Here is a 57,671-nt window from a genome sequence, read left to right as displayed (position 1 = left end):
TCATCAACAAAAGCAAGTACAAGTTGTGGTGGTTGTAAACCAATGGTTACAGATTTGGTAAACGAAACATTGAAATCACTTGGTAAAACGGTTAAAAATGTAATTTGTGAACATTTTGAATATAGCAGACAAGAATTATACGGAATTATAAAAGCTAAAAAACTGACTTCTTTTAATGAAGCGCTAGATACTTGTGGAACCGGACATGGTTGTGAAACGTGTAAACCATTAGTTTCTTCAATTTTTGCAAGTTTATATAATGACACGCCAAATAAAGAAGATGTTACCCAAGATACCAACGATAAATTTTTAGCAAACATACAACGTAACGGAACCTATTCTGTAGTGCCAAGAATTGCGGGTGGAGAAATTACACCAGAAGGTTTAATTGTTTTAGGTACAATTGGTGCTAAATATAATTTATATACCAAAATTACCGGTGGAGCGCGTATCGATTTCTTTGGTGCAGAATTAAACGATTTACCTGCTATTTGGAAAGAGTTAATTGCTGCTGGTTTTGAAAGTGGACATGCATACGGAAAATCTTTAAGAACTGTAAAAAGTTGTGTGGGTTCTACATGGTGTCGTTATGGTTTAGATGAAAGTATCACGTTTGCCATCGAATTAGAAAACAGATATAAAGGGTTGCGTTCTCCGCATAAAATTAAAGGTGGCGTTTCTGGTTGTATTAGAGAATGTGCAGAAGCAAGAGGTAAAGATTTTGGAATTATAGCTGTAGAAGGTGGTTGGAATTTGTATGTTGGTGGAAATGGTGGAGCAACACCAAGACATGCACAGTTATTAGCAGAAAAAATAGACAACGAAACGGTTGTAAAATATTTAGATAGATACTTAATTTATTACATACAAACTGCTGCTCCGTTGATGAGAACTGCTGCTTGGTTAGATAAATTAGAAGGAGGAATAGAGCAATTGAAAAAAGTGGTTGTCGAAGACAGTTTAAATATTGTTGAAGATTTAGAAAAAGAAATGCAATTCTTAGTAGATGCTTACGAATGTGAGTGGAAACAAGCAATTGAAAACGAAGAAACAGAAAAGCGTTTTCAGCATTTTGTAAATTCAGACGATAGAGATGATAACTTGGTATTTGTTCCTTTACGTGATCAAAAAATGCCAGAACTTTGGAAAAATTAATTTTACCAGTACAAAAATAACGTACAATTCTGTTATTTCGATGTAAGGAGAAATCATATAAAGTTGCCCAACATTATGTGTTCACTGTAATGCGACTTCTCTTAAAATCGAAGTGACAGAGCGTTTTAAAAGAACATTTTAAATCTCAATTATTTTCAATATTACTATTTAGTTGAACAGAAATAACAAATATAATTATGGACACATTACTTTTAAAATACAAAACAGTAAAAGAGGCAGATGTAAAAATTTGGTTTAAAGCTGCTCCGGTAAATGCATTTCCAAAAGATGGTGGCGCATGTGTAAAATATAAAGATTTACAAATTGCTGTTTTCAATTTTTCTAGATTAGATAAATGGTATGCTTGTCAGAATTTATCACCAGAAAAACAAGAAATGGTCTTATCAAGAGGTATGTTAGGCGATCATAAAGGGATTCCTAAAATTGCGTGTCCGCTACACAAGAAAACATTTTCATTAGAAACGGGTGAAAATTTAAATGCAGATTTAGCACCTATTGCTGTCTATCCTATTAAGATTGAGGCAGAAAATGTGTATATTGGCTTCTCAGAATAAAGAAAAAAGATGAAGCCAACAAGATTTGAAACTGCAATTGCTATTATTGATAAAAAAAATGCAGAAGATCCGAATATCTACGAAGTTTCTGGATTAGAGTATCCTAAAGAGTTATTATACTCGCAAAGGATGACGAGAAAGTTGCTTCAGTTTGATCCAAATGCCTCAAAAGCAGTTCAAATTTCGGCAAGAGCACAGCACATTTGCCGTTGGAAAATTGGTAGGAAAGAATACCCGATGAATAGAGTTGGATATTTAAAATGGCGTGAAGAGTTAAAAAAAATGCACGCAAATACTACCGGAGAAATTTTAGAGCAAGTTGGTTTTGATGAACAGTTTGTAGATAGAGTTCAGAAGATTATCCTAAAAAAACTAATTAAGAAAAACGAAGAAGCTCAAACTTTAGAAGACGTTATTTGTTTGGTTTTTTTAGATTATTATTTTGATGAATTTGCAGCAAAACATACCGACGAAAAAATTATTGATATCCTTAAAAAAACGTGGGTAAAAATGTCTGATAATGGACATGCAGCAGCGTTAAAAATTCCTTTTTCTGATAAAAGTTTAGCTTTAGTAAAACAAGCCATCTCATAATAAATGTAATTAATAATGACTAAAAAGGGCAATTCATTAGACCAAAGAACGTTTAATAAATTAAGCCGTTTATATATTGTGGCATTAAGTACTATTGCACTTTCTGTAATTATTAGTCAGATTTTAGTTCGCAATCATTTAGAAACTCAAAAAAGTGATTCTACGGTAATTAACATTGCTGGTAGACAAAGAATGTTAAGTCAGAAATTAACCAAAGAAATCGTTTCTCTTTTGGTTTCTTCGGATGAAAAAAATAGAATTCTCCTTAAAAATAAAATAACAGCCACACTTTATTTGTGGGAATTATCTCATACGTCACTTCAAAAAGGAAATGACAGTTTAGGGCTTCCTAAACAGAATAGTGATAAAATAAAAACTAAATTTATAGCAATCAACCCTGTTTTTGATACTATTCAAAAAGCATCAAAAGGAATTGTAGAAAAGTTAGGGAATGCTACTGTTTCTGTAGAAGAATTAACTGGAGATATTAAAAAAGTAACTAACAATGAAGGTTCTTTTTTGTTGATAATGGATGAAATTGTAAATCAATACGATTTAGAGGCTGATGAAAAAGTAGTTTGGTTACGAAAATTAGAACTTTCTTTAATGGGTTTAACATTATTGATTCTTTTAGGAGAATTAGTATTTATTTTTTGGCCGGCAGCAAAATCGGTAAAAGCAACATTATCAGATTTATTATTTGCAGAAAAGAAGGCTAAAAAAATGGCTTTTGATGCAGATGAGTTAAGTCTTTCTAAAGAAAAATCAATAAAAGAACTACGTGCTTTAAGTCATGCTATGGATGAAACTTTGTTGTTTGCAAGAGTTTCTCCAAGTGGAAATTTAATTCATATCGGAAATAAGTTTTCTCGTTTATTTAAGTTATCAAAATTTAAGAAAGAGGTATTGTTTTGGACTGTTCTATCGAGCAATGAAAACGAGCAATTACTAATTGAAGACTTAATTAATAGTCATAAAAAAACAGGTTGGCAAGGTGAAGTAAAAGCAACCATAAAAGGCGATATAGCAATTTGGTTAGAAATGTCGATTGTACCTTATAGACCAACAGAAGATAGATCTGAATTGTTAATTATTGCATCAGAAATTACAGATAGAAAAGTAGCTCAAATAGAAATAGAAAGACTTACAGAAGAAAGTTTTGAAGAGAAAATTAGTCAGCAAAAAATAATCTCTAGTAAGATTATTGAAAATCAAGAAAAAGAACAAAACAGAATCGCCAAAGACGTGCATGACGGAATTGGACAAATGCTAACCGGATTAAAATACAATCTAGAAAGCATCAATATGAATGATATTGAGAAAACAACTTTAAAAATAGAACACTTAAAAGAATTAACCACCAATATTATAAAAGGAGTTAGAACTGCTACGTTTAATTTAACTCCACCAGAATTATCAGATCACGGAATTGTGCCTGCAATTACCAAGTTAACGCATGAATTAGGAAGATTAACAGGAAAAGAAATTTTGTTTTATAATAAAACAGGTTTTAACGAGCGTTTAGATTCTTTAGTAGAAATAAATATTTACAGAATTGTACAAGAAGCTATTAATAACGCCATTAAATATGCAGACTCTTCACATATTTTAGTGTCACTTTCTCACAGTAAAAATATTTTAAGTATTGTTATTGATGATGATGGACAAGGTTTTGAACCATCCAAAGTAAAGAAAGTTAAAAATGGAGATGGTGGCATGGGCATGACTTTTATGAAAGAGCGTATTAAATATATAGAAGGGCGTTTATTTTTAAATTCTGAGTTAGGAAAAGGAACTAGGGTTACATTGAATATTCCTATTTAAAAGAAAAGGATCATACATTACCTTAATACTTGTCACTTCGAAGCATAGAGAAGTCGCATAACATTGATAACCAATCAATTTGTCACTTCGAAGTATTGAGAAGTCCCATAACAGTGATAACATAAACCCAATCAGCCTTATGAGATTTTTCCCAAAAGGTCGAAAAGACAAACTATACGTAAAAAAAACCACTCAACTTGTCACTTCGAAGTATTGAGAAGCCGCATAACAGTGATACCACAACAACACAAAGCAAGCCTTAGGTGATTTCTCCTATTGTCGAAAAGACAAACTATACGTAAAAAAAATCACTCAACTTGTCACTTCGAAGTATTGAGAAGTCGCATAACAGTGATACCACAACAACACAAACCAAGCCTTATGTGATTTCTTCTATCGTCGAAATGACAAACTGTACGTAAAAAAAATCACTCAATTTGTCACTTCGAAGTATTGAGAAGTCCCATAACAGTGATACCACAACAACACAAAGCAAGCCTTATGTGATTTCTCCTATCGTCGAAATGACAAACTATACGTAAAAAAAACCACTCAATTCGTCACTTCGAAGTATTGAGAAGTCTCATAACAGTGATACCACATCAACATAAAAAGCCTTATGAGATTTCTCCTATCGTCGAAATGACAAACTATACGTAAAAAAATCACTCAATTTTTCACTTCGAAGCATTGATAAGTCCCATAACAGTGATACCACAACAACACAAAGCAAGCCTTATGTGATTTCTCCTATCGTCGAAATGACAAACTATACGTAAAAAAAATCACTCAACTTATCACTTCGAAGTATTGAAAAGTCCCATAACAGTGATAACCAATCAATTTGTCATTTCGATATGAGCTTTTTTAAGCGATTGAGAAATCTCACAAGAAAATAAGAAGCTGTTTAGCAACTTTATGAGATTTCTCCTATCGTCGAAAAGACAAGCTAAGTGCATTATAAAACTCCTCACTAGATAAATACGTAGTTTTACTTAAAAACCTTATTTTTGTACGTATAAAATAGTTGCAATTATGATAAATGTAGTTTTAGCAGACGACCATGTTTTGGTAAGAGACGGAATAAAAGCACTTTTAGAAGATCAATCAGGAATTACTGTAATTGATGAAGCTTCTAACGGAAAAGAGGCTTTAGAAGTTATTGCTAAAAATAAACCTCATGTACTTATTGTAGATATTCGTATGCCAGAAATGAACGGAATTGAAGTAGTTGCAGAAATTACTAAAAATAAGATTGATGTTAAAACCTTAGTGCTTTCTATGCACGATTCTGAAGAATACGTAGTAAAATCGATACAAGCAGGTGCAGATGGTTATTTGTTAAAAGGAGCGAGTAAAGAAGAGTTTCTAAAGGCAGTAAATAATGTAGCTGCCGGCGATAAGTATTTTACAGGAGATGTTTCTACAATTATCATGAACAACTTTGTTAACGGAAATACTTCTAGAAAAGAAGAACAGAAAACAGTTGTAAAAGAGCTTCCGTTTAAATTAACTAAAAGAGAAAGACAAATACTTGCTTTAGTCTTAGAGTTAAAGAACAATAAAGATATTGCTGATGAATTAGCAATTAGCAAGCGTACGGCAGAAGTACATCGTTTTAACTTAATGAAGAAACTAGAAGCTAAAAACCTTCAAGAATTAACAAATAAGGCAAAAGAGTATCAATTGATATAGTTTTGTAAACAGAAATACCTCTGATAATCTTTACGTAATAATTAATACTTACTTTTTCGTTTGACTTTTCTTTAACTTATCAATTACAAATACACTGTATATCATAATTAATAATCCAAGAATCATAGCGGTATACTGTAAAGTTTTATAATCAGCTAACAATGTCATTCCAAGTGTTGAAAATACCATTCCTATTACAAATAGGTTTATTCCTTTATTTTTTTTCATTTTTATTTACGTTTATATTTAGTTGATTAGTAGTGTAATTTAACTATTTGTTACAGTTTATCTCTTACTTTTTAACTGAACAGAGTAAATTTAGACAATATAGTTTTCTCATAACAACTATTTTTCAACTACAATTTTATCATATTCTTAAAAACGCTATTACGTAATTATTAATCTATTAATAATTATAAAATACGTACTTTTTGATATTAAAATTAAGTATTTATACTTAGTTTTGTCTAACTAAAAATATGTATTATGATAAATTTAGCACAAAAAAAATCAACAAAATTAAGTCTATTCGATTTTAAGAATGTAGCAACTCGTACGTTTTGGATCACCTCAATATCATTCTTTCTATGTTTTTTTGCATGGTTTGGTATTGTACCTTTTATGCCAGATGTTGTAAAAGATTTAGGTTTAACACCAGACCAAAAATGGAACTCAATTATTTTAGCCGTTTCAGGAACTATTTTTGCACGTTTACTAATTGGTAAATTATGTGACAAATACGGACCAAGATTATGTTATACATGGTTGTTAATGTTAGGCGCAATTCCTGTAATTTTATGTGGTTTGGTACAAACACCAACTCAATTTTTAGTTTGTAGATTGTTTATTGGTTTTATTGGAGCATCCTTTGTAATAACACAAGTACATACTTCTTTAATGTTTGCACCTAATATTGTAGGAACTGCAAATGCAACTTCTGCAGGTTGGGGAAACTTAGGTGGTGGCGCAAATAGATTAGGAATGCCTTTAATAGCAGCAGCAGTTGTAGCTTTTGGTGTTGCAGATGGTGAGGCTTGGAGATATTCTATGGTAATTGCTGGTATTGTTTGTTTTTTAATGGGAATTGTATATTACTTTTTTACAACAGATACGCCAAAAGGAAATTTTAGCGAATTAAAGGCTTCTGGTGAAATGGTTGTTGCTAAGAAAGATCAAATAGGTTTTTTAGAAGTATTAAAAGATTATAGAGTTTGGATTCTTTTTGTAGTATATGCTGCAAGTTTCGGAATCGAATTAACAGTTTACGGAACCATGGATGATTACCTTCAAAATACCTTTCAATTAGAAAGAGTTACAGCAGGTAATATTGTATTGTCTTTTGCCTTGATGAATATTTTTGCAAGAACTTTAGGGGGTTTCTTTGGTGATAAATTTGGGAAATTAAAAGGACTTAGAGGACGTGTTTTATTCTTGTCATTTATCTTAACATTACAAGGAATTATGTTAATCTCTTTTTCTGGAGCAACAAGTTTAGTTTTAGGAGTTGTCTTATTAATTTTATTTAGTTTAAGTGTTCAAATGGCAGAAGGAGCTACATTTTCTGTAGTGCCGTTTATCAATAAAAAAGCAATTGGTTCTGTTTCTGGTATTGTTGGAGCAGGAGGAAATGTGGGTGCCTTTTTAGCAGCAATGTTATTAAAATCTAAATCTGCATTAGCAGAAAAAACAGCCATTTTAGATAATGAAGGTTTAGGTGAAGAGGTAATTAAAACAGCACAATCTATAGCTTCTTCAAGTGCAGTTTCTAGTGGTTATTTACTAATTGGTTTTGTGGTTGTAGTTACAGGTATTATTTCTTTAGCGATTAAGTTTTCTACAGAAGAGGAAGAAGAACAAGCACCAAAAGGTATAGAAGAACTAATTCCTGTAAGAATAAAAAGTTAAAAACATGAATCTCCTAATTTATATATTAGAGTAAAACGAATAACAAAATTGATTATTTATGTTGACTTTTTTTATTGATTCAAAAATTCAACTCCTCTTTTTTAGATGTATTCAGAATAATAAAATCAAACTTTGGTTAGTAAAATTTTAATGCCGTATTTAGTATAAAATCTTCGTCTAAATGATTAAAAATGAAATTAAAACAACGTGTTCTTACTGTGGAGTAGGTTGTGGAATTATCGTAAAAAAAGACATTAACAACAAGATTTTTGTTGAAGGTGATAAAGACCATCCTGTTAATAAAGGAATGTTATGTTCTAAGGGGATGAATCTTCATTACGTTGCCAATGATACTTCAGACAGAATTTTGTACCCAGAAATGCGATGGTCTCGTTCGCATCCGCGTGAGCGTGTATCTTGGGATACAGCTTTAGATAGAGCCGCTAATGTTTTTAAGTCAATTATAAAAAAACATGGTCCAGATTCAGTAGCTTTTTACGTTTCTGGTCAAAGTTTAACCGAAGAATATTACATAGCCAATAAGCTAACAAAAGGGTTTTTAGGAACCAATAATATAGATACCAACTCACGTTTATGCATGAGTTCTGCAGTGGTTGGTTATAAGAAAACATTCGGAGAAGATAGTGTGCCCATTTCGTACGATGATATAGAATTAGCAGATTGTTTTTTAATAACAGGTGCAAATCCTGCTTGGTGTCATCCAATTTTATTTAGACGAATAGAAAAACACAAAGAAGAAAATCCGAAGGTAAAAGTTATAGTAATTGATCCACGTAAAACAGATTCAGCAAAATTTGCAGATTTACATTTGCAATTAACACCAGGAACCGATGTTGTTTTGCACAATGCCATTGGTAGGTGTTTGTATAAAAGTGGTTTAATTGACGAAGATTTTATCAAAAAACATACGCAAGGTTTTGATGGTTATAAAGAAGTAATCTTTGGAACATCTTTAAAACAAGCATCTAAAATTTGTGGAGTTCCGGCAAAAGAAATTCAAAAAGCCGCAGAAATGATTGGTCTTGCAAAAGGATTTATCAGCATGTGGGCAATGGGTTTAAACCAAAGTGTAATTGGTACAGACAAAAACACCTCACTTATAAACTTATCTTTAATAACGGGGCAAGTTGGTAAACCAGGTGCTGGTCCATTTTCATTAACCGGTCAGCCAAATGCAATGGGCGGACGAGAAGTTGGTGGAATGGCAAACTTGTTAGCGGTTCATAAAGATTTAGGAAACGAAGAACACAGAAGAGAAGTTGCTCAGTTTTGGGGAGTAGATAAAATATCTGCAAAACCAGGCTTAACAGCAACAGAATTATTTGATGCTTTAGAAAGCGGAAAAGTAAAAGCTGTTTGGATTGCGAGTACAAATCCGTTGGTGAGTATGCCAAATTCTCATCAGATAGAAAAAGCCATGGCAAAATCTAAATTTGTGGTGGTGCAAGAAATTTCTCACAAAGCAGATACTTTAGCTTTTGCAGATTTGGTTTTACCAGCTGCTGCTTGGTTAGAGAAAGAGGGAACTATGACAAATTCTGAACGTAGAATTTCTTATTTACCAAAAGAAATAGAAGCACCAGGAGAAGCAAGACCAGATGTAGAAATTTTCTGTGATTTTGCACAAAGAATGGGCTTTAGAGGTTTCGATTTTAACGGAGCAGAAGAAATTTACGACGAATATGCGTCTATGACCAAAGGAACAAATATTGATGTATCTTTCTTAAATTATGATCGATTAAAAAACGAAGGTACTTTTCAGTGGCCCGTAAATGAATATAGAAGTAAAGGAACACCGCGACTTTTTGAAGATAGAAAGTTTTATACACCATCTCAAAAAGCAATTTTTAATACACCATCTACCATAGAAAATACATCAGTAAAAACAAATGATGAATTTCCTTTAATTTTAACCACGGGTCGTATTAGAGATCAATGGCACACGATGACGAAGACGGGGAAAGTGGCTAGATTAAAAACACATTATCCAAAACCAGTTTTAGAAATTAATCCGGTAGATGCTTTTTTAAACAAAATTAAAGAGGGTGATATTACCGAAATAAAAAGTGCTAACGGAGTTGTTAGAGTTCGAGCAAAAATTACAGACGATATTAAAGAAGGTGTTGTTTTCTTGCCAATGCATTGGGGTAAAGTGCTAAAAAGCAATTTAAATAGAGCCAATAATTTAACAAACACACATGTAGATCCGGTTTCTAAAGAACCCGATTTTAAGTTTACATCTGTTTCTGTATCAAAATATAAAAAACCGAAAGACAAAATTATAATTGCAGGTGCAGGAGCCGCAGCTTTTCGATTTTTACAAAATTATAGAGATTATAATGAGGTTGATGAAATTCATGTTTTTTCTATGGAAAAGAACCTGTTTTATAACCGTGTTTTATTACCAGAATATATTACAGAAGAACTTTCTTGGGAGCAATTACTGAAAATAAAAAATGCTGAATTAAAGAATTTAAATATTAAAATTCACCCAGAAACAATTATCAATAAAATTGATAAAGAAGCAAAAGTTGTTACAGATTCTAACGGAGAAACGCATTCTTTTGACAAGCTAATTTTAGCAACTGGTAGTAGACCTTTCATCCCGAAGGATGTACAAATAGATTTACCAGGTCGTTTTACCATGCGTAATAAAAGTGATGCAGATAGATTTAAGAACTATTTAGACAATACAGGTTTGCCGCCAGAAGAACAACATGTTGTAATTGTTGGTGGAGGTTTGTTAGGTTTAGAGTTGGCTGCTGCGATGAAGCATAAGAATGTAAAGATTACTATTATTCAGCGTGCATCTCGATTAATGGAACGTCAATTAGATAAAATTTCTAGTAAATTATTATCATTAAATGTACAAGAAAGAGGCATTCAAATTTATTTTGATAATGAGGTAAGTACTGTTTTTGATGATGAAGATACAGGTGAGTTAACCATCAACCTAAAATCTGGAAAATATATTACGGCAAACGCAATTGTGTATGCCATTGGTACCAGACCAAATATAGAAATTGCTAAAAATAACGGTGTTCTTTGCGGACGAGGTGTAAAGGTAAATCAGCATTTACAATCTTCTCATCCAGATATTTTTGCCATCGGAGAAATAGCTGAATTCAATAATAAATTATTCGGAATTACTTCTGCAGCAGAAGAGCAAGCAGGTATTTTAGCCAACTTTATTGCTGGAGATATAAGTGAAGCTTACAAAGGTTCTGTGTTGATGAATATTTTAAAATTCAGCGATTTAAACTTGTGTAGTATTGGTGAAATTAAAGTGCCAGAAAACGATCCGAGTTACGAGGAAATTATTTTTACAGATATTTCTAAAGGATATTATAAGAAGTGTATTGTAAAAGACGATTTATTAATTGGAGCTGTTTTAGTAGGTGATAAAAACGAATTTGCAGAGTTTAAAACTTTAATAGAAAGTAAGATTGAAATGTCTGACAAACGAGATACTTTGTTAAGAGGTGCTTCTAACGATACGCCAATGTTGGGTGAGTTGGTTTGTTCTTGTAGCCAAGTTGGATCGGGTAATATAGAAGAAGCAATTGCTGGTGGATGTTCTGATTTTACAGCATTATGTAATAAAACAGGTGCCGGTTTAGGATGTGGAAGTTGTAAAACGGAAGTAAGAGATATTTTGAATAACGCAAAAGTAACGGTATGAGCAAGCAATTAAATAGATTGATAGTTAGAGGTGGCGTTTTATCTCCAGGAGAACTAAAATATATATGCGAATCCGTAGAAAGTTTAGGTCAGAAAACAATTTCTTTTGGGTCTCGACAAGATATTTTATTACCAAAAAAAATAAATCAAGAAGAGTTGTCTCAATTTGATAAACTGCAGCTGGTAGAAGCAGATGATACGGGTACAGAAAATATTGTTTCGTCTTATGTTTGTGCAGATATTTTTCCGAGTACTTCTTGGTTAACAGGAGATCGATATTTGTATTTATTAGAACAGTTTCGATCAAAATCAAAATTAAAAATAAATTTAACAGATCCAAAACAACGTTTGGTTCCTTTGTTTACAGGGAACATCAATTTTATAGCTTCAGAACACGAAGATTATTGGTATTTGTATGTAAGACTTCCAGATTGGAAAAAGACACAAATGTATCCTGCTTTAATTTATAGTTGGGATTTAGATAAAATTGAAACAGCCATAGAAAACGTCCTTCAAGAAGAACCAGAAACCATAGAAATGATTTTTGATTTGGTAAGTGATGCCATTGACACTAATAATAGAACAGTAGATAAACCTTTAGAAGTGCCTTTTTATCCTTTTCCTTATTTTGAAGGAATGAACAAAATTGGTATGGATAAATATTGGTTGGGTTTGTATTGGAGAAACAATAAATATGATATTTCTTTCTTAAAAGAAATGTGCGAATTGTGCTCTGAAAATAAGATAGGAAAAATTTCTATTACACCTTGGAAATCTTTTGTGGTTAAAGGGATTCCGAAAGAATCTAAACTGGTTTGGGAGAAGTTTTTAGGCAAGCGAGGAATCAATGTTCGCCATTCTATGTTAGAGTTAAATTGGCACATTCCGGTAGCAAATAAAGATGCTTTAAATTTAAAGAAATACTTGGTTTCTAACTTCGATCAGAATGATATTAGTACGTATGGTTTAACCTTCGGAATTACAGATTATAGTAAAGCCGCTTATTATTTTACATCTATTGTTGTCGAAAAAAATAAACAACCAGAAATGATTGGTAATTTTCAGACAAGAGATACGTATAATCTTTTGTATGCCAAGAATTTCGATCCAAATACAAGACAATATATTATGCACGTACAAGACGTGGATAAAGTAGAATTACCTGGTTTGTTAATGGAGTTAAGTCAGTTGTATTTTGATCAATTAGGTAGTGAAAAAGAAGTAGAGAAAGAGGCTGAAGCTAAAAAGGAAACAACCGAATTAGAAGTATATCAATGTACAGATTGTTTAACCATTTATGATGAAGCTTTTGGAGATATTACTCAAAACATTCCTCCAAAAACATTCTTTAACGACTTATCAGAAAGTTATGAATGTCCTCTTTGTGAAGCTTCAAAAACTAGTTTTCATAAAATAGTACTCGTTAAATAATATCAATTTATACAACAGACAAAAGTTTAAAATAAAGATATTTTTCAACAGGATAATATGAGTTTTATCATAAAAAAGATGTTTTTGTCTTTTTATATTGCATGCTCAAATAAAAATTAAATTAGAACTTAAAATAGAATTAAAAATGAAAAAACAATACATAGTTTTAGCGTTATTGTTAGTGAGTTTCCAATTTGTAAACGCACAACTTACTTTAGACGGAGAGTTTAGACCACGTACAGAATACAGAAACGGATTTGGAAATTTAATTCCAGATGCAGCAGATGCAGGCTTCGGAATCTCTACAAGAGTAAGGTTAAATACAAGTTATATGACCGATAATTATTGGGTGTATGTTAGTTTACAAGACGTAATGGTTTGGGGAGAAAACAGACAGATTTTACCTAATGATCAAAACAACTCATTTGCTATTTTTCAGGCTTGGGCAGAAATTAAATTAGGAGAAAATACTTCAACTAAAATTGGTCGTCAAGTATTATCTTATGATGATCAAAGAATTTTAGGAGGTTTAGATTGGGCACAACAAGGTAGAAACCACGATGCCGCTTTAATAAAGTACAAAAAAGATAATTTTATGTTAGATTTTGCAGTAGCATTTAACCAAGATTATTCAAATCCAACAGGTTTTCAATCTGCAGGTACAGCATACAATACAACTGGTTATTTCTCATATAAAACAATGCAAATGTTATATATGAAACAAAAATGGAATAAATTATCTGGTAGCTTATTGTTGTTAAATAACGGCTTTCAAGAATTTGATGCTACAACAAATGAAGCAGACGGCGTAAGTAATTTACAAACTTTAGGAACGCATTTAGAATATAAAGACGGTAGTTTTGGTTTGTCTGCAAATGCATTTTTACAAACAGGTAAGCGTCAAGGTGGCGTTGATGTAAAAGGAGCGTATTTAGTTGGTTTAGATGCTAGTTATAAAGTAGCACCAAAAGTAGGTTTAGGTTTAGGTATAGAGGCTATTAGTGGTAATGATGGTGCTGCAGGAGAAACCGGAGCGTTCTTTCCGTTATATGGAACAAACCATAAATTTAACGGTTTTATGGACTATTTTTATGTTGGTAACCACGCCAATTCTATTGGTTTAGTAGATTTACATATAAGTGCTAATTTTACGTTAGATAATTCTTCTAGCTTAATGGTAAAAGCCCTTAATTTTAGAGGAGAGCAAGCCTTAGCAAACGGAGAAAAATCTCTAGGAACAGAAGTAGATTTAGTGTATAAGAAGAAATTTAAAGGATATTCTTTAGTACTTGGGTATTCGCAAATGTTTGCCAATGATGGTATGTATGAATTAAAAGGTGTAACGGAAGCAGCTGCAGCTAATAATCAGAATTGGGCTTGGGCAATGTTAGTAATTAAGCCTAAGTTTTTAAGTGGAAAATAATTAATTTTATTTTTTTGAACACGAAAAAGGAGATAGCTTTAAGCTATCTCCTTTTTTATTTACTTTTTTTAAAGTTTACCAGTATATTCTATTTAACATCATTTGAATTGCAAAACCAATAACAATTGATGAGCAAACCAAGATCCAATCTCTTCTAGTAACTCTAAAAAAGTTTTGAAGTATTGTACCTATAATTAAAATACCTAAAACAATAATTATTTGTGCAGCTTCAATACCTAAAGCGAATTCTAATAACGGAAAAAGTTTATCATCTTCTTTACCAATCATCATTTTAAAATAATTAGAAAACCCTAAACCGTGAATTAAACCAAAAAATAATGCAAAAACTAAATTTGTATTTTCTTTTCCTGTAGAAGATTTTTTGGCAGTAAATACATTAATTACTCCTGTAATAAAAATAGTTACAGGAATTAGAAACTCAATTAATTTCATGTTAACATTAAGAATTCCGTAAGCAGATAATGCTAGTGTTACAGAATGCCCAATTGTAAAAAGTGTAACAAGCCACAATACTTTTTTAAATTGATTAAAACTGAATACAACAGCTAAAACTATTAGAAATAAAATATGGTCGTAAGCATTAAAGTCTAATACATGGTATAGACCCATTTTAAAGTAAAGAATAAAATCGTTCATTATTATTTTTATTTTTAGAGGAATCTCAAAGATATTAAAAAGTTAAAAAAATCTGTTATTTTTCTGAAATGATTAATCGTGGTAAACCAAATTGGTTTACCAATTATATTTTTCTTTATATTTGTAAAAATCATTTGGTTTTAAAAGAATTACAAAAGGGTAATTAGTTTTTAAGAAGTAGGTCGAATTTAAATGGCTTGTTTTTTGATTATTATCTTAGAAGAATCAAAATTTAAATTTTAAACATGAAGAATATAGTTCTTATTTTTATTGCTTTAACAATTATTAAAACCAATGCTCAAGAAAAATTAGTTAATAATATTAAGGAGTATAATAACGCAATTAAATCTGCAAAAGCAGGAGACGTAATTGTATTAAAAAATGGTATTTGGAATGATGTAAAACTAAATGCATATGGAAATGGTACAGAAGAAAATCCTATAAATATAAAAGCAGAAACTCCTGGAGAAGTTCTTATTACAGGAAATTCTACTTTAAATATTTATGGAGAATATGTAATTGTAAGTGGTTTATGGTTTAAAAACGGACATTCTTCCTATAAATCTGTTGTACAATTTAAAAAAGATTCTAAAATGTTTGCTAATAACTGTCGTTTTACAAACTCAACAATTTCTTATTTTACGGTAGATGCAGGTATTAAAGATCATTGGGTAGATCTTTGGGGTAAAAATAACAGAGTAGATCATAATAATTTTACAGGAAAAACAAGTCCAGGAACAACATTAGTAGTTTGGTTAAAAGGAGAAGAACATATAGAAAATAACCACAGAATAGATAATAATTTATTTGGTCCTAGAGAAGAATTAGGTACAAATGGAGGTGAAACAATTAGAATAGGAACAAGTACTAATTCTAAAAAATCTTCTAAAACATTAGTAGAAAGAAATGTTTTTACAAGTTGTAATGGAGAGATAGAAATTATTTCTAATAAATCTGGAGACAATATTTATAGAGATAATTTATTTGTTGGTAGTAAAGGTGCTTTAACTTTAAGACACGGAGATAATGCCTTGGTAGAGAGAAATGTTTTTTTAGGAAACGGTGTTTCTAAAACAGGTGGAGTTAGAATTATAAATTCTGATCATATTATTAGAAATAATTTATTTATTGGTTTGCAAGGAGATGGTTACAGAGGACCAATTGTAGTTATGAATGGTGTACCAAATTCACCATTAAATAGATATGAACAGGTTAAAAACGTAGATATTCAGAATAATACCATTATAAATTCTGGTCCAATTTCTTTTGGAGAAGGAAAAGATGACGAGAAGACTTTAGCGCCAATAAATACTAATTTTTCAAATAATTTAATCTTCAACTCTAAAGTAGGTAAGAATATTTTATTTGTAGATAATGTAGTTGGAATTTCATTCAATAATAATTACATAGACTCACCAACAACAGAAGCTTTAAGTGGTTTTAATGAAACCAAAGTAGAATGGAAAGAAATTGGTTCTTTTCCTATTCCTACAGCAAATAATAGCGATTTGTTAACTGTTACTAAAAATGATAAAAGTTTTAAGAAAGACATTACAAATGCTGTAAGAGAACTATTTAATGCAGGTGCTTTTAATTTAGATGCAAAAAAACTACCAAAAGCTTTAAAGTTAAGGGCAGGACCAGGTTGGACACCTAAAATAATTGCTCCAATTTTAAAAATGGTAGAAATTACTGTTGAACCAGGTTTAGAAACACTAAGAAAAGCAATAGACAATGCTGCACCAGGTTCTGTCTTGAATTTAAAAACAGGTGAATATATTTTTGAAAAGAAAATTAAAATCGCTAAAAATATTATTATTAACGGAGACAAAGGTGGTGCTACAATAATAACAGCAAAAAACGATTTAGAAAAGCCAATAGATTACCTCTTCAGAATAAATGAGGGTGTTACTTTAAATATTAGTAATGTTATTTTAGACGGAGAAAATTCTAACCTAAAATATGCAATTGTTTCACCTGATAAGCAAGAAGGAGGTTTATATAATTTGTTTGCTGATAATATAACTTTTCAAAATTTTAAAAATAAAAGTGGAGGAAGTGTTTTTAAGGCTTACAATGGTACAAAAGCAGATACTTTAAGTTTTAAAAACTCTAGATTCGAAAATAATTATAGAGGTTTAAACTTATCTTATGATAAAGATTTAATGGGTAAAATTAATGCTAATACCATCATTTTAGAAAATTCTGTATTTAAAGATATTGAAGAAGCGGCTATAAATTACGTTAGAAAAATTCCTACTCCAGAAATTCCTGGAGGAAATTTAATTATTAAAAACTGTGTTTTTACTAAAGTCTATAATCAAGAAAAAGGGAAGCCAATTAGAACAGACGGAATTCATAGAGTAGAAATTACAAACTCTGTATTTGAAAATAGTTACAAGGTGAAAACACCGGTAGAATTACAAGGTAAAAATAATTTTATTTCTAATTGCTTAATCTTTAACAGCGGCTTTGTTAAGGTGAGTAAAAATGCTACAAAGACAGATTTAATTTATAAGAACCCAAAATGGGAAGATAAGTTGCTTTTTATTCCAAGTGAAAAATCAGAATTATTAAAAGAAAATAATAATGTTGGTTATATTGGTTTGAAACAATAAAAACGAGTTTAACAATGAGGAAATATGTTCTTTTTCTAACAGTTTTTATTTTAGTTAGACAGGTTGCTTGTAGTCAAACCGTTTTAAGTGCAGATGGTTCTGCAAATACATACAGTTTAATAAATGCTGTATTGGCAAACCCAAACAGAAATGTTGTTGAGGCTCCAGATTGTAATCATACTAGTTTTGGCAATCATATAACTCAAGATTTTGACGTCGATTTAAATAAGAATGTTTTCTTGTTTCATATTCATGTAGAACCAGATAATGATCGTTGTAAGAAAGATGATAGACAACGTAATGAAATAAAGACATACTCAGATTCTCCAGAAAATTTAAAAGCAACTATAGAAGAAACTGTAATTTACAAATGGAAGTTTAAAATTAGCGATACTTTTAAACCATCTTCTAGCTTTACGCATATTCATCAGATAAAAGCAGTTGGTGGTTTGTATGCTTCAATACCTATGATTTCTTTAACATTAAGAAAATCTAGCCCAGATAGATTAGAATTAAGGTATACGGCCACTAACAATCAAAATACCTTAAAAACTGCAAATTTAGATTTGTTTAGAGGAAATTGGGTTGAGGTAACAGAAATTATTAAGTTTGGTAATGTTGGCAGTTACTCTATAGAAATAAGTAACTTGTTAAACAAAGAACTATTATTTACCTACAAAAACAGTTCTTTAGATACTTGGCAAGATGGTGCAGAATTTGCTAGACCCAAATGGGGTATTTATAGAAGTTTAAATAATCTACAAGATTTACAGGATGAAATAGTAAGATTTGCCGATTTTAGTATAGAAGAAGTTACAAATTCTCTTTCTTTAGAAAAGTTAAAAGCAAAAGCAGAAAATATATTATTAGCACCTAACCCATCTTCTAAAGAAGTAACTTTTTTAAATGCAAACTCAAATAATTATGACGCTATAGATGTGTATGATTATTCTGGAATTAAAATAATAATAAATAAAAAGATAAATAATAAAAAATTAGATGTTTCTAGCTTTTCTAAAGGGCTCTATTTTATTGTTTTTAAGAAAGATACAATTACTACAAAAGTGCTAAAGTGTTATGTAAAGTAAACTATAAAATTTATGTTGTTTTAAGAATTTAGTTCTAAAACATCTCTTCTAATATATTAGAATTATCAATCTAAAATTTTCTAAGTTCGAATTAAGTACCTATATTTGGTAAACCAATTTGGTTTACCAGTTTAGTCTATGATATTAAAAAACACAGTTTTAGCCATATTTTTATTAGTTTTTCTATCTTTAAATTCTTGTTCTACTAAAGAAGATGTAGTAGAAATTATTGATGTACCAGATATAGAAACGGAAGAAGAAGTTGTTGTTCCTGTAAATTTTGCAGACATTAACTTTTCTAATTGGAAGGTTACTTTGCCTGTCGATGAAGATAATAGTGGTAGCCCAGATGAATATAAACCAAATGTTTTAGTAAACGGAGGCTACAGAAATATAGATGCAGTAAAACCATATATGTATGATGATACTTCGGATGCGTCAATTGTGTTTTACACATTTCCAAAAACATCTACAGCAAACAGTTCGTATTCTAGAACAGAATTAAGAGAATTAATTAAGCCAACAGATTCTAAAGTAAATTGGACTTTAGATACCGGAGGGACTTTAAAAGGTAAACTTAAAATATTAGAAATCTCTAAAGACAATTCTTCTTCTAGAGAATATCACAGAGTAATTGTTATGCAAATTCATGGTGTAATTTCTATTGCAGATATGAGCAAGTATGGTTTTTCGTCAAACAATGGGCCACCATTAATTAAAATGACTTGGATTGATGGCGACTTGTGGGTATATAAGAAATCTTTAAAAAATGAAAGTACTTCTGGTGATGATTTATTAGATGTTTCTAGCGATACTTGGACAGATGAAAAACACAATATGGGAACTGTTGGTTTTAATGAGTTTGAGTTTAGAATTACAGCTACAAAAGGAAAAATAGAATTACAATTAAACAATGAAACGCCTTATATTTATGAAGATCTAAGTTTAGATAAATGGCCTTTCGAAAATTATTACAAAGCAGGCAATTACTTAACAACAACAAATGCGGGTGCATTTTCTAAATTAAAATATTACTCTTTATCAGTATCACATTAAATTCAAAATTATTATGAATAAATTATTTTTAACTATCAGTTTATTTTTAACACTAATTTCTTGTAATGAAAAAGTTACAAACAGTATTTTAGTAAGTAACAATATAGAACTTAAAGAGGCTATCGAAAATGCAAAAGCAGGAGATGATATTGTATTAAAAGAAGGAATTTATAAAGACATAGAAATTAAATTTTATGGTGAAGGAACCAAAGAAAACCCAATAAGTTTAAGGGCAGAAACAGTAGGTAAAGTTTTTATTGAAGGAGTATCTAACTTAAGAATTGGTGGAAACTATTTAGAAGTAAGTGGTTTGTTTTTTAGAAACGGATATACACCAACTAAAGATGCAATAGCATTTAAAATTAATAATGATACAGTAGCAAATTATAGTAGCGTAACTAATTGTGTAATTCTAGATTACAACCAGTTACAAAGAGATAAAGACGATCTTTGGGTTCAGTTTTATGGTACACACAATAAATTAGCAAACTGTTATATTGCAGGAAAAACAAATGGTGGGCCAACGGTTAGAGTAGATTTAAAAGGAAACCAAAGTATTAGAAATTATCATCAAATTGTAAATAACCATTTTGGACCAAGACCTAGAAAAGGTGGTGCAAGAGGAGAAACTATTCAATTAGGTAGTAGTTTTACTTCTATGTCGCCAAGTAATACAACCATTGCAAATAACTTATTTGAAGAATGTAACGGTGAAGTTGAAATTATTTCTAGTAAAACAAATTTCAATTTAATTAAAAATAATGTCTTTTATAAAAGTGAAGGATCTGTTGTTACGCGTCATGGAAATTATGCCACAATTGATGGGAATTATTTTATTGGTGATGGAGAAAATAAACAATTTGGGGGCATTAGAATTGTAAATACAGGGCATACTATTATCAATAATTACTTCTACAATATTATTGGCGAAAACTTTAGAAGTCCGTTAGCAGTTATGAATGGTATACCTAAATCACCATTAAATAGATATAACCAAGTTACAGATGTTGTAGTTGCATATAACACATATGTAAACTGTAAATCTCCTTGGCAATTTGGTGTAGGTACAAATATTGCACAAGCTGCAGTGTTACCAAAATCGGAAATACGTTCTGCAAGAGCGCTAAGAACGGTAGTTGCAAATAATGTAATTTATAATAAAGAAGGAGATAAAAATCCTATTATAGAGCATGATAAAGCAGACGGTGTAAAATTTAAAGATAATATTATTAACAACCAAGGTGTGGATTATGCAGACTCTAAAAGAATAAAAGCTACAAGTTTCGAATTAACCAAAGTAGGAGAGCAGGTTTACTTACCTAAATTAAAAAGCGATTTAGATATTTATACTGGTTTTGGTTTTAATACCATAACAGAAGATCTTTTTGGTAATTCTAGAAAAAAGGCAAATTCTATTGGAGCAACAGTTCAAGGCGAATTTAAAGATCCATCAATTTTAGATAAAACTAAATATGGTGCAGATTGGTATTCTAATGTTGTAGAAGCTAAAGAAGCAAAAGTTTATGCGGTAAATAATTCTAGCGAATTAATAGCAAAACTTAAAGAAGCAGAAAATGGTGCAGTTTTAGAATTAAAAGAAGGAACTTATGCTATTTCAAAATCTTTAATAATTAATAAAACAATTACAATTCAATCTAAAGAAAGTGAAAAAGCTAAAATTACTTATAGTGGTTTAGATGATTCACCATTGTTTGAATTGAATCCTTATGGCCTTTTAAATATTAAAAATATAACGCTTTCTGGAAACGGCAAAAACCATGCTTTTGCAAACCTAAACAAAAACATGTCTAATCATTTTGGGTTAACTGTTTCTGGTTCTCAAATTAGTAATTTTAATTATGTATTAAAAGCTTACAAACAAACATTTGCAGAAGAGGTAACTTTTAAAAATTCTACAATTTCTAATTGTGAAAACGGAATAGAACTTTCTGAAGAAATAAACGATAGAGGAGATTATAATACAGAATATTTAACGGTAGATAATTGTACTTTTAATAATGTAAAACAAAACGTTATAGATTATTACAGAGGTGGTTATGATGAATCTACAATTGGTGGAAATCTTTTGGTCTCGAATAGCACATTTACAAACTCTGGCTCTAAAGAGAAAAATAAAATGTTATTAAATCATAGAGGAATTGTAAATGTAAATATTACAAACAATACTTTTAAAAATAACAAAGTTCAGTTTGTATCTATTTTATGGGGAGCAAAAAATAATACAGCGTCAAAAAATACTTTGGTTAATTCAGGGAAAATAAAAACTGAAGAGAATTTAGTAATGAAGTTAATGTATTAATTATTAAAAATAAAATTCAAAAAATGAATAAATCGATACTTATAATAGTTGCACTTTTTACTTTATTCTCTTGTAAAGATGCATCTAAAGAAAATACAAATTCAGCCACTAAAAAGGCAATAGAAACCAAATTTCCAAGTGCTATTATTCCGTTTATGGACAAATGGAAAATTCTTTTAGGAGATGGAACTTATGTAGATAGTTTAACTAACTACCAAAAAGATAATTTCTTTTATGTAGCAACTGAAGAAGAAACAAATTGGGTAGTTTATAAAACTCCTAATTCTGGTATTACTTCTAGAACATCTAGTAACACAAGAACAGAATTGGGTGAAAAAGCACATTGGATTCCAGAAACAGGAGGTAAATTAACAGGAACATTAAAAGTACAACATGTTTCTACTACAGGAAATGCAAATGTTGCGTCTTCTTATGCAGTTGTTGTTGGGCAAATTCATAGTGATGAAGGTCATGAGAATGAGCCTTTAAAAATCTTCTATAAAAAATTTCCTGGGCATACAAAAGGTTCGGTTTTTTGGAATTATGAAATTAATACAGAAGGAGATAATTCTGGTAGATGGGATTTTTCTACAGCAGTTTGGGGTTACGATTTTTCGGTTGTTGGTAAAGACGCAACTACTAATCCTGCAGAACCAAAAGACGGAATTGAGTTAGGAGAAACATTTAGCTATGAAGTAAACGTACACAAAGGTATTATGTATTTAACTTTTAAAAGCGACGGACATGACACTAAAACATTTACAAAAAGTTTGTTGAAATCAGATTTTGCAACAAAATCTAAAATTCCACAACAAGTTATAGATATGTATGCATCTAAAAGAGCTGTAAGTGTAGAAAGAGAAATTGCGTATGCTGGTGAGGTAAATTATTTTAAACAAGGTGCGTACAATCAAGCAAACGGAAAATCTACAAAATCTGAAATTTATGGTGGAGATATAACAAAACAATATGCAAATGGAAGTTATGCAGAAGTTTGGTTTAAAGAAGCAACTGTTGGTAAAAGTTCAGAACCAGAAAAAGAACTTTAGTATTTCTATTTCAACGTTTTATAATTAAATTAAAATTATTCTTTTATGAAATTCATAAATAAATTATCTCTCTTATTACTAGTTTTAACATTCTCTTGTAAAGGGAATATTCAAGAAAAAACAGCCAATTCTATTAGTGATTCCAATCAACATCCAAAATTAATTTTAACAAAAAATGGAGTAGAAAAAATTAGAGCTTCTTTGGGCTCTGTTCCAATTTTTGATAAAACTTTAGCTAAAGTTAAAGAAGAAATAGATGCAGAAATTGCCTTAGGAATCGATACGCCAATTCCAAAAGATTATTCTGGTGGTTATACACATGTACGTCATAAACGTAATATGGTTGTTTTGCAAAAGGCAGGAGTTTTATATCAGATTTTAGATGATGAAAAATACGCGAAATATGTAAAAGACATGTTAATGCAATATGAGGCAATGTATAAAACATTACCCATTCACCCTAAAACTAGATCATACGCAAGAGGTAAGTTGTTTTGGCAATGTTTAAACGATTCTAATTGGTTGGTTTATGTAAGTCAAGCGTATGATTGTATTTATAATTATTTATCTGAAGAAGAACGTACTAAGTTAGAAACTAATTTATTTAAACCATTTGCAGATTATATTTCTATTGGTAATCCGCAGTTTTACCAAAGAGTTCATAACCACAGTACCTGGGGAAATGCAGCTGTTGGTATGATTGGTTTGGTTATGGATGATCAAGAATTAATAGACAGAGCTTTATACGGAATTAAAGATTTAAAATTAAATTCTGAAGAAAAAGATGATGATGGAGGCTTTTTAAATAAAGATGGTAAAGCTGGTTTTTTAGCAAACATAGAAGAACCTTTTTCGCCAGATGGTTATTATAATGAAGGGCCATATTATCAACGTTATGCAATGTATCCTTTTTTAATTTTTGCTGAAGGATTACATAATGTAAAACCAGCATTAAAAATATTTGAATACAAAGAAGGTGTTTTGCTAAAATCTATTAATGCATTATTGAATTTATCTGATGCAAATGGAGATTTCTTCCCTTTAAACGATGGGCAAAAAGGAATGTCTTATTATACAAGTGCACTGGTAACAGCAGTAGATATTTCGTATCATTTTGGTGATAAAAACCCAGGTTTATTAAGTATTGCTAAAGACCAAGACCGTGTTTTATTAGATGATTCTGGTTTAGCAGTAGCGCTTGGTATAAAGGAAGGTAAAGCTAAGCCATTTGAAAAAAAATCTATTAATTTATCTGATGGACCAGATGGTACACAAGGTGGTGTTGGTATTTTAAGAAATGAAGATATAGAGCTTGTTTTTAAATATGCAGCACAAGGTTCTAGTCATGGTCATTATGATAAGTTGTCATATTCATTATATGAAAAAGGTGAAGAAGTAATTCAAGATTATGGTTTAGCTCGTTTTGTAAATATCGAACAAAAAGGTGGTGGAAATTATTTGAAGGAAAACAAAACTTGGGCAAAACAAACAATTGCTCATAATACTGTTACCCAAAATGAAACATCTCATTTTAATGCGAAGTATGAAATAGGAAGTCAGCATCATTCTGTTTTAAATTATTTTTCATCAGAAAGTAAAAACATTAAAGTTGTAAGTGCAAAAGAAACGAACGCATATCCAGGAACAACGATGTTACGTACTATGGCAATTATTAAAGGCGAAGATTTTGAAAAACCTTATGTTTTAGATATTATGAAAATAGTTTCTAATAAAGCGAATCAGTACGATTTTCCGTATTATTTCTTAGGGCAAGTATTAAATACAAATTTTGAGTATAAAATACCAACAACCTTAAAACCTTTAGGTTCTAAAAACGGATATCAACATTTATATCTAGAAGGTACAGCAAAAGTTTTAGAAGAGAATAGTAAATTATCTTGGTTAAATAAAGGTAAATTTTATACGTTAACATCTGTTACTAATAAAGCAGATGAATTACTTTTTACAAGAATTGGTGCTAATGACCCAGAATTTAATTTAAGAAGAGAAGCAGCGTTAATGGTTAGGAGAAAAAACACCAAAAACACAATTTTTGTTTCTAGTATAGAAGCACATGGTAGTTATAGTCCTGTTTCAGAGTCTGCCACAAATTCAAAAAGTAATATAAAAGAATTAAAAGTAGTTTTAGATACTGATGCTTATACTGCGGTTTCAGTACGTAATTTAAAAGGTGTTACTAAGTTGTTTATAACAGCAAATACAAATGCTTCTAAAGAAACAAAACATAAAATAAAAATTAACAATAAGAATTATGAGTGGTCTGGTTCTTATTATTTCAAATAAACTAATCATAAAATAAAATGGAAAAAATGAATAGATTCAGTGAAAAATATGTCATTGCAAAAGAATTAAAATGGGAAGAACTTGGTGGAGGAGTATCAAGAAAGTTTTTAGGTTACGATAATCAAATAATGATGGTGAGCGTAAAATTTGAGAAAGGGGCATTAGGTGCACCACATCAACATTTTCATACACAAGCTACATATTGCGTGTCTGGTAAATTTGAATTTGAAATAAATGGAGAAAAGCAAATTGTAGAAGCAGGAGATGGAGTATATATTGAACCTAATTTACTACATAGTGCAATTTGTTTAGAAGAAGGGCAGTTAATTGATACATTTAGCCCAGTAAGAGAAGATTTCTTAAGTGGAGGTGAAGTGTCTTACTTTGGAGACAAATCTTAAAATAAAAACTATTATTTATGTTAGTATCTTAAATTACCTTCATTTAATTTTATAATTTCTTTTTTTAATGTTTGTATAAACATAGCGTATGTACACAAAGATTAGAAAATTTAATAGCTGTCTTTAGTACTATTAAAGAGGGTTTTATGAAATAATTAACAAACTATTTTTTTATTTCAAAAAAAAACATATCTTTGGTTAACCAATTTGGTTTACCACTTTGGGAAACCAGATATGTTTTTTTAGAAATTAGGTAGAATTTTATAAATTTTAAGAATTAAATATAGCAGTATTTATTCTTAAAATTATTCTATTAGAAGTTTCTGAAATTTCTTATTTAAATTAAACACATTAATTCAAAACAATTAACTATGAACTTAAAAATTAAGTTAGTATTTATTGCAATGCTTCTCTTAAGTGTAACTAATTACGCACAGGAAATCGTTACAGTAAAAGGAAACGTTACATCCAAAACAGATGGTGAGCCAATTTTAGGTGCCAACATTATTGTCGTTGGAACAAAAACGGGAACAAGTACCGATTTTGATGGTAACTACCAAATTAAAGTAAAATCTGGTCAAGTACTAGAATTTTCTTATTTAGGGTTTACTTCTAAAAAAATTACAGTTACAAATCAAAAAACAATTAATGCAGCCTTAACAGAAGATGCTAGTACGTTAGATGAAATTGTAGTAGTTGGTTATGGTACTCAGAGAAAAAGTCATTTAACAGGGGCTATTTCTAAAGTTAAAAACGAAAAATTAGATCAAATTGCTGTTTCTAGAGTAGATGATGCTTTAGTAGGGCAAGTTTCTGGTGTAAATATTCAAGCTACAGAAGGAGAAGCTGGTTCAGCTCCTACTATTAGAATTAGAGGTACTGGTTCTATTACTGGTAATTCTGGTCCATTAGTTGTTGTAGATGGTATTGTTGTAGATTCAGACTTCTTAGGATCTATGGATATGAATGATGTTGAATCTTTTGAGGTTTTAAAGGATGCTGCATCTGGTGCAATCTATGGTTCTAGAGGAGGTAATGGAGTTATTATGATTACTACTAAAAGTGGTAAATCAGGAAAAACAAAATATTCTTATAGTACTTTTACTGGGTATAAAACTGCAAGAAAAAGTGATGCTTATAACAGTACGGTAGCACAAAGTGCACAAGATGAATTAAACTATACTTATGGTTTAACAGATAAAACAAAATACAAGCAATTAATTGGAGATCGTACAGATTGGCAAGATGTAATTTTTAATGGTGGTGCAATTACAAACCATGCGTTTAGTGTGCGTGGAGGTAATGAAAAACTTAAGTTTAGTGCTGCAATAAACTACTTACATGATGAAGGTGTTCTTTTAACTGATGATTTTAAGAAATACAGTTTTAATGGTAAATTAGAGTATAAGGTAAATGATAAATTTACTATTGGTGGTCGTTTCAATCCTTCATTTAATGAAAGAAGAAGATTTGATGGTTCTACTCATGATATTTTAAGACAACCCTCTTGGTTGCCAGTTTATTTAGATGCAGATAATATTAAATTTGTAAACAGATTTAGAGATGGTGGTAAATTTTCAGATGCTAAAATTGGAGACTATGCGCAACAACGTATGTTTGATGATTATGATTTAGTTGCAGGAGCACCAAGTGCAGGAAGTGGAACGGATATTAGTAATACTTCTAATACAAACCCAGCAGCAAAAATCTTAGAAAGAGATAGAAGAGATTTTAAATTGAAACTTTTTGGAAGTTTATATGCTAAATATAAAATTAATAAAGATTTAAACTTTAAAACGGCTGTTTCTGGAGATTATTCTAGAACAAGACAATCTAGATACCAAGGAGTATTGTCTAATAGAAACGGGGCAAGTGCATCTAGATTAGATAGTACTATGCAAAAATCATATCATATAGTTGTAGATAATATTTTATCATTTAGTAAAGATATCGACAAGCACACTATTGGTGCCATAGTTGGTATTACAGCAGAACAAACAAAACTAGAGTTTGAAAGTGTACAAGGTTCTGTTTTTACAGATGATTCTAGACAATATATTAATGCAGCAGCAAGTATAACAGATAGAAATCAGTATGAATATGAAAACACATTATTATCATTTTTTACAAGAGTAAATTATGTTTATGATGACAGGTTTTTAGCTTCAGCAAGTTTTAGAAGAGATGGTAGTTCTGTTTTTGGACCAAATAATAAATATGGAAATTTTGTAGCTTTATCAGGAGGTTGGAATGTTCATAATGAAGATTTTTTAAGTGATAGCGAAGTAATTAATAAATTAAAATTTAGAATTAGTTACGGTGTTACTGGTAATAATGATTTTAGAACAGGAAATCGTTTAGTAGATAACTATCCTTACTTAGCAATCTTAGATGATACTACAACAGGTGTTTCAGGTGGTAACTCAACTTTAGTTGTAAACCCTTTAAATATTGCAAACCCAGATTTAAAGTGGGAAAGACAAGTAGAATTTAACCCAGGTGTAGATTTTAGTTTATTTAATAATTTTCTTACAGGTTCTGTAGATTATTACTCTAGAACATCAGATCAATTATTATTATATAACCCAATATCTTCTACAACAGGTTTTACAAATGCACTTGTTAATTTAGGTGAAGTAGAAAATAGTGGTATAGAATTAGAATTAAGAACAAGAAACGTTAACAAAGAAAACTTTAAATGGTCTTCTACACTTATTGCTTCTAAAAACAAGAATCAGTTAAATGATTTTGCAGATTCTAATGGTCAAATTCAAAATGTAGATTCTAAAAGAGCATCAGAATGGATTAATTTAGAAGGAAACCCTATTTCATCATTTTATGGTTGGGTAGTAGAAAGAGATATTCCAAGAGAATTTCTTAGCAATCCTTTTCATCCAATTGGTGCAGAAGCACAAGATGTATATGTAAAAGATTTAAATGGAGATGGTTTAATTGATGATGATGATAAAACAATCTTAGGAAATCCTTATCCAGATTTAGTTTGGAGTTTCTCTAACGAATTTAAAGTAGGTGCTGTAGATTTTAGTTTTATGTTTCAAGGAAGCCATGGTGCAGAAATTAGAAACATGGGAGATCAGTATATCTTAAATCACTTTAACAGTGGTCAAGATTTTATCTCTACAACTCCAAATCAACAATTTATTAAGCAAAAAATATTTACAGATGATATTATTCAAGATGCATCTTATGTAGCATTAAGAAATGTAAATATTGGTTACACATTTAATAGTTCTGTTTTAGAAAAGATTAAAATGTCTAAAATGAGACTTTATGTTTCAGGACAAAATCTTATGTACTTAACAGCAAGTAACTATACTGGTTTTAACCCAGAGTCTGTAGATAATACAAGTGCAACTACATATGGTTACCAAAGAGCTGGTGCACCAGTATTTAGTACTGTAACTGTAGGTTTAAATGTAGAATTTTAAGAAACAATGAATTTAAAAATAGAAAATATTATGAAACAAATTAAATTTTTAATTGTACTTGTAGTAGCTGTATTTGTTTCTTCTTGTGAAGACACATTTTTAACACCAGACTTAACAACAGGTATTAGTTCAGATACTTATTTTACTACTGCAGAAGAAGTTGAAACTGCGGTTGTAAATATGTATGATGGTATACAAGGTTTTAACGCAGCAAAAGACACAGGTTCTAGTTTAAATCATGGAGTTCAAGTAGAATTTTATGTTACAGAAATGCGTAGCGATAATACAAGAACTAAAAGTCAAGAAGGAGAATCTGCTCAGTTTGAGTTTTATACAGTAGAATCTACAAATGGTATTGTAGCAGATTATTACAGAAGTTATTACAATGTAATTTATAGAGCTAACTTAGTTTTAGCTAATTTAGAAGCAGCAGGTGCGTCAAGCACTCAGTTTGAAGCAGAAGCAAAATTTGTTAGAGCTTATGCTTATTTTAACTTAGTACGTCTTTTTGGAGATATTCCATTAATAGATAAAGTAATTGCACCTTTAGATAAAGAAACTTCTTTTACAAGAGTTGCACAAAGTAACATTTACGAATTAATAGTTGCAGATTTACAAACAGCGGTAGCTAATTTAGATGATACATTTAAAGATAGAGCGTCTAAAGCTGGTGCAGAAGGACTTTTAGCTAAAGTGTTTTTAACATTAGGAAGACATAGTGAAGCACAAGTATTATTAGAATCTATAATGAACCCAGCAAGAGGTTTTGGTTTAGAAACAGATTTTAAAGATATATTTTATAATGAAGGAAACAAAGAAACAATTTTCTCTATAGGTTTTCTTGCAGGGTCAAATGATGATAGTCAAAATTTTTCTGCAGAATGGTTAAACGCAGTTGGTAGAACAAGTGGTGTAAACTATGTTACCGTAGAGGCTAAGGCTGCTTTAGATGCAATGGGAGGTAATAGAACAGCATTATCTTACAGAGAAGATTCTGCACAAGCAGGTCAATATCAAGTTGTAAAATACTTGCCTAATGGAGATGCGAATTTAGGAATACCAGTTACTTCTGCAGATCCAACTTCAGCAGGAAATGATTGGATTGTTTTAAGATACGCAGACGTTTTATTAATGCACGTAGAAGCAATTATGGCTGGTGCAGAAACTACTACAAGTACTGCAGCGTTGGCATCTTTTCAAGCAATTAGAGATAGAGCAGGCTTAACAACTGCTGTGGCTTCTATATCTAAACAAGAATTACTAGATGAAAGAAGAGTAGAATTAGCATTTGAAAACCATAGATTCTTCGATTTAACAAGAATGGGAGTAGCACAAGATGTTTTAAGTGATTTTTCAGCTAATTCTGGAGGGAGTTTTAGTTCTACAGATCTTTTATTACCAATTCCACAAATAGAAATTGGTTTAAGTAATGGTTTGTTAACTCAGAATGCTGGATATTAATTTGTTAACTTTTTTAAAAACAATATATTATGATTAATAAAAAATATAAATTAACAAACATAATGAGTGCTCTCATTATGTTTGTAGCAACAATAACATTCTTTTCATGTGAAGAAAATGTTTTGCCAGAAACAGGTTCTATAGCAGATAATACGCCGCCAAAAGCAGTATTTTCTTACACACAAGGTGTTGGTCCAGATGAAGAGTGGAAAGATTATACTTTTTCTAATCAATCAGAAAGCTCAACAACTTATGCTTGGTCTTTTGGAGATAATGGTTCTTCAACAGAAGTAGAGCCAATACATACTTATGCAGATGAAGGAACTTATACAGTTACTTTAATATCTAAAGATGGTTTAGGAGTTTCTAGTACAAGTACACAAGATATTACTGTTGTAAAACCTTTAGTTATTATCGCAATTACACCAGAATTATCTGGTGCAGATTTTGAAGATGTTGCAGGTGTTTGTGGTACAGGAGCAAGTAAAGATTGTTGGAGATTAAGTGGAAGTACAATTCACCAAACAACTAGTGACGGTGAAAATAGTAGAGGTGCAAAATTTCCTTCAGGAAGTACTAATAACAGAGTTACATATCAAGCTTTTTCTGTTTCACCTAATACTAAATATGTTTTAACAGCACGTTATGCGTTACAGGCAGATGGAGATGCTATTATAGCATCTGTTATAGATGGTCAGTTAGCAGATTTTAGCGAATTTGCTGGGGCAACTTTATTAGGTCAAGAATCTGGAATAGTAAATGAAGGTAAAGGTAATTTTAATACACTTACTGTAACTTTTGAAACAGGAGCAAATACAGAAATATCTATCTTATTTAATCATGATGGTAATTCTAAAGACTCTTACTTAGACAATGCAGCTGTAGTGCCAGAATAATAATAAATATTTACACACATTATTTAATTTCATCTAATAATGTGTGTAATTTTTATAGATTTTTTCAAGTATACTCTAAATGTTTATGTGAAAAAATATAGCTTTTTAATTTTTCAAAAACAGTCATTAACATTTGTAAATTAGAAGTGTCTCATTATATTTGGTAAAATAGTTAGTTTTGTAATATTAAACTGGTTAATCAGTAATGAACTAAAATTTAGAATATGAAGTTAGAAGTGCTTACTAAAAATGAAAATAAAAAGATTCAAAACTTAATAATTACCGGTATTAGAGACTTAATCAATTTTAAGAATTTAGAACCAGGAGATAAGTTGCCTTCTGAAAGAATGTTGTCAGAAAAATTTGATGTGAGTCGAAGTAATGTTAGACAAGCAATACAAAGATTAGAGTTTTATGGACTTTTAATATCTAGACCTCAAAGTGGAACTTTTGTTGCAAATATTGGTGTTATCGCTCTTAATGGAATGATAGAGGATATTCTAAGATTAGATGAAGCCGATTTTAAATCTCTTGTTGAAACAAGAATATTACTAGAACTAAAAACAGCAAGATTAGCTGCTTTAAGAAGAACAGATGAAGATTTAGAACAAATAAAAAACGCGTTAGAAGCTTATAAAAATAAAGTTATTAATGGCGAAGATGCTGTGCAAGAAGATTTATTATTTCATTTAGCAATTGCTAAAGCAAGTGGTAATAGTACTATGAATACTTTTATGTTAATTATTACTCCAGAGATTATTACAAATTTTGAAAAATACCATGTTTGTGATGCTGGTTTAGCTAAAGAAGGAATTAATGAACATGAAGCTATATATATGGCTATTTTAAATCAAAATCCTAAGCTAGCAAAAGAAAAAATGAAAATACACTTTAAAGCATTATATCAATATTGTTACAATATATAAAACGTAATACTGCTTTTATTATATTCTAAACAAAAATTATTTTACAAATAACACCTGTAGAATTAAGATTAATACCTGTAAATTAAATTAAATATATGAAAGTAAAAGGCTTACGTTGGTGGGTAATAACCCTAATATTTATAGCTACCGTTATAAATTATGTAGATAGAACTGCTTTTGCATTGCTTTGGCCAGAAATGGGTAAAGATTTAGGCATGGATAATTCAGATTATGCTATAATGCTAAATATTTTTATGGCGTGTTATGCTGCTGGTAAATTTCTGTCTGGTAAACTATATGATAAAATAGGTACTCGATTAGGTTTTACAGTTTCTATTATTGTTTGGTCTGTAGCATCTATTCTTCATGCATTTACCAAAGGTTTAGTTTCTTTATCTATAGTAAGAGGACTTTTAGGTGTTGGAGAAGCTGGTAATTGGCCAGGAGCAGTAAAAAGTAACGGAGAATGGTTTCCAATAAAAGAAAGAGCAATAGCACAAGGTATATTTAATTCAGGTGCATCGATAGGTAATGTAATAGCTCCTTTTATAATTGTATATCTCTATACTTTATTTGGTTGGAAAACTACCTATATAATTTTAGGTTCTGTTGGTGTATTATGGGTAATTCCATGGTTATTTTTAAACAAATCTACACCAGAAAAACATCCTTGGGTAACTCAAGAAGAAAGAAATTTAATTTTATCTGACAGAATAGATAAAGATGAGAATGTTTCAGAAGTAAATGCAAAGAGTTTATCTGTAGGTAAAATATTAAGTTACAAGCAGTCTTGGGGAGTTTTGTTATGTAGATTCTTTATGGAACCAATTTGGTGGTTTTTTGCAGGTTGGATGCCAATCTATTTAAACATCACTTTTGGTTTAAGTATAGAAGAAATTGCTGCTACAATGTGGATCTCTTATTTAATGGCTGCAGCAGGTAGTATAATTGGTGGTTGGTTTACTGGTTTATTAATGAGAACAAAATCTGTAGATGCCGCAAGGAAAATTACAATTACTGTTGGAGGTTTATTAGTTTTTATTGGTTTTGTTAGTATTGTTCAATTTGTAGGAGAAGATAATTTTATGACATTTATTTATCTAGCAGGTGTAATCCTTTTTGGTTTTCAATTTGCAATTGGTAATGTTCAAACAATTTCAAGTGATTTATTTAGAGGACCGTCTGTTGGTACCCTTGCAGGTTTAGCAGGTACAGTTGCAGCAGTTTCTCCTATAATAATGAACTGGTTTATTGGTAAAATAACAACAGAAGGTTCATATACCCCAGCATTTATAGCAATAACAATATCAGTTTTACTAGGTGTTTTATCAATTTTTGTACTTATTAGAAAGATAGAGCCAGTAAGAAAAACAATAGATCAATAGATAATAGATCAATAGATATAAAAAAACCTTTTAAAGGTTACCAAATTAAAATAATTATTACAGATAGGTATCGTTAAATAGGTTTATAGTAAATAATAGAAGTAAATAAAAATAAATAAGATGAGTAAAACAGAAGGAAAAGTAGCTGTAATTACAGGAGCTACAGGAGGAATTGGATTTGCAGTAGCAAAAAGATTAGGAAAGGATGGTTACACTGTAGTTTTAAATGGTATTGAAGATAAAGCCGGAGCAGAAAGAGTTAAAGAATTAGCTGCTGAAGGTATTACTGCTGAGTATTATGGTTTTGATGTAACAAAAGATGAAGAAGTAACAGCAAATATAACTAAGATTGGTGAAAAGTACGGGCATATTGATGTATTAGTAAATAATGCTGGTGGTTTAGGTGGTAGATCTAGATTTGAAGAAATGACAACTGAGTTTTATAGGTTTGTTATGGCTTTAAACCTTGATTCTGTATTTTTTGCTTCAAGAGCCGCTATACCTTTTCTTAAGAAAAGTGATAATCCATCAATAATAAACTATACTTCTAATGCTGCTTGGAATGCAGGTGGACCAGGTGCTGGTATCTATGGTACTTCTAAAGCAGGTGTTCATGCAATTACTAGAGCTTTAGCTAAAGATTTAGCTGAATATAGTATTAGAGTTAATGCAGTATCTCCTGGTACTATTGATACTCCTTTTCATGCACAAATTAAATCTACTAAGCCAGAAGTATTTGCTTCTTGGGCTAACAATATTATGTTAGGAAGATTAGGTCAACCAGAAGATGTAGCTGGTGTAGTTTCTTTCTTAGCTAGTAAAGATGCTGCTTTTATTACTGCAGAAACTATTCAAATTGGTGGTGGACAAGCATTAGGTATCTAAAAATATTTTTTATTTGAATTGAACGTTAACCTCTCTTAAATTTAATTTTTAGAGAGGTTTTCTTTTGCAGAAGATTCTCTAACAATTAATTCAGCATCTAAAATTTGCTTAGTTAATTCTTGAGTTATTATTTTCTTTTTAGTGTAATTTAAAAATGTTTCTGCTGCTAATTTTCCTATTTCTGCACTATGCTGATTTACGCTTGTAATACTTGGAGTAACCATGTCTGTAAATGGTTCGTTTCCAAAACCAACCAAAGCTATTTCATTAGGTATTTTTATATTATTTTCATTTAAAACTTGCAAGGCACCTAAAGCGGCATAATCTCCGGCAACGTAAACGGCATCTGGTCTATTCGTTAAATCTAATAATTGTTGCATTTTTTCTCTTCCATTCTCTATCGTTAGATTAGTCTCTATTAATAGTTCCTCATCTAAAGGTAAATCATGCTTTTTTAAAGCATCTATATATCCTCTAATTCTATTATTAAATATTCTAGTTCGTTTATAACCTCCTATATGAGCAATTCTTTTGCAACCTTGTGCTAGTAAATGCTCTACAATAATATGGCTACTGTTATAATCATCAATACCAATATAATCAACGTTTAAATCGTTTTCTCCTCTGTCAAATAAAATTAATGGAATACCTCTAGATTTTATTTTTTCATAATATTGTAAATCAGTAGTTTCATTTGCCATAGATGCAATAATGCCATCAACTTGTGTAAATAATAAAGTATCTATACTATCACATTCTTTTTTGTAAGACTCATTAGACTGTGTAATAATTATGTTGTATCCTTTTTCATTTAATACTTGTTCTATATTCTGAATAACAGAAGAAAAGAAATTACTATTTGTTCTAGGTACAATTACGCCAACTAAATTAGACTTACCACTTCTTAAGGCACTCGCTAAATGATTTGGTTGGTAATTTAAGTCTTCTGCGACTTGTTTAATCGCTTTTTTTGTTTTCTCACTAATTCTAGAGTCGTTATGAAGTGCTTTAGAAACAGCAGCAGCAGAAATATTTAGAACATTGGCAATATCTTTTATAGTAGTTTTCTTTTTTTTATTCAATTTTTTATATATTTGCTTAAACGTTTAAGCAAATATATAGCGATATTATTAATAATCAAAATAGACCAAACTATAATCTGTTTTGATTTTATTTTGAAAACATGGTTAAACGTTTAAGCAAATAACTATAATTTATTAAAATAACAATTAAAATGGGTAAAGTAGTAACTTTCGGAGAGATCATGTTAAGATTGGCTCCACAAGGATTTTTAAGATTTTCACAAGCAAATAGTTTTGATGTTGTTTATGGTGGTGGAGAATCTAACGTGGCTGTTTCATTAGCAAACTACGGTGTAGATGTAGATTTTGTAACACGTTTACCAAAAAATGATATCGGAGAATGTGCAATGATGGAAATGAGAAAACGTGGCGTAAACGTTGATAAAATTGTTTGGGGTGGAGACCGTTTAGGTATTTATTTCTTAGAAACAGGTGCTGTCTCTAGAGGATCTAAAGTTGTTTATGATAGAGCTCATTCTGCTATTGCAGAAATAGAATCTGGTATGATCGATTGGGATGCTGTTTTTGAAGGTGTAGAATGGTTTCATTGGACAGGTATTACACCAGCAATATCTCAAGGTTCTGCAGATGTATGTTTAGAAGCAGTTAAAGCTGCTAGTGCAAAAGGAATTACTATTTCTACAGATTTAAATTATAGAGCAAAACTTTGGAATTTCTGTGACGATGCACATAGAGAATCTATTATGACAGAATTAACATCATACTGTGATATTGTGTTAGGAAACGAAGAAGATGCAGAAATGCATTTTGGTATAAAGCCAGATGGTGCAGCGGTTCAAACTGCAGGACATGATGTAAAAGCAGAAGCTTTTTTATCAGTTTGTCAACAAATGACAGAGAAATTTCCAAGAGCTAAAAAAGTAATTACAACTTTAAGAGGTTCTATTTCTGCTTCTCACAATACTTGGGCAGGAGTTTTATATGACGGTAAAAAAATGTTACAAACACGTCAATACCAAATTACAGATATCGTAGATAGAGTAGGTGGTGGAGATTCATTTATGGGAGGTTTAATTTACGGATTATTAAAATACCCAGAAGATGACCAAAATGCATTAGACTTTGCAGTTGCAGCATCTTGTTTAAAACACACTATAAAAGGTGATGCAAATTTAGCAACAGTTGCAGAAGTTGAGAAATTAATGGGTGGTGATGCATCTGGTAGAGTAGCAAGATAAAATATATTTTTATTTATTCAATTTTTATATAGATGCGTTTATTTAAAAAAACGAATACATAATATTAACAAATAAACATTTTTATAATGGCACAATTTTCGAGAATAGAAGTAGCTCAAATAATGAAAGATACAGGAATGGTTCCTTTGTTTTTTCATAACGATATAGAGGTTAGTAAAAAAGTTTTAAAAGCATGTTACAATGGTGGTGCTCGTTTAATGGAGTTTACTGCAAGAGGAGATTTCGCTCATGAGGTTTTTGGTCAATTAACTAAATATGCTATTAAAGAATTACCAGGAATGGTAATGGGTGTTGGTTCTGTTACAGATGGTGCAGCTGCTTCTTTATATATGGCTTTAGGTGCAAACTTTATTGTAACCCCGGTTTTAAGAGAAGACATTGCAATTGCCTGTAATCGTAAAAAAGTATTGTGGTCTCCAGGATGTGGAACTTTAACAGAAATAGCTAGAGCAGAGGAATTAGGATGTGAAATCGTAAAATTATTCCCTGGTGATATTTATGGACCTCAATTTGTAAAAGGAATTAAAGGACCTCAACCTTGGACTAGTATTATGCCAACAGGTGGAGTTTCTCCAACAAGAGAAAATTTAGAAGGTTGGTTTAGTGCAGGTGTAACTTGTGTAGGTATGGGTTCTAAATTAATGGCAAAAGATGCTAATGGAAATTTTGACTATGCTAAAATTGAAAGTAACACAAAAGGAGCTTTAGATATTATTAAATCTCTTAGAAAATAATAGTATTTTTACTTTAAATATTAAAACCCTTCAATATTTAAATTGAAGGGTTTCTCTTTTTTATGAAAAATAATAAAGCCATTTTTTACATGATATTTAGCGTTATTGCATTTGCAGTAATGAATGCAGTTGTAAAATATCTAAATGCTTTTAATGTCTATCAAATTGTGTTTTTTAGATCTATTGGAACCTTAGTATTTACTGTTCCGTTAATTCTAAAATATAAAATACCAATTTTAGGAAACAACAAAAAATTACTTATACTTAGAGCAATTTTTGGTGTAATTTCTTTAACCTGTTTTTTTCAATCTTTAAATTATTTAGCTGTTGGTACAGCAGTTTCATTAAGATACACATCCCCTATTTTTGCAGCAATATTTGCCTTCATCTTCTTAAAAGAAAAAATTAAACCCATTCAATGGTTACTTTTTATTATTGCTTTTATTGGTGTTTTAATTATTAAAGGTTTTGGTGCAGATGTAAACAGTATTGGCTTGTTTTTTGTACTTCTATCTGCAGTTTCTTTAGGTTTAATATTTGTTGTAATTCGTAAGATTGGTAATACAGAAAACCCTATAGTAATAATAAATTACTTTATGATATTTGCTTTTGTTTTTGGTGGAATTATGTCTATAAATAATTGGATGAATCCTAATTTAACAGAATGGTTGTTATTATTAAGTTTAGGTGTTTTTGGTTATGTAGGTCAATTATATATGACAAAAGCATTTCAATCTCATGAAACTAATGTAATTGCACCTTTAAAGTACTTAGAAGTAATATTTATGATTATTATTGGAGCTACTTGGTTTGACGAAGTTTATAGCTTGTGGACTTTATTAGGTATATTTTTAATTTTGTTAGGGTTAGTTTATAATATCTACCTAAAAAGAAAGAGTAAATAATTTAAAAAGATTTATTAAATAAAAAATCCTCAACTGTAAAAGTTGAGGATTCTTATTTGTACTCAAGGTGGGAATCGAACCCACACTCCCGAAAGAACTGGATTTTGAATCCAGCGCGTCTACCAATTCCGCCACTTGAGCATTTTTTTAATAGGACTGCAAATGTATTAAATTATTTTATTTTAAAGTCTATAAATTAATTCGAAACTCAATAAATAATTTCTACTTTTGTTTACTCACAACAACACAACATAAATTATATCTAAATGCCTACAAATCAATTAGCACCAAAACTTTTTGCCTGCAGACAAAGCACCGTTTTGGCAGAAAAAATTGCAAAAGAATACAACACTACTTTAGGAAAAGTTAAAACTACTTATTTTAGTGACGGAGAATTTCAACCAGCATTTGAAGAATCTGTAAGAGGAAGACGTGTTTTTATTATAGGATCTACATTTCCAAATGCAGACAATTTAATGGAAATGTTGTTAATGTGTGATGCAGCAAAAAGAGCATCTGCAAGACACATAACAGCAGTTATGCCATATTTTGGTTGGGCAAGACAAGATAGAAAAGATCAACCTAGAGTTGCTATTGGAGCAAAATTAGTTGCAAAACTTTTAGAGTCTGCTGGAGCAACTAGAATCATGACGATGGATTTACATGCAGACCAAATTCAAGGTTTTTTCGAAAAACCAGTAGATCATTTATATGCATCAACTATTTTTATGCCTTACATTAATAGCTTAAAATTAGACAACTTAACAATTGCTTCGCCAGATATGGGTGGTTCTAAAAGAGCATATGCATATTCTAAACACTTACATTGTGATGTAGTTATTTGTTATAAGCAACGTAAACAAGCCAATGTAATTTCTCATATGGAGTTAATTGGAGATGTAGAAGGTAAAAATGTAATTCTTGTAGATGATATGATAGATACAGGAGGAACATTAGCACACGCAGCAAATTTAATGATGGAAAGAGGAGCGTTAAGTGTAAGAGCAATTTGTACACACCCAATACTTTCTGGAGGAGCTTATGAAAAAATAGAGAATTCTGGTTTAACAGAATTAATTGTTTCAGATACAATTCCTTTAAAACAAGCTACTTCTAAAATAAAAGTAGTATCTTGCGCGCCATTATTTGCTGATGTTATGCATAAAGTGCAAGACAATACTTCAATTAGTGGACAATTTTTAATGTAAATAAATAATACAAAAAAGTAATGAAATCAATTACAATTAAAGGATCAAAAAGAGAAAGCGTAGGTAAAGTAGCAACTAAAGCCTTACGTAATGCTGGTATGGTTCCTTGCGTTATATACGGAGGAGATAAGCCAGTGCATTTTTCAGCAGAAGAATTAGCATTTAAAAAGTTGGTGTATACTCCAAACGTTTATACTGCTACAATTAGTGTTGATGGAGTGGAAGTTAATACAATTTTAAAAGACATTCAATTTCACCCAGTAACAGATAGAATCATACATGCAGATTTTTATCAGTTATTCGAAGAAAAAGAAATTACAATGAACATTCCTGTACAATTAACAGGTACTTCTCCAGGGGTATTAAATGGTGGTTCTTTACGTTTTACAAATCGTAAATTAAAAGTAAAGGCATTACCAGCTAACTTACCAGACTTTATATCTGCAGATATTTCTAAGTTAAAAGTTGGTAGTAAATTAGTTGTTACTTCATTATCTAATGAAGCTTATACTTTTATGCACCCAGATAACACTGTTGTTGTTCAAGTAAGAGCATCTCGTAACTCTGTTGCAGAAGAAGAGGAAGAAGAAGCTACAGAAGCTGATGCACCAGCTGCAGAATAGTTTTTTGTAAAATAGAATTTATAAAAAGCGTTACTTTTAGTAACGCTTTTTTTATTTTTGTAAAATGAGGTTTAAAAATTTATTTTTTTAAATTATTAAAAATTAAGATTGAAACTAAAGAAGAATTGATGAAAAAGTTTTTAATTGTTGGTTTAGGTAATATTGGAGATAACTATACAGATACCCGTCATAACATTGGTTTTAAAATTCTTGATGAAGTTGCAGAAGAAAATAGTGCAAGTTTCGAGACTGAAAAATTAGGTGATGTTGCTTCCTTTAAATTAAAAGGAAAAACTTTTATCCTTTTAAAACCAAGTACATATATGAACCTAAGTGGTAAATCTGTAAAATATTGGATGGATAAAGAAAATATATCCATAGAAAATATATTAGTAGTTACAGATGATGTACATATAGATTTTGGTACAATACGTCTAAAGGCAAAAGGTTCTGCAGGTGGGCATAATGGACTAAAAGATATTCAAGAGAAGCTAAATACCCAAGAATACGCTCGTTTTAGATTTGGAGTGGGTGCTAATTACCCAAGAGGAAGGCAAGCAGATTTTGTTCTTGGTGAATGGAGTAAAGATGAAACTAGCGAGTTAATAGAACGTTTACCAGTTTCATCAAAAATTATTACCTCTTTTGGTATTGCAGGTTTAGCAAATACAATGAATGAATTTAATGGGAAATAATTACCTTTTAAAAGTAAATACTTAAACATTTTAAAAAATTAATTTTCGCTGGCAAACCATTCTGCAAAACTAGAATCTGTTTCTTGTAATTTTATAGAGTGTAATTTTATATTATTTGGTAATCTTGTTTTTATTTTTTCAGCAAAATCAATAACCATCATTTCACTTGTAGGTTGGTAATCTACCAATAAAACATCATGTCCTCTGTCCATTAATTCTTTTGCCAACTCAACATGAGGTGTATTTTTATTGAAAACTGTTGCATGATCAAAAATATCTACAATTTCTTCATTTACAATCTTTTTTAAGTCACCAAAATCAATCACCATTCCAAATTTTACATTTGTATTATCAGATATTGGTATTCCAGAAACTGTTACAGAAAGTTTGTAAGAATGCCCATGAACATTTTTACATTTTCCATCATAACCATATAAAGCATGACCTGTTTCAAAATTGAATTTTTTTGTGATTCTAATTGTGCTCATTTGTGTTTTATTGATATTTCTAATAATAAAGAAAAGTATTATTAGAAGTTACTTAGTATTGTTTTGGTTAAATATTAACGACGTTTGTTTCTGTATTTGTTGTAAAAGTATACAATAACCAATCCTATTGCTAATACTAAAAATAAATAATCTCCTCCCATTTTGTTTGTACTTTATTGTTATTTAATTAAAAAATTATCTAAAACGTCTGCAATTTTTCTATTATCAGACAATTGCGGAATTTTATTTTGTCCGCCAAATTTACCAATAGATTTCATATATTCATGAAAACCACCTTTTTTAACTTTTCTAATCACCAAAGGTCGTAATACTTTTCCTTCAATTAAATCTAAATAGTAAATATTTTGTTCTTGCATAGAAGCATCTACTTTTGTAGCAAATTCTTCTAAATTTTCTGGTTCATTAGTAAATTCTATAAACCATTCATGATAAGGTAGCCCATTAGTTGGGTCTACTTGTGGTGCAACAGTAAATTCACTAATATTTATTGGAGTTCCTTTTATAGCATCATTTAATGCCTTTTCCACTTCTTTACCAATAACATGTTCGCCAAATGCAGAAATAAAGTGTTTAATTCTTCCGGTAACTTTTATTCTATATGGTTTTGTTGATGTAAATTCTACAGTATCACCAATATTATATCCCCAAAGACCTGCAGTTGTGTTTAAAATAATAACATAATTAACACCAATTTTTACATCTTTTAAAGATATTCTTGTTGGGTTCTCTTCAAAAAAATCACTAGCAGGAATAAATTCATAGAAAATACCAGAATCTAATTGCAATAGCATTCCTTTTTCTGTTTGCGAATCTTGGTAGGCAATAAAACCTTCGGAAGCAGGGTATAGTTCTATATAATCTATTTTTTTACCTATTAAGCTTTCGAATTTATTTTTATAAGGTTCAAAATTTACACCTCCGTAAATAAAGAAGTTAAAATTTGGAAATAATTCTGAAACAGATTTACCTGTTTTTTCTATTAATTTTTCGAAATACATTTGTACCCAAGAAGGTATTCCGCTTATTACAGACATGTCTTCATTTACGGTTTCTTCTACAACTGCATTTACCTTAGTATCCCAATCTTCTATACAGTTAGTTTCCCAACTTGGTAATCTATTTTTTAATAAATAATTAGGTACATAATGCGCTGCAATACCACTTAAACGACCTAGTTTTACACCATTTTTGTCTTCTAAAACTGGGCTTCCTTGTAAGAAAATCATTTTTCCATCAACAAAACTTGCATCGTTTTTTTCAACAATATAAAACAACATGGCATTTCTTGCTGCTTTAATATGTGTTGGCATAGAATCTTTTGTTATTGGTATGTATTTTGCGCCCGAGGTTGTGCCAGAAGTTTTCGCAAAATAAAGTGGTTTTCCTGTCCAGAGAACATCAGATTCTCCTGCAACAATTCTATCTACATATTTCCTTAAGCCTTCGTAGTCAGATACTTTTACGTGTTTTTTAAAATCTTCATAAGTAGAGATATCTTCGAAATTATGGTCTTTTCCAAAAGCTGTTTTACTTCCTTTAGAAAGTAAATTTTTAAAAACTTTTTCTTGTGTTTTATGCGGATTGTTAGCCCATTTGTAGACTTTTTTAGTTGCAATTTTAGCAAACGGAATCGCAAAAAAAGATTTTATACTCATTATTTAAAGTCTATAAAGTTTGTTGGGTTTATGGCATAACCACCTTTCCAAAGTTCGAAATGTAAATGTGGTCCTGTAGTAAGTTCTCCTGTAGAACCAACACTAGCAATTACTTCGCCTGATTTTACAAAGTCTCCTTGTTCTTTTAGTAAATTACCGTTGTGCTTGTATACAGAAATAAAATCTTTATCATGTTTTAATATAATTACATAACCGGTTTCTGCACTCCAACCAGAAAAAATAACGGTTCCGTCTGCTGCTGCTTTAATTGGTGTGCCTGCTTTTGCAACAATATCTATAGCAAAATGTTTAGAATTTGCATCGAAAACTTGCGATACACTACCTTTTAAAGGCGCGAAAAACACAATCTTAACGTTACTTTTAGAATTATTTAAAATTGCGTAACGGGTTTCTTTATCTATCTTTTCTCTAAATAAAGAATCTTCTCTTGTAGCGTCTAGTTCGCTTTCATCTATAATAGATTGTCTAGCTTGTATTTCTAAAGAATCTATTTCTTCCGATGTTATTTCTCCTGTTAAAACAGGTCTTAATGCTTTTGTATAATTTTCTAGTATGGCTAATTTCTGTTTTAAAGAATCTGTTTCAAAGGTTAACTTAACAGCATCTGCTTTTAATTTAGAAGAAGAATAACCAGGAATGTATTCTTTAATTGGCGTAAATGCAATTAAAACAGTGGTTACTGCTATTAATATTATAGAGAAAACACCACCTAAAACAAATACATTTAATCGAGATAGTTTCAAAGAAAAACGTTCTTCAAACGTATTCTCATTTAAAACAACCAATCTGTATTTATCAGTTAGTTTTTGTTTTAGTTTACCTTTTTTTTTATCCTTTTTAGCCAAAATTATTGTTTGAATATTTACAAATATACAACGAATTTTAAGTGAAGTTATTTCTTATAAAAATTCATTTCATCTATATAACTCCAAACTTCTTTGGTTAACATAGGTTTAATGTTTTTACTTTCTTTAATTCCGTTTCTTATCATAGTAGAAGAAATCTGTACAATTGGTGCTGCTACCTTATGAATTTTAGGGTGTTTGTCAAATTGTGTCTCTATGTTTCCTTCAGAAATTCTTGGGTATACATAGATGTGATGATGTTCTAAAATGGTTTCAAAATTTTTCCATTTATGAAAACTCTTTAAGTTGTCTTCACCCATAATTAAGCAAAATTCTTTGTCTTTATAGGTGTCTGAAATGTGTGCTAATGTATAAACGGTGTAGTTTGGTTGCGGTAGTTTAAACTCAATATCAGATGGGTTTATCTTCGGATAATCTTCTGTAGCTCTGTAGACCAATTCTAATCGATGATGATTGTCTAGTAAAGAGCTTTTCTTTTTAAATGGGTTATGAGGTGTTACAACCATCCAGATTTCATCTAAATCTGAATTTTCTACCATATGATTGGCGATAATTAAGTGTCCAATATGAATTGGATTAAATGTACCAAAATATAAACCGATTTTACTCATATTCTTTTGTAGATAAGAGGGATAAGAGAGAGAATGAAAGATACTGTACTTTACTAACAGTATCTTTTATCTCTGTTCTTTTTTTGATTTTAATTCTAATTTAAACCTAAAAAATCACTCATTAAATCTTCTGCCTCTTTTAGAGCAACATCTAAATCGTAATTTTTAATAATTTTATCAAACTGAGGCGCAGTAGCTAATTCTACAGAAGCTTTTGCAATACGCATGTTTATTTTTTCTTCGCTTTCTGTTTTGCGCTTTTTTAAACGGATTTTTAATTCGTCTACACTTGGTGGTTTTACAAAAACAGACAATGTTTGTTCTGGAAATTTCTTTTTAATTCTTAAGCCTCCAACAACATCAATATCAAAAATAACGTGTTTTTTTAAACCCCAAATACGTTCTACTTCTGTTTTTAATGTTCCGTAGAAATTATCTCTGTAAACTTCTTCCCATTCTAAAAATTCATCGCCTTTAATTTTATTTTTAAAATCTTTTAAGTCGATAAAATAATAATCTTCACCATCTTTTTCGAAACCTCTTGGTTCTCTAGAGGTAGCAGAAATAGAAAATTCTAAATTAAATTTTTCTTGTTTTAATAAATGACGAACAATAGTAGTTTTTCCTGAGCCAGAAGGTGCTGAAAACACAAATAGTTTTCCTTTAAAATCTTTCATTTTTTAAAATTATGATGTTCCAAACTTCATTCTAAAAGACAGAAAGGAATGTCTAATAGGTGTTGTAGAAGTTTTTTATAATACGTTTAATATTTGTTCTTTAATTTGTTCTAACTCGTTTTTCATTTGAATTACGGCTTTCTGCATAGGTGCAAAATTAGCTTTAGAACCAGTTGTGTTAATTTCACGGCCCATTTCTTGAACAATAAAACCTAGTTTTTTACCATTAGAATCTTCTGAAGCCAATGTTTGTAAAAAGTAGTCTAAGTGATTAGCCAAACGAACTTTTTCTTCATTAATATCTAGTTTTTCTAGATAATAAATTAATTCTTGTTCAAAACGATTTTCATCGGTATCTACTTTTAGATCATCAATAGCCTTTTTTAAACGTGTTTTTACGTTTTCTATTCTATCGTTGTCTAATGCTTTTACTTCTTCTAAATAGTTGTTAATGTTGGTAATTCTTTCTTTAAAGTCTATTTCTAAAGAAGCAGCTTCATCAATTCTATATTGTACAATTTCTGTAATTGCAACATCAATATTTTCATTAATTAGATTCCATTCATTTTCATCTAATTCTTCTCTTTCTGTAGTTAAAGCATCTGGCATTCTTATAGCCATTTTTAACAATTCAATATCATCTTCAGAACCAATAGAAAGTGTGTTTCTTAATTGTTCTACATATTGTTTTACAACTTTTTTGTTTACTGTAGTAGAGGTTTCATCTGCAGTCATTTCTACATAAATAGAAAAATCTACTTTTCCTCTTACTAAAGAGCTGGCTAACTTTTTACGAACAGCTAATTCCTTTTCTTTGTAATAAGAAGGAATTCTTACGTTTAAATCTAAATTCTTACTGTTTAAAGATTTAATTTCTATAGTTACTTTTTTGGTTGGCAATTGTAAAACTGCTTTTCCATAACCAGTCATAGATTGAATCATAAAATCATCATTTTAAATGAGTTGCAAATATAGTTTTATTTGGTAGAATTTTCTACTTGTTTGGTTACTAAATAAACACCAAAAAAGATTAATAAAGTAGCACTAATCTTAACTAAATTTAAAGAATCGCTTCCAACAATTAATGCATAAATAGTTGCTATTACTGGTTGTAAATAAATAAAAACACTTACTGTTGTAGGTTTTAATTTTGATAAACCATATAAATTACAAAGATATGTAACGCAAGAAGTAAAAATTAATACAAAACCAATATTCCAATACATATTTGTGGGTATTTCTTGCCAAATAACTTCTGTTAGTTCGCTGTAACCAAATGGAAGTACAAAAAATAACCCAAAGAAATACAACCATTTTACAAACACAATAGGATTGTATTTTTTTATCAAATCTTTTGCCAAGACTAAGTACAAGCCATAAGATGCTGCATTTACAAAAACTAAAAAATTACCAAAATTACTATTGTTTGAATTTCCTTGAGAACTGCTACCGTAGGTTATTAGTAAAATGGCACCAATTAATCCAATAAATATTCCTAAAACTCTTTGTTTGCCAATTGCTTTTCTAATTAATAAGCTAGAAAAAAGCATAACCATAATAGGTGAAGTTACCATCATTACAGAAGCACTAATTGGTGTTGTTAAACTTAGTCCTTTAAAGAAAGTAAGCATGTTTAAACCAACTCCAAAAAAGGATGCTAATAGTATTTTTTTATAGTCAGACTTTTCTATTTTTTGTTGTTTAATGAATAATCCCAATAACCAAAATATAATTGTGCCTCCAATTACTCTTAAAGAAATAAAAGCATACGGTTTTAAGTATGTTGGCATAACATCTTTAGCTATGGTAAATGTTAAACCATAGATTAGAGTTGCTATAGAAACTGCAATTAGTGCTAATATTCTTTGATTCATTTTAAAAGAAATTCTAAAAATTAGGTCGCAAAGTTGATGATAAATTTTAAAATTGAGATAAAAAAAAAGCTTCAAATAAATATTGAAGCTCTTAATAGGTTTGGTTGGTTAATTTTTAGTTAGTCCACTAATGGTGGTATTCTTAAAACTTGACCAGGATATATTTTATCTGGATGTGATAACATTGGTTTGTTAGCCTCGAAAATTACAGGATATTTCATTGCATTACCGTAATATTCTTTAGCAATTTTACCTAAAGTATCTCCGCTTGCTACTGTATGAAATTGAGCCATTGCAGCTTCTTCAATAACTTCAATTTCTGCAACTGTTAAATTATCTTCTACAGATGCAATACCATTTGTGTTACCTACTACTAAAACAACTTTTTCTTTTGTAGCTAAATCTGCAGTTTCTCCCCAAACTTTTACAGCATCATCATCTACAGAAATAGATAAATCTTTAACCTCAAGTTCTAAAGCAGTAATTGCGCCTCTTAATTGATCTGATTTTTCTGCGTTTTCTTCTTCTGTTGTTTTTCCAATACCGAAAACTTTTGCTCCAGCATTTTTAATAAATGAAAATATTCCCATTTTTTTTATTTTTTTTTGATTAATAAAACTAATTTATGAATAGCAATATACAAATTTTAAGGAATTATGCTACATTTGTTTACTATATTCCACAAAATGAAAATACATAATATCTCAGAAAACAATTCAATTTTAAATAAATTTATAGCAGAAATTAGAGACGTTACGGTTCAAAAAGATTCTTTGCGTTTTCGAAGAAATATCGAAAGAATAGGGGAAATTTTAAGTTACGAACTAAGTAAAAAACTTTCTTATAAAGCTGTTGATGTTGCAACGCCTTTAGGTATAAAATCTATAGATAAAGTTACTAATGATATTGTGTTATGTTCAATTTTAAGAGCAGGTTTACCTTTACATCAAGGGCTTTTAAATTATTTTGATGATGCAGAAAATGCTTTTATATCAGCATATAGACATCACCCAAATAATGATGCGGAATTTGAGATTGTTGTAGAATATTTCGCAGCTCCATCTGTAGAAAATAAAACGTTATTATTAGCAGATCCTATGTTGGCAACTGGCCAATCTTTAGTTTCTGTATACGAGGCTATAAAAAAGCAAGGAATTCCAAAAGAAATTCATCTTGTAGTGGTTATTGCTTCAAAAGAAGGAATTAAATTTATTGAAGATAAGTTCCCAGAAAACACTCATTTATGGATTACTGCAATAGATGATAATTTAAACGACAAAGGCTATATTATACCAGGTTTAGGAGATGCTGGCGATTTAGCTTTTGGTAGTAAGTTATAGAAAGAAAGGAAAAGTAACTGCGGTTAATAAAAGAAGTATAAAAACTATATTTTTAATTAAAGTGTTATTTATCGTTTCTAAGCCGTTTGCAATAATTATGGCAGCAGGAAATAACATAAATAATAATTCTGTTCCGTTTTTCTTCGGAATAAATAACGCGAAGAATAAAGCAATTGTTAGGTTAATTATTAAAAGTATCCAACTTTTTTTAAACGAATTATTTACAGATAAAGCCTTTGGCGATTTTAAAAAGATAGCTACAATAGAAAGTACTATTATTAAGATTGTTGGCCAGTAAACACTGTTTTCTGAGTAAAAAACAAAACTATTAAACGTGTCAAAATAAAAAAGGTTGGTAAAAACATATAATTTATCAAACCAAAAGCAATACGTAGCATATATAAGTAACGGAGTTATAAAGCCAATTATTGGTGCAATTAAATTGTTAATTATTGGTTTTTGATGTGAGAAAATTGCAGCATATATTAAGATAGAAAACATGGCCGAAAAAGGCGCTATAATAAACAAAATACTTAACCAAAAACCGCTGTCAAATAATTTTTGTAAGATATGTTTTTGAGATTTTAAACTATATACTTTTCTTAAAAAAAGGATGTGTAAGAGTATTGTAATCAGTGTTTTGTAGTTATTTGTTGTTTGTAGAAAATAACTTAACACAATGGTAAAAACAAAGAATGCATAAGTGTTGTCGAACGTTAAATTATTCTTTGAAACAATAAAGTTAAAGAAGAAGAAAATAATTAGAAATATACCTAAATAGCTAGCAGATTTTACTAGTATAGCAAGTTCGAAGTTGTTGTTATAAATAAATAAAAAAGAGGAGAAAATAAACAAGCAAACGAATAGACTTAAAAGAATTATGAAATTGATTGGTTTAGATTTCCCTAAAAAATTGGCTAGCATCGTTTCTTTTGTTATTTTTGCAGCGTAAAGATAATTAAGTTATGATAGCAAGCAATATTTTTAGATGGATTGGTAGTTTATTTACAGATCTTTTATTCCTTCCTTTTAATTGGTTACGATTAACAGTAGCGAATGCAGATTTAGGATGGTGGATTTCAAACGCAGTAAACTGGTTTTTTCTATTAGTTCTTTTAGTTTTATTTGCATATTGGATGGGAGAATCTCGTCGTTTTATAAAAGAAGGAACAGAAGACAGAGCTTAATTTTATACTTTGGGAAGCAAAAACAAACTAAAACGTTTCAAAGAAAATGAAACGTTCGAAAATGTCATTCAGCCAACAAGAGAAGAGGTAGTAACTAATTTCTCTCACAAAGGTAAATGGCATTCTTTTTTTGGAAACGATAATCCTATAGTTGTAGAACTAGGTTGTGGTAAAGGTGAGTATACAATCGCTTTAGCAAGAAAAAATCCGAATAAAAACTACGTAGGAATAGATATTAAAGGTGCTCGTTTTTGGCGTGGTGCTAAAACTGCAATAGAAGAAAATTTACCAAATGTTGCTTTTGTTAGAACACAAATAGAGTTGGTAGATTTTATTTTTGCACAAAATGAAGTTTCCGAAATTTGGATTACTTTTCCAGATCCTCAAATTAAATACCAACGCACAAAACATAGAATGACAAATGCTTCTTTTATGAAGAAATATCATCATATTTTAAGTGAAGATGGTGTTATGAATTTAAAAACCGATAGCGAATTTATGCACGGTTATACTTTAGGTTTATTACATGGTGAAGGTCATGAGGTTTTATATGCAAACCATACAGTGTATAAAAACGAAGGTTCACCAAAAGAAGTAACAGAAACGCAAACTTTTTACGAAAACCAGTATTTAGAAGTAGGTAAACCTATTACTTATATTAAATTCAAATTAAAGTATTAGTACAGTTTTCTTTTTTAAAACTTGTTAGAAGACAATTTATAAGTCAGGTTTTTAGGCTGTAAATTGTTCTTTTTTAGTTATAATTAACGCCGCAACACATCTCGAATAAACTTCATATCTTCACTTCGTGAAAGATTCAGATAATTTTTTTGATAAAGTTTATAAAGTAACCCGTTTAATTCCTTACGGGAGAGTAACAACTTATGGTGCAATTGCAACTTATTTAGGTGCTGCAAAATCTGCAAGAATGGTTGGTTGGGCAATGAATAAAGCACATAATTTAGAAGATGTACCTGCACATAGAGTTGTAAATAGAAAAGGTTTACTTACAGGTAAGCACCATTTCGATGGCACAAACTTAATGCAACAATTGTTAGAAAACGAAGGTATTGTTGTTATAGATAATCAAATACAGAATTTAGAGAAAGTTTTATGGCTGCCTATAGATAAGCTATAGCTTCAAAAAAATAATAGAAATAAAAAAAACCTATCATTTAAAATGATAGGTTTTTTCTGGGGGTTAAATAGATATTATTGAAGTAAACCGTCTTCTTCAATTTTTTTTAATTTTCCTGTCCAAGAAGAATTATGTGAGTCAAGTAAATCAGATTTGTAGTAATATTTGTCTCCTCTTACTTTTGTTATTTTAGTGTTTAACATAGTTCCTTTTCTAAAAGGAATGTCTTTCTTATTAATTTCTACAATTGTAAGTGTATACTCGTCTGCAGATGTCCAATCTATTTTTGCTTTAATAAACTCATTATTAGGGTGGTTTTCAATGTAATAACCATCTTTAATAGAGATTGAAATGTCGTTAGAACCAAGTTTGTAAGTGTAGTTTCCATCTTTAAGGGCAATATTTGCAGAATCAAAATCTTCAGAATACTGCTCAGTAGCATTTTCTGGGACATGTACCATTGCGATGTTTTGGCTATAAAGATTAATTGTTGTTGCTAAAAGTAGCGTTGCGATGCCTAGGGCATTAATTCTATTTTTCATAAACGGGGGATTAAGTGTTTCTCAAATATACAAGAAATTTAATATGTTTTTTGTAAAAAATCGTAATTATGTTCAATTTTTTGTGATTATTTTTTGATTAATGTTAATTAATCTTCTTTTTCTTATACAAAACACAAAGAATAATTTAAAAATAACAAGTGCTTAACATTATTTAAAAATAAGTTAATAATCAGGCTTTATTTCTAGATAAAGAAACCATATATACAACCTTTATTTTTTAGTATGTAAGATGTATCTTTGCAATGAAGATTAAATAAAGATAAGACGTGAGTTTTAAGAAAGAAGATATATATAAGGCATTAGAAACTATTACTGCTCCTGGAGAAGGAAAAAGTTTGGTAGAAAACAAAAATATAACAAACGTAGTTGCTTTTGGTGATGAAGTTGAAGTAGATGTAACTATTAGTAACCCTACTTTACAGGCAAAAAAGAAAGTAGAAGCAGAAATTACAAAAGCAATTAAGAAAAACGTTGGTGAGCAAATAGCAGTTAAGGTAAACTTAACAGTAGAAAAACCTGCGGTTAAAGAAAACCCGAATCAAATTCGTGGAAAAGAAATACCTAATATTAAGAACATTATTGCAATCGCATCTGGTAAAGGTGGTGTTGGTAAATCTACCATAACAGCTAATACTGCAATATCTTTAGCAAAAATGGGCTTTAATGTTGGTGTTTTAGATGCAGACGTTTATGGGCCATCACAACATATAATGTTCGATGTAGAAAAGAAGAAACCACTTTCTGTAAATATAGAGGGGCGTTCGAAGATGAAACCTGTAGAAAATTACGGAGTTAAATTATTGTCTTTAGGTTTTTTCACAAATCCAGATCAAGCAGTAATTTGGCGTGGACCAATGGCTTCAAAAGCATTAAATCAACTAATTTTCGATGCAGATTGGGGAGAATTAGACTTTTTATTAATCGATTTACCTCCAGGAACAGGAGATGTACATTTATCTATTGTACAAGCTTTACCAATTAGTGGTGCTGTTGTTGTAAGTACACCACAGAATATTGCTCTAGCAGACGCTAAAAAAGGAGTTGCAATGTTTCAGCAAGAAAACATTAATGTACCTGTTTTAGGGATTATAGAAAACATGGCATATTTTACGCCAGAAGAATTACCAAACAATAAATACTATATCTTTGGGCAAGATGGCGCAAAAAATTTAGCAGAAGATATTAAAACAAAGTTCTTAGGAGAAATTCCTTTAGTACAAAGTATTCGAGAATCTGGTGATGTTGGGCATCCTGTAGCATTACAAAATGGTACTGTTTTAGAAAAATCTTTTAAAGAGATTACAAAAGAAATGGTAGCAGAACTATTAAAAAGAAACGCAAATTTACCACCAACAGAAGTTGTTAGAATAACAACAATGAGTGGTTGTAGCACAAAATAAACTAGATTTATGACAGCACAAGAAACATTAGACAATGTAGAAAAAGCGTTAGATGAAATTCGTCCGTTTTTAATAAGCGACGGTGGTAATATTAAACTTTTATCTGTAGAAGATTCTATTGTAAAAGTACAATTAGAAGGCGCTTGTAATGGTTGTTCTGTAAACCAAATGACCTTAAAAAACGGAGTAGAAGCAACTATTAAAAAATATGCACCACAGATAGAAGAAGTAATAAATGTGGCTTAACTAGGTAGAAACTAGTTTTTAAAACTGTATAAAAATATATTTTTGGGCGTTACCTAAAAGGTCGGGCTTTTCGCACTCGCTTTTTTTACTTAAAAAAGTAAAAAAGAGCCCAAACAAGTGCTTCAATCCCTAACGCAATCAATAGCATAATAAACCTCATAAGATAAACCTTATGAGGTTTATTCGTTTAAATATTTAATTACTTTATAGCTATTATTTAAAATGGAACATTTTATTTGTAGAAATTATTTGTTTTCCTTTTTGTATATTTGTAAAACAACGAAATCGATTGAAATGTTTGCAGATTTATTAGCACACTTAAAATTTTTAATGAAACGCAATCCAGAATGATTTCTGTAATTTCTGCTTACGTCAGAATTTCATTATTAAACCTTTACCTTTATTAAAAAAGAGTATCCAGGTTTTAATCATTTAGTTTTTTAATTTTTCAATCTTAAAATTATGCCTTTTTATCATAAATTAGGGACAATTCCACCCAAAAGACACACGCAATTTCGTAAAAAAGACGGTTCTTTATATTACGAACAACTCTTTGGTACTATTGGTTTCGACGGCATGTCTACCAATTCATATCACGAGCACAGACCAACAATGGTTAAAGAAATTCGTAAACAATACTCTGTAAAACCTAAAATTGCCAAAGCAAATAATATTCAATCTTACAGGTTTAGAGGATTTCAAGTTCCGCCAGAAAACGATTATTTAGAAAGTAGAAAAATCGTTTTAACAAATACAGATTGTAATATTATTTTATCAGCACCAAAACAATCTACAGAAGATTATTTTTATAAAAATACAGATGCAGATGAGGTTATTTTTATCCATAAAGGAACCGGGAAGTTAAGAACTCATCTAGGTAACATCAAATTTAAATACGGAGATTATTTAATAATTCCAAGAGGCGTTATTTATAAATTAGATTTCGATGATGAAAACAACAGACTTTTTATTGTAGAATCTTATTCGCCTGTTTACACACCAAAAAGATACAGAAATTACTTTGGTCAATTATTAGAACACTCACCGTTTTGTGAAAGAGATTTAAGAAGACCAGACGAATTAGAAACCCATAACGAATTAGGAGATTTCTTAATTAAAGTAAAAAAACAAGGCGAAATTATAGAAATGATTTACGCTTCACATCCTTTCGATGTAGTAGGTTACGACGGTTATAACTTTCCGTATGCATTTTCAATTCACGATTTCGAACCCATAACAGGTCGTATTCATCAGCCGCCGCCAGTACATCAAACCTTCGAAACAAGCGCATTTGTAATTTGCAGTTTTGTACCTCGTTTATATGACTATCACCCAAACTCAATTCCTGCGCCATACAATCATAGTAACATCGATTCAGACGAAGTTTTGTATTATGTAGATGGCGATTTTATGAGTAGAAACGACATCGATCAAGGTCATATTTCCTTGCATCCGGCCGGAATTCCACATGGTCCACACCCAGGAACTGTAGAAAAAAGTATCGGAAAAACTAAAACCGAAGAATTGGCAGTTATGGTAGACACTTTTAAGCCTTTAATGGTTACAGAAGAAGCCATGAAAATTGCCGATGAAGAATATTATAAATCTTGGTTGGAAGAAAATAAGCATTAGAAGCTATTTCGCGCTTTCCATTATATCTTTTTTTAAGAAAAATAAAAAAAGGATGCCATTTCAATCACGGCTAATTTTTTTGCTAGTAAATAGTATCATTAAAAGTACAATACAATTAATAAGTAAAGATCTCACGGGTTTTTAAAAACCTGTGAGATCTACAAAATATAAATCATCTAAAGATGTCAAAAAAAATAGAATCAGTAAACTACGGTTTAGAAAAAATATTTGAAGGAGCACAAGATTTCCTTCCATTACTTGGTACAGATTATGTAGAATTTTACGTTGGTAACGCAAAACAAGCAGCACATTTCTATAAAACAGCATTTGGTTTTCAATCGCACGCGTATCGCGGATTAGAAACAGGTTCTAAAGATTCTGTTTCTTATGTTTTAACACAAGACAAAATCAAAATAATGCTAACTACACCGTTAAATAGCAAATCGCCAATTAACGATCATATTGTAAAACATGGCGATGGTGTAAAAATTGTGGCACTTTGGGTAGAAGATGCACGAAAAGCATATGAAGAAACTACGACACGCGGAGCGAAATCTTACATGGAACCAACTGTAGAAACAGATGAACATGGAGAAGTTGTAAGAGCAGGAATTTACACCTACGGAGAAACAGTACATATGTTTGTAGAGCGTAAAAATTATAATGGCGCATTTTTACCAGGTTTTCAAAAATGGGAATCAGACTACAATCCACCAACTGCAGGTTTAAAATACATAGATCACATGGTTGGTAATGTAGGTTGGAATCAGATGGACGTTTGGGTAAAATGGTACGAAGATGTTATGGGCTTCGAAAACTTTTTATCTTTTGATGATAAACAAATTCATACAGAATATTCTGCATTAATGAGTAAGGTAATGTCTAACGGAAACGGTAGAATTAAGTTTCCAATAAACGAACCTGCAAAAGCAGCAAAACGTTCTCAAATAGAAGAATATTTAGATTTTTACGAAGGTGCAGGTGTGCAACATATTGCGGTTGCAACAGATGATATTATTAAAACGGTTTCTCAGTTAAAAGCAAACGGAGTAGAATTTTTATCTACACCACCAGATGAATATTATAGATCTGTACCTGGAAGATTAGAAGAATACAGTCATGAATTAAGAGAAGATATCGAAAAATTAAAAGGTTTGGGTATTATGATTGATGCGGACGAAGAAGGATATTTATTACAGATTTTTACAAAACCAATTGAAGATAGACCAACATTATTTTTTGAGATTATTCAAAGAATGGGTGCAAGAGGTTTTGGTGCAGGAAATTTTAAAGCCTTGTTTGAATCTATAGAAAGAGAGCAAGAAAAAAGAGGAACACTTTAGGGTGTTTTAAAGGTTTTTAAAACCTTATCATAGAAAAAAGAAGAACAAAGAGAAACTATTTTATCTTTGTTCTTTTTTTATACCATTAAATTAAATAATGAACAGAGACGAGATTCTAAAAGCTATTGAAGAAAAGTACGATAAATTAGGCGTTCCTGTAGACGCAATGTTAGAAGGCTTGTTATGGAGTACACCAATTACTTATTGGGATTATATTCAGACAGATGCACTTTTAGGTTTGCAAACACCAAGAACAACACAACCAGATGAGATGGTTTTTATCATGTACCATCAAGTAAACGAGTTGTTGTTTAAGATGATTTTGTGGGAGCTAGATCAAGTAGCAAAAACTACAGATGTTTCTGTAGAGAAATTTTCTATGCATTTAAATAGAGTTAGTAATTATTTCGATATGTTGTGTAATTCTTTTTCTGTTATGGCAGACGGTATGGAAAAAGAGCAATATTTAAAATTTAGAAATACATTAACACCAGCAAGTGGTTTTCAAAGTGCACAATACCGTAAAATTGAATTTGCCTCTACAGATCTTATTAATTTAATAGATGCTCGTTATAGAGATTCTATCGATAGGAGTTCATCTTTTAAAAATGCATACAATCATTTATATTGGCAAGCAGCAGGTAAAAATTATACTACAGGTCAGAAATCTACTTTATTAAACCTTTTTGAAGAAAAATATCTAGGCGAGTTTATCCATTTTATGGAAGATTACAATGATATCAATTTATCAAAAAAATTTAAACAACTACCAAAAGAAGTTCAGCAAAACGAAGACCTTGTAAAAGCAATGCGTCATTACGATTATACTGTAAATGTAAAATGGGTAATGGCACATTACAATGCAGCAGGTAAATATTTAGGCGGAAAAGAAAAGGATTTAGAGGCTACAGGAGGAAGTAGTTGGCGTAAGTACATGCATCCTAAATACCAGCGAAGAATTTTTTATCCTTATTTATGGAGCGAAGAAGAATTAAAGAACTGGGGAACGTTTTAAATTTTAAGTTATCATTAAAAAGTCATTTACAAATAGTTAGTAAATGACTTTTTTCTTTTTTGGAACGGTAATTGTCAATACTTTTTTATAAGTTTGAGAACTATGAAAAAATACATCCTAATAATATTTGCGTTCTTTTTGTCTTTAACCTCTTTTTCACAAGAAGAAAAAGTTGCTTTTAAAGGTGGAGAATGGTTGCGTTATAAAATGAGTTATAGTGGTTTTTTAAGAGCTGGTTCTGCTATTTTAGAAGTTGAAGAAACCGATTTAAATGGCAAAAAAGTATTTCATACAAAAGGTTCTGGTTGGACTTCTGGTATGATAAAAT

The 57,671-nt window shown here is 30.3% G+C and carries 51 protein-coding genes and 1 tRNA gene (2 of these 52 running past the window's edge); 38 read left to right on the top strand and 14 right to left on the bottom strand.

The window, feature by feature from the left end:
• From nirB to SHK09_RS01180, 5 genes are all read left to right on the top strand, one after another.
• Nucleotides 1–1,155: the 3' end of a nitrite reductase large subunit NirB gene (nirB, locus tag SHK09_RS01200; RefSeq protein WP_319808940.1), read on the top strand. 1,359 nt of this gene lie to the left of the window's left edge; only the last 1,155 of its 2,514 coding nucleotides appear in the window; its start codon lies beyond the left edge, outside the window; it ends in the stop codon at nucleotides 1,153–1,155.
• 197 nt (nucleotides 1,156–1,352) lie between these two features.
• On the top strand, nucleotides 1,353–1,730 hold the full coding sequence (gene nirD, locus SHK09_RS01195; RefSeq protein ID WP_319808939.1) for a nitrite reductase small subunit NirD: 378 nt from the start codon (nucleotides 1,353–1,355) through the stop codon (nucleotides 1,728–1,730).
• A 9-nt stretch (nucleotides 1,731–1,739) separates the two neighbouring features.
• A complete protein-coding gene (locus SHK09_RS01190) occupies nucleotides 1,740–2,324 on the top strand; it encodes a DUF4202 domain-containing protein (RefSeq protein WP_319808938.1) in 585 nt (194 codons plus the stop codon).
• Between the two features lie 15 nt (nucleotides 2,325–2,339).
• A complete protein-coding gene (locus SHK09_RS01185) occupies nucleotides 2,340–4,148 on the top strand; it encodes an ATP-binding protein (RefSeq protein WP_319808937.1) in 1,809 nt (602 codons plus the stop codon).
• A gap of 1,035 nt (nucleotides 4,149–5,183) precedes the next feature.
• Entirely contained in the window at nucleotides 5,184–5,843 is a 660-nt protein-coding gene (locus SHK09_RS01180) for a response regulator transcription factor (protein ID WP_319808936.1), read from the top strand.
• A 48-nt stretch (nucleotides 5,844–5,891) separates the two neighbouring features.
• Here SHK09_RS01180 and SHK09_RS01175 read toward each other — a convergent pair whose 3' ends face one another.
• Nucleotides 5,892–6,071 carry a hypothetical protein gene (locus SHK09_RS01175; RefSeq protein ID WP_319808935.1) on the bottom strand — a complete coding sequence of 60 codons (180 nt, stop codon included), beginning with the start codon at nucleotides 6,069–6,071 and terminating at the stop codon, nucleotides 5,892–5,894.
• A 258-nt stretch (nucleotides 6,072–6,329) separates the two neighbouring features.
• On the opposite strand from SHK09_RS01175, the gene SHK09_RS01170 reads away from it, so the two are divergent.
• The 4 genes from SHK09_RS01170 to SHK09_RS01155 all read left to right on the top strand — a co-directional run bounded on the left by SHK09_RS01170 (nucleotide 6,330) and on the right by SHK09_RS01155 (nucleotide 14,304).
• Nucleotides 6,330–7,748, top strand: coding sequence for an MFS transporter (locus SHK09_RS01170; protein ID WP_319808934.1), 1,419 nt, complete (start codon nucleotides 6,330–6,332; stop codon nucleotides 7,746–7,748).
• Nucleotides 7,749–7,929: 181 nt separating this feature from the next.
• Nucleotides 7,930–11,451: a molybdopterin-dependent oxidoreductase gene (locus SHK09_RS01165; protein WP_319808933.1), complete on the top strand. Its 3,522-nt coding sequence runs from the start codon at nucleotides 7,930–7,932 to the stop codon at nucleotides 11,449–11,451.
• On the top strand, nucleotides 11,448–12,881 hold the full coding sequence (locus SHK09_RS01160) for a rubredoxin (RefSeq protein ID WP_319808932.1): 1,434 nt from the start codon (nucleotides 11,448–11,450) through the stop codon (nucleotides 12,879–12,881). Before SHK09_RS01165 ends, SHK09_RS01160 begins: the two co-directional genes overlap by 4 nt.
• A gap of 145 nt (nucleotides 12,882–13,026) precedes the next feature.
• Nucleotides 13,027–14,304 (top strand): alginate export family protein, encoded by a 1,278-nt coding sequence (locus tag SHK09_RS01155; protein ID WP_319808931.1) that lies wholly within the window; start codon nucleotides 13,027–13,029, stop codon nucleotides 14,302–14,304.
• Between the two features lie 75 nt (nucleotides 14,305–14,379).
• On the opposite strand, the gene SHK09_RS01150 is transcribed toward SHK09_RS01155, so the two are convergent.
• Nucleotides 14,380–14,961, bottom strand: a complete 582-nt coding sequence (locus SHK09_RS01150; protein ID WP_319808930.1) for a HupE/UreJ family protein — start codon at nucleotides 14,959–14,961, stop codon at nucleotides 14,380–14,382.
• 245 nt (nucleotides 14,962–15,206) lie between these two features.
• Between SHK09_RS01150 and SHK09_RS01145 the strand changes: the two genes are divergently transcribed.
• From SHK09_RS01145 to SHK09_RS01085, 13 genes are all read left to right on the top strand, one after another.
• On the top strand, nucleotides 15,207–17,579 hold the full coding sequence (locus SHK09_RS01145) for a polysaccharide lyase 6 family protein (protein WP_319808929.1): 2,373 nt from the start codon (nucleotides 15,207–15,209) through the stop codon (nucleotides 17,577–17,579).
• A 14-nt stretch (nucleotides 17,580–17,593) separates the two neighbouring features.
• Entirely contained in the window at nucleotides 17,594–18,667 is a 1,074-nt protein-coding gene (locus SHK09_RS01140; protein ID WP_319808928.1) for a T9SS type A sorting domain-containing protein, read from the top strand.
• 138 nt (nucleotides 18,668–18,805) lie between these two features.
• Entirely contained in the window at nucleotides 18,806–19,723 is a 918-nt protein-coding gene (locus tag SHK09_RS01135; protein WP_319808927.1) for a polysaccharide lyase family 7 protein, read from the top strand.
• A 13-nt stretch (nucleotides 19,724–19,736) separates the two neighbouring features.
• On the top strand, nucleotides 19,737–22,043 hold the full coding sequence (locus SHK09_RS01130; RefSeq protein WP_319808926.1) for a chondroitinase-B domain-containing protein: 2,307 nt from the start codon (nucleotides 19,737–19,739) through the stop codon (nucleotides 22,041–22,043).
• Between the two features lie 23 nt (nucleotides 22,044–22,066).
• The gene (locus tag SHK09_RS01125; RefSeq protein ID WP_319808925.1) at nucleotides 22,067–23,092 is read left to right on the top strand and encodes a polysaccharide lyase family 7 protein; all 1,026 of its coding nucleotides are present in this window, start codon (nucleotides 22,067–22,069) and stop codon (nucleotides 23,090–23,092) included.
• 45 nt (nucleotides 23,093–23,137) lie between these two features.
• Complete coding sequence (locus SHK09_RS01120; protein WP_319808924.1) at nucleotides 23,138–25,396, top strand: alginate lyase family protein; 2,259 nt, start codon at nucleotides 23,138–23,140, stop codon at nucleotides 25,394–25,396.
• A 26-nt stretch (nucleotides 25,397–25,422) separates the two neighbouring features.
• On the top strand, nucleotides 25,423–25,797 hold the full coding sequence (locus tag SHK09_RS01115) for a cupin domain-containing protein (RefSeq protein ID WP_319808923.1): 375 nt from the start codon (nucleotides 25,423–25,425) through the stop codon (nucleotides 25,795–25,797).
• Between the two features lie 371 nt (nucleotides 25,798–26,168).
• Nucleotides 26,169–29,246 (top strand): TonB-dependent receptor, encoded by a 3,078-nt coding sequence (locus SHK09_RS01110; RefSeq protein ID WP_319808922.1) that lies wholly within the window; start codon nucleotides 26,169–26,171, stop codon nucleotides 29,244–29,246.
• Between the two features lie 30 nt (nucleotides 29,247–29,276).
• Nucleotides 29,277–30,707 carry a RagB/SusD family nutrient uptake outer membrane protein gene (locus tag SHK09_RS01105; protein ID WP_319808921.1) on the top strand — a complete coding sequence of 477 codons (1,431 nt, stop codon included), beginning with the start codon at nucleotides 29,277–29,279 and terminating at the stop codon, nucleotides 30,705–30,707.
• A gap of 29 nt (nucleotides 30,708–30,736) precedes the next feature.
• Nucleotides 30,737–31,603, top strand: a complete 867-nt coding sequence (locus tag SHK09_RS01100) for a PKD domain-containing protein (protein WP_319808920.1) — start codon at nucleotides 30,737–30,739, stop codon at nucleotides 31,601–31,603.
• 224 nt (nucleotides 31,604–31,827) lie between these two features.
• Complete coding sequence (locus SHK09_RS01095; RefSeq protein ID WP_319808919.1) at nucleotides 31,828–32,529, top strand: FadR/GntR family transcriptional regulator; 702 nt, start codon at nucleotides 31,828–31,830, stop codon at nucleotides 32,527–32,529.
• 95 nt (nucleotides 32,530–32,624) lie between these two features.
• Nucleotides 32,625–33,914, top strand: a complete 1,290-nt coding sequence (locus SHK09_RS01090; RefSeq protein WP_319808918.1) for an MFS transporter — start codon at nucleotides 32,625–32,627, stop codon at nucleotides 33,912–33,914.
• 120 nt (nucleotides 33,915–34,034) lie between these two features.
• Entirely contained in the window at nucleotides 34,035–34,799 is a 765-nt protein-coding gene (locus SHK09_RS01085; protein ID WP_319808917.1) for an SDR family NAD(P)-dependent oxidoreductase, read from the top strand.
• A 41-nt stretch (nucleotides 34,800–34,840) separates the two neighbouring features.
• On the opposite strand, the gene SHK09_RS01080 is transcribed toward SHK09_RS01085, so the two are convergent.
• Nucleotides 34,841–35,881 carry a LacI family DNA-binding transcriptional regulator gene (locus tag SHK09_RS01080; RefSeq protein WP_319808916.1) on the bottom strand — a complete coding sequence of 347 codons (1,041 nt, stop codon included), beginning with the start codon at nucleotides 35,879–35,881 and terminating at the stop codon, nucleotides 34,841–34,843.
• Nucleotides 35,882–36,033: 152 nt separating this feature from the next.
• Here SHK09_RS01080 and SHK09_RS01075 point away from each other — a divergent pair, with 152 nt between their 5' ends.
• The 3 genes from SHK09_RS01075 (at nucleotide 36,034) to SHK09_RS01065 (ending at nucleotide 38,740) form a co-directional block, all read left to right on the top strand.
• Nucleotides 36,034–37,080 (top strand): sugar kinase, encoded by a 1,047-nt coding sequence (locus SHK09_RS01075; RefSeq protein WP_319808915.1) that lies wholly within the window; start codon nucleotides 36,034–36,036, stop codon nucleotides 37,078–37,080.
• 86 nt (nucleotides 37,081–37,166) lie between these two features.
• Nucleotides 37,167–37,835, top strand: a complete 669-nt coding sequence (locus SHK09_RS01070; protein ID WP_319808914.1) for a bifunctional 4-hydroxy-2-oxoglutarate aldolase/2-dehydro-3-deoxy-phosphogluconate aldolase — start codon at nucleotides 37,167–37,169, stop codon at nucleotides 37,833–37,835.
• A gap of 62 nt (nucleotides 37,836–37,897) precedes the next feature.
• Complete coding sequence (locus tag SHK09_RS01065; RefSeq protein WP_319808913.1) at nucleotides 37,898–38,740, top strand: DMT family transporter; 843 nt, start codon at nucleotides 37,898–37,900, stop codon at nucleotides 38,738–38,740.
• Nucleotides 38,741–38,799: 59 nt separating this feature from the next.
• Here SHK09_RS01065 and SHK09_RS01060 read toward each other — a convergent pair.
• A tRNA-Leu gene (locus SHK09_RS01060) sits at nucleotides 38,800–38,881 on the bottom strand.
• 125 nt (nucleotides 38,882–39,006) lie between these two features.
• On the opposite strand from SHK09_RS01060, the gene SHK09_RS01055 reads away from it, so the two are divergent.
• The 3 genes from SHK09_RS01055 (at nucleotide 39,007) to pth (ending at nucleotide 41,266) form a co-directional block, all read left to right on the top strand.
• Nucleotides 39,007–39,948 carry a ribose-phosphate pyrophosphokinase gene (locus SHK09_RS01055; RefSeq protein WP_319808912.1) on the top strand — a complete coding sequence of 314 codons (942 nt, stop codon included), beginning with the start codon at nucleotides 39,007–39,009 and terminating at the stop codon, nucleotides 39,946–39,948.
• A gap of 20 nt (nucleotides 39,949–39,968) precedes the next feature.
• Complete coding sequence (locus tag SHK09_RS01050; RefSeq protein WP_319808911.1) at nucleotides 39,969–40,571, top strand: 50S ribosomal protein L25/general stress protein Ctc; 603 nt, start codon at nucleotides 39,969–39,971, stop codon at nucleotides 40,569–40,571.
• Nucleotides 40,572–40,699: 128 nt separating this feature from the next.
• Nucleotides 40,700–41,266, top strand: coding sequence for an aminoacyl-tRNA hydrolase (pth, locus tag SHK09_RS01045; RefSeq protein WP_319808910.1), 567 nt, complete (start codon nucleotides 40,700–40,702; stop codon nucleotides 41,264–41,266).
• Nucleotides 41,267–41,304: 38 nt separating this feature from the next.
• On the opposite strand, the gene SHK09_RS01040 is transcribed toward pth, so the two are convergent.
• The 8 genes from SHK09_RS01040 to lysM form a co-directional block, all read right to left on the bottom strand.
• Nucleotides 41,305–41,754, bottom strand: coding sequence for a 6-carboxytetrahydropterin synthase (locus SHK09_RS01040; RefSeq protein WP_319808909.1), 450 nt, complete (start codon nucleotides 41,752–41,754; stop codon nucleotides 41,305–41,307).
• A 179-nt stretch (nucleotides 41,755–41,933) separates the two neighbouring features.
• A complete protein-coding gene (locus SHK09_RS01035; RefSeq protein ID WP_319808908.1) occupies nucleotides 41,934–43,430 on the bottom strand; it encodes a GH3 auxin-responsive promoter family protein in 1,497 nt (498 codons plus the stop codon).
• Complete coding sequence (locus tag SHK09_RS01030) at nucleotides 43,430–44,296, bottom strand: M23 family metallopeptidase (protein ID WP_319808907.1); 867 nt, start codon at nucleotides 44,294–44,296, stop codon at nucleotides 43,430–43,432. The genes SHK09_RS01035 and SHK09_RS01030 overlap by 1 nt, the downstream gene beginning before the upstream one ends.
• A gap of 47 nt (nucleotides 44,297–44,343) precedes the next feature.
• A complete protein-coding gene (gene nadD / locus SHK09_RS01025; RefSeq protein WP_319808906.1) occupies nucleotides 44,344–44,928 on the bottom strand; it encodes a nicotinate (nicotinamide) nucleotide adenylyltransferase in 585 nt (194 codons plus the stop codon).
• Nucleotides 44,929–45,023: 95 nt separating this feature from the next.
• Entirely contained in the window at nucleotides 45,024–45,605 is a 582-nt protein-coding gene (gene gmk / locus SHK09_RS01020; RefSeq protein ID WP_319808905.1) for a guanylate kinase, read from the bottom strand.
• Between the two features lie 75 nt (nucleotides 45,606–45,680).
• Nucleotides 45,681–46,535: a YicC family protein gene (locus tag SHK09_RS01015; protein ID WP_319809334.1), complete on the bottom strand. Its 855-nt coding sequence runs from the start codon at nucleotides 46,533–46,535 to the stop codon at nucleotides 45,681–45,683.
• 47 nt (nucleotides 46,536–46,582) lie between these two features.
• Nucleotides 46,583–47,479 (bottom strand): DMT family transporter, encoded by an 897-nt coding sequence (locus SHK09_RS01010; protein WP_319808904.1) that lies wholly within the window; start codon nucleotides 47,477–47,479, stop codon nucleotides 46,583–46,585.
• 119 nt (nucleotides 47,480–47,598) lie between these two features.
• Nucleotides 47,599–48,069: a peptidoglycan-binding protein LysM gene (lysM, locus tag SHK09_RS01005; protein WP_319808903.1), complete on the bottom strand. Its 471-nt coding sequence runs from the start codon at nucleotides 48,067–48,069 to the stop codon at nucleotides 47,599–47,601.
• A gap of 96 nt (nucleotides 48,070–48,165) precedes the next feature.
• Here lysM and upp point away from each other — a divergent pair, with 96 nt between their 5' ends.
• Nucleotides 48,166–48,819, top strand: coding sequence for a uracil phosphoribosyltransferase (gene upp / locus SHK09_RS01000; RefSeq protein WP_319808902.1), 654 nt, complete (start codon nucleotides 48,166–48,168; stop codon nucleotides 48,817–48,819).
• On the opposite strand, the gene SHK09_RS00995 is transcribed toward upp, so the two are convergent.
• Entirely contained in the window at nucleotides 48,814–49,743 is a 930-nt protein-coding gene (locus SHK09_RS00995) for a DUF6427 family protein (RefSeq protein ID WP_319808901.1), read from the bottom strand. The genes upp and SHK09_RS00995 overlap by 6 nt on opposite strands.
• A 41-nt stretch (nucleotides 49,744–49,784) precedes the next feature.
• Here SHK09_RS00995 and SHK09_RS00990 point away from each other — a divergent pair, with 41 nt between their 5' ends.
• The 3 genes from SHK09_RS00990 (at nucleotide 49,785) to SHK09_RS00980 (ending at nucleotide 51,144) form a co-directional block, all read left to right on the top strand.
• On the top strand, nucleotides 49,785–50,006 hold the full coding sequence (locus tag SHK09_RS00990) for a DUF6341 family protein (RefSeq protein WP_319808900.1): 222 nt from the start codon (nucleotides 49,785–49,787) through the stop codon (nucleotides 50,004–50,006).
• A gap of 9 nt (nucleotides 50,007–50,015) precedes the next feature.
• The gene (trmB, locus tag SHK09_RS00985) at nucleotides 50,016–50,687 is read left to right on the top strand and encodes a tRNA (guanosine(46)-N7)-methyltransferase TrmB (protein ID WP_319808899.1); all 672 of its coding nucleotides are present in this window, start codon (nucleotides 50,016–50,018) and stop codon (nucleotides 50,685–50,687) included.
• Between the two features lie 127 nt (nucleotides 50,688–50,814).
• A complete protein-coding gene (locus tag SHK09_RS00980; RefSeq protein ID WP_319808898.1) occupies nucleotides 50,815–51,144 on the top strand; it encodes an MGMT family protein in 330 nt (109 codons plus the stop codon).
• Nucleotides 51,145–51,218: 74 nt separating this feature from the next.
• Here the strand turns inward: SHK09_RS00980 and SHK09_RS00975 are convergent, their stop codons facing one another.
• A complete protein-coding gene (locus SHK09_RS00975) occupies nucleotides 51,219–51,686 on the bottom strand; it encodes a hypothetical protein (RefSeq protein WP_319808897.1) in 468 nt (155 codons plus the stop codon).
• A gap of 287 nt (nucleotides 51,687–51,973) precedes the next feature.
• Here SHK09_RS00975 and SHK09_RS00970 point away from each other — a divergent pair, with 287 nt between their 5' ends.
• From SHK09_RS00970 to SHK09_RS00945, 6 genes are all read left to right on the top strand, one after another.
• Entirely contained in the window at nucleotides 51,974–53,107 is a 1,134-nt protein-coding gene (locus SHK09_RS00970) for an Mrp/NBP35 family ATP-binding protein (RefSeq protein WP_319808896.1), read from the top strand.
• Between the two features lie 9 nt (nucleotides 53,108–53,116).
• Complete coding sequence (locus SHK09_RS00965) at nucleotides 53,117–53,353, top strand: NifU family protein (protein WP_319808895.1); 237 nt, start codon at nucleotides 53,117–53,119, stop codon at nucleotides 53,351–53,353.
• Between the two features lie 462 nt (nucleotides 53,354–53,815).
• Nucleotides 53,816–54,985, top strand: a complete 1,170-nt coding sequence (locus SHK09_RS00960) for a homogentisate 1,2-dioxygenase (protein ID WP_319808894.1) — start codon at nucleotides 53,816–53,818, stop codon at nucleotides 54,983–54,985.
• A gap of 182 nt (nucleotides 54,986–55,167) precedes the next feature.
• Complete coding sequence (gene hppD / locus SHK09_RS00955) at nucleotides 55,168–56,328, top strand: 4-hydroxyphenylpyruvate dioxygenase (protein ID WP_319808893.1); 1,161 nt, start codon at nucleotides 55,168–55,170, stop codon at nucleotides 56,326–56,328.
• 97 nt (nucleotides 56,329–56,425) lie between these two features.
• Nucleotides 56,426–57,343, top strand: a complete 918-nt coding sequence (locus SHK09_RS00950; protein ID WP_319808892.1) for a tryptophan 2,3-dioxygenase family protein — start codon at nucleotides 56,426–56,428, stop codon at nucleotides 57,341–57,343.
• A gap of 102 nt (nucleotides 57,344–57,445) precedes the next feature.
• Nucleotides 57,446–57,671, top strand: partial view of a DUF3108 domain-containing protein gene (locus tag SHK09_RS00945; RefSeq protein WP_319808891.1) — the 5' portion only. It continues 545 nt past the right edge of the window; the window shows 226 of its 771 coding nt (coding positions 1–226); its start codon is at nucleotides 57,446–57,448; its stop codon lies beyond the right edge, outside the window.

It is taken from the genome of Polaribacter sp. PL03, assembly GCF_033875165.1.
In the GTDB taxonomy this organism is placed as follows: domain Bacteria; phylum Bacteroidota; class Bacteroidia; order Flavobacteriales; family Flavobacteriaceae; genus Polaribacter.
Note: the sequence above shows the minus strand (reverse complement) of the source record. Positions and strands in the feature narration are given on the sequence as shown.

Coding starts and splice junctions, on each gene's coding strand:
- SHK09_RS01065 (WP_319808913.1), top strand. CDS start 37,898: ATGAAAAATAATAAAGCCATTTTTTACATGATATTTAGCGTTATTGCA.
- SHK09_RS01160 (WP_319808932.1), top strand. CDS start 11,448: ATGAGCAAGCAATTAAATAGATTGATAGTTAGAGGTGGCGTTTTATCT.
- SHK09_RS01075 (WP_319808915.1), top strand. CDS start 36,034: ATGGGTAAAGTAGTAACTTTCGGAGAGATCATGTTAAGATTGGCTCCA.
- SHK09_RS00995 (WP_319808901.1), bottom strand. CDS start 49,743: ATGCTAGCCAATTTTTTAGGGAAATCTAAACCAATCAATTTCATAATT.
- SHK09_RS01150 (WP_319808930.1), bottom strand. CDS start 14,961: ATGAACGATTTTATTCTTTACTTTAAAATGGGTCTATACCATGTATTA.
- upp (WP_319808902.1), top strand. CDS start 48,166: ATGAAAATACATAATATCTCAGAAAACAATTCAATTTTAAATAAATTT.
- SHK09_RS01050 (WP_319808911.1), top strand. CDS start 39,969: ATGAAATCAATTACAATTAAAGGATCAAAAAGAGAAAGCGTAGGTAAA.
- SHK09_RS00975 (WP_319808897.1), bottom strand. CDS start 51,686: ATGAAAAATAGAATTAATGCCCTAGGCATCGCAACGCTACTTTTAGCA.
- SHK09_RS01035 (WP_319808908.1), bottom strand. CDS start 43,430: ATGAGTATAAAATCTTTTTTTGCGATTCCGTTTGCTAAAATTGCAACT.
- SHK09_RS00960 (WP_319808894.1), top strand. CDS start 53,816: ATGCCTTTTTATCATAAATTAGGGACAATTCCACCCAAAAGACACACG.
- SHK09_RS01110 (WP_319808922.1), top strand. CDS start 26,169: ATGAACTTAAAAATTAAGTTAGTATTTATTGCAATGCTTCTCTTAAGT.
- SHK09_RS01125 (WP_319808925.1), top strand. CDS start 22,067: ATGAATAAATCGATACTTATAATAGTTGCACTTTTTACTTTATTCTCT.
- SHK09_RS01055 (WP_319808912.1), top strand. CDS start 39,007: ATGCCTACAAATCAATTAGCACCAAAACTTTTTGCCTGCAGACAAAGC.
- gmk (WP_319808905.1), bottom strand. CDS start 45,605: ATGAAAGATTTTAAAGGAAAACTATTTGTGTTTTCAGCACCTTCTGGC.
- SHK09_RS01120 (WP_319808924.1), top strand. CDS start 23,138: ATGAAATTCATAAATAAATTATCTCTCTTATTACTAGTTTTAACATTC.
- SHK09_RS01095 (WP_319808919.1), top strand. CDS start 31,828: ATGAAGTTAGAAGTGCTTACTAAAAATGAAAATAAAAAGATTCAAAAC.
- pth (WP_319808910.1), top strand. CDS start 40,700: ATGAAAAAGTTTTTAATTGTTGGTTTAGGTAATATTGGAGATAACTAT.
- SHK09_RS01040 (WP_319808909.1), bottom strand. CDS start 41,754: ATGAGCACAATTAGAATCACAAAAAAATTCAATTTTGAAACAGGTCAT.
- SHK09_RS00965 (WP_319808895.1), top strand. CDS start 53,117: ATGACAGCACAAGAAACATTAGACAATGTAGAAAAAGCGTTAGATGAA.
- nirD (WP_319808939.1), top strand. CDS start 1,353: ATGGACACATTACTTTTAAAATACAAAACAGTAAAAGAGGCAGATGTA.
- SHK09_RS01145 (WP_319808929.1), top strand. CDS start 15,207: ATGAAGAATATAGTTCTTATTTTTATTGCTTTAACAATTATTAAAACC.
- SHK09_RS01155 (WP_319808931.1), top strand. CDS start 13,027: ATGAAAAAACAATACATAGTTTTAGCGTTATTGTTAGTGAGTTTCCAA.
- SHK09_RS01115 (WP_319808923.1), top strand. CDS start 25,423: ATGAATAGATTCAGTGAAAAATATGTCATTGCAAAAGAATTAAAATGG.
- SHK09_RS01085 (WP_319808917.1), top strand. CDS start 34,035: ATGAGTAAAACAGAAGGAAAAGTAGCTGTAATTACAGGAGCTACAGGA.
- SHK09_RS01190 (WP_319808938.1), top strand. CDS start 1,740: ATGAAGCCAACAAGATTTGAAACTGCAATTGCTATTATTGATAAAAAA.
- SHK09_RS01090 (WP_319808918.1), top strand. CDS start 32,625: ATGAAAGTAAAAGGCTTACGTTGGTGGGTAATAACCCTAATATTTATA.
- SHK09_RS01170 (WP_319808934.1), top strand. CDS start 6,330: ATGATAAATTTAGCACAAAAAAAATCAACAAAATTAAGTCTATTCGAT.
- SHK09_RS01135 (WP_319808927.1), top strand. CDS start 18,806: ATGATATTAAAAAACACAGTTTTAGCCATATTTTTATTAGTTTTTCTA.
- SHK09_RS01015 (WP_319809334.1), bottom strand. CDS start 46,535: ATGACTGGTTATGGAAAAGCAGTTTTACAATTGCCAACCAAAAAAGTA.
- SHK09_RS01175 (WP_319808935.1), bottom strand. CDS start 6,071: ATGAAAAAAAATAAAGGAATAAACCTATTTGTAATAGGAATGGTATTT.
- SHK09_RS01010 (WP_319808904.1), bottom strand. CDS start 47,479: ATGAATCAAAGAATATTAGCACTAATTGCAGTTTCTATAGCAACTCTA.
- SHK09_RS01180 (WP_319808936.1), top strand. CDS start 5,184: ATGATAAATGTAGTTTTAGCAGACGACCATGTTTTGGTAAGAGACGGA.
- SHK09_RS01070 (WP_319808914.1), top strand. CDS start 37,167: ATGGCACAATTTTCGAGAATAGAAGTAGCTCAAATAATGAAAGATACA.
- SHK09_RS01100 (WP_319808920.1), top strand. CDS start 30,737: ATGATTAATAAAAAATATAAATTAACAAACATAATGAGTGCTCTCATT.
- SHK09_RS01105 (WP_319808921.1), top strand. CDS start 29,277: ATGAAACAAATTAAATTTTTAATTGTACTTGTAGTAGCTGTATTTGTT.
- nadD (WP_319808906.1), bottom strand. CDS start 44,928: ATGAGTAAAATCGGTTTATATTTTGGTACATTTAATCCAATTCATATT.
- SHK09_RS00990 (WP_319808900.1), top strand. CDS start 49,785: ATGATAGCAAGCAATATTTTTAGATGGATTGGTAGTTTATTTACAGAT.
- hppD (WP_319808893.1), top strand. CDS start 55,168: ATGTCAAAAAAAATAGAATCAGTAAACTACGGTTTAGAAAAAATATTT.
- SHK09_RS00950 (WP_319808892.1), top strand. CDS start 56,426: ATGAACAGAGACGAGATTCTAAAAGCTATTGAAGAAAAGTACGATAAA.
- SHK09_RS01140 (WP_319808928.1), top strand. CDS start 17,594: ATGAGGAAATATGTTCTTTTTCTAACAGTTTTTATTTTAGTTAGACAG.
- lysM (WP_319808903.1), bottom strand. CDS start 48,069: ATGGGAATATTTTCATTTATTAAAAATGCTGGAGCAAAAGTTTTCGGT.
- SHK09_RS01130 (WP_319808926.1), top strand. CDS start 19,737: ATGAATAAATTATTTTTAACTATCAGTTTATTTTTAACACTAATTTCT.
- SHK09_RS01185 (WP_319808937.1), top strand. CDS start 2,340: ATGACTAAAAAGGGCAATTCATTAGACCAAAGAACGTTTAATAAATTA.
- SHK09_RS01165 (WP_319808933.1), top strand. CDS start 7,930: ATGATTAAAAATGAAATTAAAACAACGTGTTCTTACTGTGGAGTAGGT.